This is a genomic window from Mycobacterium colombiense, assembly GCF_001672755.1.
Taxonomy (GTDB): Bacteria; Actinomycetota; Actinomycetes; order Mycobacteriales; family Mycobacteriaceae; genus Mycobacterium; species Mycobacterium colombiense_C.
The window spans coordinates 1-57671 of the sequence record NZ_LZKI01000197.1; the positions used below are offsets into that span (position 1 = coordinate 1).

Consider the following 57671-nt stretch of genomic DNA (forward strand, 5'->3'; position numbering starts at 1 on the left):
GCCGGCCGGCATCGCCGGCATGTTGACCTGTGCCTGCGGAAGCTGCGGAGCCGGCGGAGTGGCCGGTGCCGCCGGAGAAGACAGCCCCGGGATCGCGGGCAGGCCCGGGATCGACGGAGCGGACGGAGCGGCGGGACCCGCAGCCGCCGGCTGCGCACCCGTCAGGCCCTGGATCATCCCCGGAATACCGCCGGTCGCCGTCGACGGCGCGGCCGGGGTCGCCGACTGCGCCAGCCCCGGAAGGAAGGGGTTGGCCGCCGGAGAAGGCACCTGGGCGGCGGGGCTTGTCGGCGCGGTCAGTCCGGGGATAGACGGAAGACCCGCCGCCGGAGCCGCCGCGGTCGCCGGAGCGGTGGCCGCCGGAACACCCGGGAAGCTGATGCCCGGAGTGGCCGGAGCCGCCGGCGGCGTGGCGCCGAGTGCGGTCGCGAGGTTCTGCAGGATTTGCGGTGCGTTGGCCGCCGAACTGATCAGCTGCTGCGGAATGTTCGGCACGGCCGGGGCCGGCACGGGGTCGGCGTGGGCGATACCGCCCGTCAGTAGCGCTGCGGACGAACCGACCACGACGGCGGCTGCACGCATGTAAGTCCAGATGGTTGGCATGACTCTCCCTGATTGATCGATTACAGGTCCGGCGCTGAAGTTACTTTGATGCAGATGGGACTCAAGTGACACGTGTGGCATTTATGAACTCGTTACTGATACGAGTGAGAAGGGTGACCGAACGGGCGAAAAAGGCCCTGCACGAAGCTGAGTGGGGACCGACGGCGCCGCGGCGCGTGCCCCGCTCGCTAAAGTCGGGCGGATAGACACCACCTCGGCCGCTCCGGCGGCGCCCAAGCCCCAGCGGTTGGCGACTCTCCTTCAGGCGGCCGCGCCGATGCTGCTCATCGCGAGCATCGCCGCGCGGCTGGCGTGGACGTATCTGGCTCCCAACGGCGCGAACTTCGTCGACCTGCACGTGTACCTCGGCGGGTCGGCCGCGATCGACCACCCCGGCACCTTGTACAGCTACGTCTATGCCGACCAGACGCCGGACTTCCCGCTGCCGTTCACCTACCCGCCGTTCGCGGCGGTCGTGTTCTACCCCCTGCACCTGTTGCCGTTCGGCCTCGTCGCCTTCCTCTGGCAGATCGCCACCATGGCCGCGCTGTACGGCGCGGTCCGGCTCAGCCAGCACCTGATGGGCGTGGCGGCCGGCGCCGCCGGCCGGCGTGTCGCGATGTTGTGGACGGCGGTCGCCATCTGGATCGAGCCGCTGCGCAGCACATTCGACTACGGACAGGTCAACGTGTTGCTGATGACCGCGGTGCTGTGGGCGGTTTACACCACCCGGTGGTGGCTGTCGGGGCTACTGGTGGGCGCGGCGGCCGGGATCAAGTTGACCCCCGCGGTCTCCGGTGTCTACCTGGTCGGCGCCCGCCGCTGGGGCGCCGCGGTGTTCTCGGCGGTCGTTTTCGTTGCCACCATTGGGATTTCGGTCTTGGTTGTCGGTGATCAGACCCGCTACTACTTCACCGACCTGCTTGGCGATGCGCATCGGGTGGGCCCCATCGCCACCTCGTTCAATCAGTCCTGGCGCGGCGGCATTTCGCGGATCCTGGGCCACGACGTGGGATTCGGCCCGCTGCTGGTGGCCGCCGTCGCCGTCACCGCGGTGCTGGCCGTGCTGGCCTGGCGCGCCCTGGACTCCGCCGATCGGCTGGGCAGGCTCCTGGTGGTGGAGCTGTTCGGGCTGCTGCTCTCACCGATTTCGTGGACCCACCACTGGGTATGGCTGGTGCCGCTGATGATCTGGGCGATCCACGGCCCGGTGCGCGCGCTGCGCGGAGCGCGCGCGGTGGGGTGGGGTTGGCTGGCACTCACCGTGATCGGCGTGCCGTGGTTGCTGAGCTTCGCCCAACCGACCATCTGGCAGATAAGCCGGCCCTGGTACCTGGCGTGGGCCGGGCTGATCTACATCGTGGCGGCGGTGGCGACGTTGATCTGGATCGCCGCGAGCGGCAGCCGGGAGACCCGGGAGAAGGGTCCGGTCGTCTAGTTATCGACGATGCCGTCGATATCGCGGGCCATGTCGATGTCGTTTTTGGTGATGCCGCCCTCGGAGTGCGTGACGAGGGCGAAAGTCACTGTCCGCCAACGAATATCGATGTCCGGGTGGTGGTCCTTGCTCTCCGCGTGCTCGCCCACCCGGCGTACGGCATCGATGCCCGCGAGAAAACTCGGAAATTTGATCGAGCGGCGCAGGGCGCCGTCGGCGCGCTCCCATCCGTTGAGGTCGGGCAGTGCGGCGTCTACTTGTTCATCCGTTAACACAGCCATACCGCAACTTTACTCCTGTTGCTGAAACCGGCTCTGCCTGCGATAACTTAAAGGATTGTCGCGCAAGGCAATTGGACGGTTGGCCGGCCAGAAAGACAGGGCCGATAGTCGGCGAGAGGTTGCCCCAGGCCGGGGCCGCGACCGGGAAAGGTGTCAGCTGCGGATCTTGTCCGGCCGGCCGGTAAACCAGCGCGCGCCGGTCGCGACCAGGAGATTGCGCCAGGGAGTGAGCTTGCGCTGCCAGGAGCGGGACGAGGAGATCGAGAACACCACCGTGCAGATGCACGTTGCCAGCAGTCCCCCGTCGTACCACGGGGCGTGACCGGAGATGAGTATGCCGAGGCCGACGATGCTCAGGGCACCGATCGCAAGGCCGACTAGCCACGCGATAGCCACCGGCTTTGCGCGTGGGTCGTCGCGCAGATGACTCACGGCAACCCATGCGTTGAGTGTGCCGAAGTAGAGCAAGGCCGTGACGTGGACCGCGAAGCAGGCGATGATCCAGGGGTAGTGCGAGATGTGGGGGAGGAGCTTCTCGGGCGTGTTGGAGCCTTTGCTGTGGCAGAAGAGGGCGACGATCAGCGCCACGCTGATCGCGAAAGGCCAGTGCAACATCGGAGCGATACGGTTGCGCATCGACGGCATCCGCAGCATCCCGGCGAGCGTGCTTGACGCCAGCGCAGCCTGCAGGCAGAAGAAGCCGATCATGTTGTTGACGTGCCACAGGCCAGTGATCTCGTAAAGCATTTTGCCGATGTTGGATTCGGCCTGCGGCGCGATGAGCGCCACGCCGACGCCAAGTAGCAGGATTGCGCCCGTCGTGGGCGATTCCCACGGGATGCGCCAGGTACCCCGGCGTACCCAGAGTGCCCAGGCCACGATCGCCAGCGTGATGTTGCAGGCGACCGTAACGGGGACCCCGATGTCCAAGATGCCCACTACAGTGGGGGTCCGTTCACGTCGACGCGTGGCGTGATGAGCTTGCCCCGGGCCTTGGCTTTAGCCGTCGTTGCAGGGCTGTCACCGCCACTACCCCACGCGGCGTCGTCGGTGCTGACCAGTCCAAAGCGAACCATGAGGTCGACGGGGTTGAGGTCGAAGTGCTCGGCGATGATCCGTAGCTCCTCGGCGTCGGGATAACTGTCCTCGCGCTTGCGGCGGTAGTAGGTGGCGTGGGAAACGCCAAGGGCCGCGCTGATGTCGGAGGCGCTGACTCCGTCGAGCAGATAGGTCAGGAGGCTTTCGAGGCTCTTGCCGTTGTCATCTGTGCGTGGCATGCGCCACACGATATATCAGTATCACTGGTGATACAACGTAAGACTCAATGGGGCAAGCCAATCAATAGCTATATGAACCTCTCAAAATCGAGAATAGTGTTGCAGTGCTGATACGGTTTGATCTACATTGTCGAAGCATGTACCGCCAGCCCACGACCAAGCGTCGGGTCGGCCATACCCTCCATTCAGAGGCCGCTCACCCCGAGCCTGAACGGTCGCTTGGCGTCGCGCCGGAGCGCCGGCAGCAGCCCGCCCTCACGCCCCCGGGTCAACCCACCGCTGACCCCGACACGCGGCGGCTCCGCGACTCGGTGCCCGCAGACCTGACGCAGCAGGTCCGGCCACCAGTGCACATGGAAAGCGGATCGAAGTGGCCGATGGTGGGCCGAGACGATGAGTTCCGCCGAGCCTTGGCGACGTTGAACGACGCCGCGGAGTTCCAAGGCGTCGTCTTGGTGGGCGATAGCGGTATCGGCAAATCGATGTTGGCTCGTGCCCTCGCCTCGGTCGCCGAGTCGCGCGGGGCGACGGTGCGGTACGTGCTGGCGTCTCAAACTTGTTCGTTAGTGCCGCTGGGCGCGTTTTGTCGGTCCCTGACTATCGATGCACCACTGCAACCGGTCACCATGCTCGCCGCGGCGCAAGCGACGCTGGAGCGGCAAGAGAACCTGGTCGTCGTCGTCGATGACGCCCATTTGCTCGATCCGTTGTCGGCCATCTTGGTACAGCAGCTTGCGGCCAGCGGCAGTGCGCGACTGATCATGACCATCAGATCGGGCAGCAACGCACCCGACGCGGTGACTGCGTTGTGGAAAGAGCAGCTATTGCTCAGGCTGCGTATCGAAGCTTTCACCCGGGAGCAGACCGGGGTGCTCGCGTCCGCGGTGCTCGGCGGGATCGTCGACGCCGAGCTGATCAACGAGTTACACGACCGAGCCGTGGGCAACCCGCTGCTGCTGCGCGGCCTGTTGTGCGCAGGTCAGGAAAGTGGAGTTCTCGTCCACACCGAAGGTGGATGGCAACTTCGCGGTGCGTTGCGTGCGGGCCGCGAACTGCACGATGTGCTCGAGTTTCACCTGGAGTCCTTGGCGCCGGAGGAATTAGAGGCGGTCGAGATCCTGGCGGCCGCGGAGGTCCTCGACTTGGAGACTCTGCGTAGGCTTTGCGATCCCGAAGTGGTGAGACGCCTTGAGCGCTCAGGCGTAATCGAATTTGTTGCCGACGAGTTGAACACGGTGGCACGGTTGTTTCACCCCATCTTGGGTGAAACGGCAATGCAACGAGCCGGGTTGGTGCGCTGGCGTCATCTCAATAGTGTTCTAGCGCAACATCTTTGGAAGCAATTACGAAGAGCTGGGCTGTCGAGGGTGCCGGATGTGCGCACCCGCATACAGCTGGCCCAGTTCATGATGCGAAGCGAGCTGGTGCCAGATCTGGACGTGATCATCGATGCAGCGGCGAGCGCGGTGACGATGTCCAACATAGCTTGCGGAGAGGAGCTGGCCCGCTTCGCGCTCGACAATGGCGCTGGGGTGACGGCGGCGATCGTGCTTGCACAGGCGATGGGCTGGCAGGGTCGAGGCAACGAGGTCGAGGCAGTCCTCAATGACGTCGACCCCGATGGTGCCGATGAGTGGCTGGCCGCGCAGTGGGGCTGTCTGCGTGCCGCGAATCTCTTCTTCAGCTGCGGGCAAGTTCAGCCGGCACGACTGGCACTTGCAGAAGTGAGGGAGCACATCGATTCTGATGAGCCGCTCCGCCTCATCACTGCCGTGGAAGGGGCCTTTGCGTGCTTTTCCGGCGACGTCCGGACGGCACTCGACCTTGGGTTGACCGTGTGTGAATCCGATGCGCAACCGGTGGTGACGATGTGGGCAGCCATCTCGACGTGTTGGGCGTTGGCCCTCACCGGGCGGTTCGGCGAAGTCCAGCGCGTAGCGGATTCGGGCCGGGCAGCCGTGTTCGATCAGCCGGGACCGCAGCAATTCGTCGTGGGGTTGGCTGAGGTGGCGGCATTGACGGGCGCCGGTGATCATGTGGCGGCCGAAAGGGTTTGGGAACGCAACGCTCGGACGACCAGAGTATGGCCCGGTGCCGACGCCTTCGTGCACGCCATGATCGGACTGCTCCAGCTTGCCCGCGGTGCGCTGGCATCGGCCTGTGCTGCCTTTCAGGACTCGATATCGGCAACATCGCATGGTTTTCCGTCGGGCTGGTTGATGTTGGTGGCGGCATGGACCGCGCAGGCCCAAGGCGCGCGGGGAGACGGTGAGGCTGCCGCTACCGCTCTGCGGACTTCGGAAGAAGCCTATGGGCCGCAAGTCGCGATGTTCTTGCCGGAACTTGAGCTGGGCCGGGCCTGGGAACGGGCGGCTGCCGGCGAGACGACGACCGCCCGGATGCACGCGATGCATGCCGCGCAGATCGCGCGTCAGTCGGGGATGTGCGCCATCGAGATGCGCGCGGTGCACACCGCTGTCCGCTTCGGCGACCGATCGTGCGCCGAACGGCTGGAGGAACTCGCCGGGGTGCTGAGCACTCCGTTGGCGGGGGCGATCGCCGTCCATGCTCGCGGCCTCGCCGACCACGACGGCGACTTACTCGACGTTGCGGCCAGCCAATTCGCCGATCTGGGCGCAGTGGCACTTGCCGCCGACGCAGGGGCTCAGGCCGCAGGCGAACACGCGCGTAATGGCCAGCGGGGCAAGGAAATAATGTCGTCCACGCGTGCACATTTGCTGGCCGTGCGGAGTGGAGCGAGAACACCCGCGGTTGACGCCGCGGCCAGGCCATTGCCCCTCACAAAGCGCGAACGCGCGATCGTGATGCTGGTCGCGGAAGGCTTGTCCAACCGTCAGATCGCCGATCGGCTTTGGATATCGGTACGAACGGTGGAAGGACACCTCTACCGCGTATTCCCCAAGCTGGGCGTCAAAAACCGCGACCAGCTCCTCCATTTGGTCCGTCTCGCGCTATACGGGACTTAAGGAAAGGGACCGTCCGCGAACTATGGCCAAAGCGGCCAGAGCCGAACAGAATTGCTGGACGGTGGCGCACAACCCACGACGGCGGCGGCGCGGCTGCAGGATGTCCGCCACAGCCTACGAGGCAACAGCGGGACCCGGTGCCTGACTTTTCTGATCCAGCTGCACCACGACGCTCTCCTCCGGGGGGTTGTTTCGTTCCTGGTACGCCGTCTCGAGGATCGCCGGAACCCTTTGAAGGTCGCGGGCTACGCCCATCAGTTCCTCCAGGATCATGATTCGCCGCTGATTCGCCTCACCCAGCGCCCGGCGGGCCTGCTCGTCGGAATAACGAGCTCTCTGTTTCGCGTCGGCGAGCAGTTGGTCGCGCTCGTGCTGGGCTTCCTGCCACGCCTCATCGATCGACGATTGGGCTTCAGCACGCATCCTGGCGAGTTCGGCGTCGAACTCTTTCCTGGTTGCCGCACACTCCGTCTCCAGCGCCTTACGCTGCTCGGCGATGTCCGCCAGCAACTCCCGGTGCTCTCGGTGGGCGGCCTCGGTCTCGGCCTCGGCCTCGGCGATCAGCGCTTCTACCTCGGCGCGCGACTCGCCCTGCATCTGGGAAATCTCATCGAGCGCACGCCGCAGCAACTTCGCCATTCGATGTTGCATCGCGTAGGGCGATGGCGAAGTGTCCGAGAGGATGGCGACCTCATCCTTGAGACAGGCGACTTCGATCCGCAGCGCGACCGCTTCATCGCCGGATTCGTTTCGCTGGGCCCGGAGGTTCTGGACTTCGTCGATCAGGAACTTCTGCTTGGCGAGCAACACCTTGATGTAGGCGTCGACAGCAGCCGTGTCATAGCCCCTGAACGTGCGGGAGAACGTCTTTGCGGGTTCGGTGGTCATTGCCAACCCCCCAATTCCTGGAGTGCCTATAAAGAGATAGCGACCGGCTAGAGCCGAGTATCCCACGCCGGCGCTCAAACCGGAAGAGAACCGTTGTGTCACAAGGGAATTCGATCGACATCGGGTTGCTTGGATGCCATTCCAATGAATTTTGATCCTTCGCCGGCCGAGGGCGTCGTGTCGGTTGAGGGCCCCGACGGTATACCGTCACTGGCCATGTCGACCCAGATCGTCGTCGCGGGCGCCGTGATCTGCGACTCCAAGGTCTTGGTGGCACAGCGTGTCCGTCCGCCGGAGCTGGCCGGCCGCTGGGAGCTGCCCGGTGGCAAGGTCGCGCCCGGTGAAACCGAGCGCGACGCGCTGGCCCGCGAGCTGGCCGAGGAGCTGGGCCTGGCTGTCGGTGACGTCGTGGTGGGCGATCGGCTGGGTGCCGACGTCGCGGTGGACGGCCGGTTCACGCTGCGGGCCTACCGCGTGCGCCTGATCCGCGGCGAGCCCGACGCCCGCGATCACCGAGCATTGCGCTGGATCACGGCAGCTGAGCTGCACGATCTCGACTGGGTTCCGGCCGATCGTGGCTGGTTAGGGGACCTGACCCGGGCTCTTTGACGGCTGCCTCATAACAAGTCCACAGACTTCCGGCAGCTTATGTACAGCCGCGTTGCAGGTCTTCGCAGTGAACTGAATAGAACAATATGACTTGTAATAACGACGCCACACGAAGCTGCCCTGGATGTGCGTGCCGATAGCGAGCCGAATGCTTGTTCAGACCTTCCCGTCAGGGCGCTCGCGCCGGGCCGGGACGCTGAAGGGTGCGCAAAAACCGATGCTCATGACCACTTTTTCCGCAGATTGCCCACGCGCGGTGGACCTGATTTCGCCCTCGGCGCAGACCTATGCTGGTGCTGTATCGCCCCCCGGCCCCGCGGGCCTGAAATGCCGAGTGTTGAGCCGATCCGAGCCGGTGTGGGCGGCTGGATCACCGGGCTGATTGCCGAAGACAACGCATACGGGGCCGGACCAACGGCCCGACGAGGCGCGACGCTACCGAATTGGAGGAGCACTTCTTGACTGTCACACCTCACATTGGCGGAGTGCTCGAGGAGCTCCTGGAGCGCAGCGGGCGGTTTTTCACGCCCGGCGAGATCTCGGCCGACCTGCGCACGGTGACGCGGGAGGGCGGCCGCGAAGCCGACGTGTTCTACCGCGACCGGTGGAGCCACGACAAGGTGGTTCGCTCCACGCACGGGGTGAACTGCACCGGATCGTGCTCGTGGAAGATCTACGTCAAAGACGGGATCATCACCTGGGAGACCCAGCAGACCGACTACCCGTCGGTGGGCCCGGACCGGCCCGAGTACGAGCCGCGCGGCTGCCCCCGAGGTGCGTCGTTCTCGTGGTACAGCTACTCACCGACCCGCGTGCGCTACCCGTACGCCCGGGGCGTGCTGGTCGAGATGTATCGGGAGGCCAAGGCGCGGCTCGGCGATCCGGTGCTGGCATGGGCCGACATCCAGGCCGACCCCGAACGCCGTCGCCGCTATCAGCAGGCCCGCGGGAAGGGCGGACTGGTTCGGGTCACGTGGGCCGAGGCGACAGAGCTGATCGCCGCCGCCCACGTGCACACCATCAAGGCCTACGGACCGGATCGCGTCGCCGGATTTTCTCCCATCCCGGCGATGTCGATGGTGTCCTACACCGCCGGCTCGCGCTTCTTCGAGCTGATCGGCGCCCCCATGACGTCGTTCTACGACTGGTATGCCGACCTCCCAGTGGCCTCACCCCAGGTGTTCGGCGACCAGACCGACGTGCCCGAATCCGGGGATTGGTGGGACGCAGCGTATTTGATGATGTGGGGCTCCAACGTCCCGATCACCCGCACGCCCGACGCGCACTGGATGGCCGAGGCGCGCTACCGCGGCACCAAGGTGGTGACCGTCAGCCCGGACTACGCCGATAACACCAAGTTCGCCGACGAGTGGATGCCGTGTGCGGCCGGAACCGACGGGGCACTGGCCATGGCGATGGGCCACGTCATCCTCTCGGAATGCTATGTGCGGAAACAGGTTCCGTTCTTCGCCGACTATTCCCGCCGCTACACCGATTTGCCGTTCCTGATCAAGCTGGAAGAGCGCGGCGACATGCTGGTGCCGGGAAAGAACCTGACGGCAGCGGATCTGGGGGAGGCCTTCAAGAGCTCAGAGAACGCGGCGCTCAAGCCCGCCGTGCTGGACGAGAGCACCGATTCGGTTGTGGTGCCGCACGGTTCGCTGGGATTCCGGTACGGCGAATCGGGCGTCGGCAAATGGAATCTCGATCTCGGCGACCTGACGCCGGCGCTCAGCGTGCGCGACGCCCAGCGCCGCAACGGGGATCAGGACAGCGCGCTGGTGCACCTGCCCAGCTTCGACACGGTCGACGGCGAGGGCACGACCGTGGCGCGCGGTGTTCCGGTGCGCCGCATCGGTAAGCACCTGGTGTGCACCGTCTTCGACCTGATGCTGGCCCAATACGGGGTGGCGCGGCCCGGCCTGCCGGGCGAATGGCCCACCGGCTACGACGACGCCACCCAGCAGAACACCCCGGCGTGGCAGGAAGCGATCACCGGCGTGTCGGCCGCCCAGGCCATCCGGGTGGCCAGAGAATTCGCGCACAGCGCCGAGGAATCCGGCGGCCGTTCCATGATCATCATGGGTGGCGGCATCTGTCACTGGTTCCACAGCGACGCGATCTACCGTGCGGTGCTCGCGCTGCTGATGCTGACCGGATCGATGGGCCGTAACGGCGGTGGCTGGGCCCACTACGTCGGCCAGGAAAAGGTGCGCCCGCTCACCGGTTTCCAGACGATGGCGATGGCAACCGACTGGGTGCGTCCACCGCGGCAGGTGCCCGGCGCCTCGTACTGGTACGCCCACACCGACCAGTGGCGCTACGACGGCTACGGCGCGGACAAACTGGCCAGCCCGGTGGGCCGGGGCAGGTTCGCGGGCAAGCACACCATGGACCTGCTGGCGTCCTCGGTGGCCATGGGGTGGAGCCCGTACTACCCCCAGTTCGACCGGTCCAGTCTGGACGTCGCGGACGAGGCGCGCGCCGCCGACCGCGACGTCGCCGACTACGTCGCCGAACAGCTCGGCCAGCGCAAGCTGAAGCTCGCCGTGACCGATCCCGACAATCCGGTGAATTGGCCACGCGTGCTTACCGTGTGGCGTGCCAACCTGATCGGCTCGTCGGGTAAGGGTGGCGAGTACTTCCTGCGCCACCTGCTGGGGACCGACTCCAACGCTTCGGCGCTACCCCCGGAGGACGGGGTCCGGCCCACCGACGTGACCTGCGAGGGGGAGATCCCCGAGGGCAAGCTCGACCTGATGATGTCGATCGACTTCCGGATGACCTCGACGACGCTGGTGTCCGACGTCGTGCTGCCCGCGGCGACCTGGTACGAGAAGGCCGACATCTCCAGCACCGACATGCACCCCTACGTGCATGCGTTCAGCGCCGCGACCGATCCACCGTGGGAAACCCGTTCGGACTTCGACGCTTTCGGCGCCGTCGCCCGCGCCTTCAGTGCGATGGCCAAGGACCATCTGGGCACGCGTACCGATGTGGTGCTCACCGCGCTGCAGCACGACACCCCGGACGCGATGGCCTATCCCGATGGCACCGAACAGGATTGGTTGCATTCCGGCGCGACGCCGGTGCCGGGGCGCACGATGGGCAAGCTCACCGTGGTGGAGCGTGATTACAGCGCCATCTACGACAAGTGGCTGACCCTGGGCCCGCTGGTCGACAAATTCGGCCTGACCACCAAGGGCATCACGGTGCACCCCTTCCGGGAGGTCGAGGAGCTGTCCGCGAAGTTCGGGGTGTTGAAATCCGGTGTGGCGGCGGGTCGTCCGGCCATCACCACCGCGGCGCGGATGGCCGACGTGCTGCTGCTGCTGTCCGGAACCACCAACGGACGGCTGGCGGTCGAGGGCTTCCACGAACTGGAGAAGCGCACCGGCCAGCGGCTGGTGCATCTGGCCGAAGGCAGCGAGGACAAGCGCATCAGCTACGCCGACACCCAGGCGCGGCCCGTTCCCGTGGTCACCAGCCCGGAGTGGTCGGGCAGCGAAACGGGTGGCCGCCGCTACGCGCCGTTCACCATCAACATCGAAAACCTCAAGCCGTTCCACACTCTCACCGGGCGAATGCATTTCTATCTCGCGCACGACTGGGTCGAGGAGCTCGGCGAGCACCTGCCGGTGTTCCGGCCGCCGCTGGACATGGCCCGACTGTTCGGCCAGCCCACGCTCGGCACCTGCGAGGACGGCATCGGACTCACCGTCCGCTACCTGACGCCGCACTCGAAGTGGTCGTTCCACTCCACCTACCAGGACAACCTGTACATGCTCTCGTTGTCCCGCGGCGGCCCGACGATGTGGATGAGTCCGGGTGATGCGGCAAAAATCCAAGTCCGCGACAATGATTGGGTCGAGGCGGTGAACGTCAACGGCATCTACGTGTGCCGGGCGATCGTCTCGCACCGGATGCCCGACGGCGTGGTCTTCGTCTACCACGTTCAGGAGCGCACCGTGGACACGCCGCGCTCCGAGACCAACAACAAGCGCGGCGGCAACCACAACGCGCTGACCCGGGTGCGTATCAAGCCGAGCCACCTGGCCGGCGGCTACGGCCAGCACGCGTTCGCGTTCAACTACTTGGGGCCGACCGGTAACCAGCGCGACGAGGTGACCGTCGTGCGTCGTCGCAGCCAGGAGGTGACGTACTGATGAAGGTCATGGCGCAGTTGGCGATGGTGATGAACCTCGACAAATGCATCGGTTGTCACACCTGTTCGGTGACCTGCAAGCAGGCGTGGACCAACCGATCCGGTACCGAATACGTCTGGTTCAACAACGTCGAAACCCGGCCCGGACAAGGCTATCCGCGCACCTACGAGGACCAGGAGCGGTGGCGCGGCGGCTGGATCCGCGACAAGAAGGGCCGGCTGCGGCTGCGCGACGGCGGACGCCTGAACAAACTGCTGCGCATCTTCGCCAACCCGAAGTTGCCCCTCATCGGCGACTACTACGAGCCCTGGACCTACGACTACGAAAACCTGACCACGGCACCCGCGGGTGACACCTTCCCCACGGCCGCACCCAAAAGCCAGATAACCGGTGAGCCGATGAAGATTTCGTGGGGGCCGAACTGGGACGACAACCTGGCCGGGTCGACCGAGATCCTGTCCGAGGACCCGATCCTGAAGAAGGTCAGCGAAGAGGTCAAACTCTCGCTCGAAGAAACCTTCATGTTCTACCTGCCCCGCATCTGCGAGCACTGCCTCAACCCGTCGTGCGTGGCGTCGTGCCCGTCGGGCGCGATGTACAAGCGCAGCGAGGACGGCATCGTGCTGGTCGACCAGGACCGCTGCCGCGGCTGGCGGATGTGTGTGTCCGGATGTCCTTACAAGAAGGTCTATTTCAACCACAAGACGGGCAAGGCCGAGAAGTGCACGCTGTGCTATCCGCGGATGGAGGTCGGCCTGCCGACCATCTGCTCGGAAACCTGCGTAGGGCGGTTGCGCTACCTGGGCGTGGTGCTCTACGACGTCGACCGGGTGCTTGAGGCGGCGTCGGTGGAGAAGGAGACCGATCTCTATCCGGCGCAGTGCGAGATCCTGCTGGACCCCAACGATCCGGAGGTCATCGCCGGCGCGCGGGCGGAGGGAATCCCGGACGAGTGGATCGAGGCCGCGCAGCGCTCCCCGGTGTACGCGCTGATCCACACCTACAAGGTGGCGCTGCCGTTGCACCCGGAATATCGCACCATGCCGATGGTTTGGTACATCCCGCCGCTCTCGCCGGTGGTCGACGCGGTCAGCCGCGACGGGCACGACGGGGAAGACGTCGGCAACCTGTTCGGCGCGCTGGACGCGCTGCGCATCCCGATGCAGTACTTGGCCGAACTGTTCACCGCCGGCGACACCGCGGTCGTCGAGGGCGTGCTGCGGCGGCTGGCGGCGATGCGCTCCTACATGCGTGACATCAACCTCGGCCGCGAGACCCAGCCGCACATCCCGCATTCGGTCGGCCTGACCGAAGAAGAGATCTACGAGATGTACCGGCTGCTCGCCATCGCGAAATACGAAGAGCGTTACGTCATTCCGACCGCCTTCGCGCCGCAGGCCCGCGACCTCGAGGAGATGGGCTGCTCGCTGACGGGTGACGGCGGGCCCGGCATGTACGAGTCGGACCCGGTGGTGTCGGTGGAGACCTTCCACACGCTCAAGGAGCGCGGCGACGATCCCGGCAACATGCGGCCGTCCACCCGGGTGAACCTGCTCAACTGGGACGGCGGCCGGGTACCCGCCGGAATGTTTCCCGAAGAGCACGAGCGATGAAACTGCTTTCGGCGCTGCGGGAGCGCTCCACCAACCGGGCGATGCAGGATCGCCTGGTGTGGCAGGCGGCGTCGCTGCTGCTGGCCTACCCGGACGACGGGTTGGCCGGGCGCCTGGACGCCGTCGACGAGCTGCTCGCGCACATCAGCGGTGCGCCGGCGGCGCTGCTGCAGCAGACGGTCGCGGCGCTGCGCGCCCGCGAGCCGATGGCCGCCGCGATGGACTACGTCGCCACCTTCGACATGCGCCGGCGCTGCACGATGTACCTGACCTACTGGACAGCGGGGGACACCCGCAACCGCGGCCGGGAGATGCTGGCGTTCGCCACCGCGTACCGGGAGGCGGGTGTGACGCCGCCCGCCGGCGAGGCGCCCGACCATTTGACGGTGGTGCTCGAATTCGCCGCCACCGTCGATCCCGAGGTCGGTCGGCGACTGCTGGACCAGCACCGCGTGCCGATCGACGTGCTGCGGGGCGCCCTGGCCGACGCCGAGTCGCCATACGAGCCGACGGTAGCGGCGGTCTGCGAGACCCTGCCCGTCGCAACCGATCAAGAAGTTCGCCGCGCCGAGCGGCTGGCCAAAGCCGGACCACCGGCGGAAGCCGTTGGGCTGCAACCGTTTACCCTGACCGTGCCACCCCGCAAAGGAACGCCAAGTGTTTAGCAACGTCCTGTTCTGGGACATCGCGCCCTACGTCACGCTGTCGGTGCTGATCGTGGGCACCTGGTGGCGCTACCGCTACGACAAATTCGGCTGGACCTCACGCTCGTCGCAGATCTACGAGTCACGACTGCTCAGCATCGCCAGCCCGATCTTCCATTTCGGCATCCTGGCGGTGTTCGCCGGACACGTGATGGGGCTGTTCGTCCCGCCCAAGGTGACCCAGATGATGAAGATGAGCGACCACTTCTACCACCTGCAGGCGGTCATCGCCGGGTCGATGGCCGGCATCGCGACGCTGATCGGCATCGGGTTGCTGATCTACCGGCGGTTCACCCGCCCCGCGGTGAACATGGCCACCAGCCGCAGCGACAAGGTGATGTACGTGGTGCTTTTGCTCGCCATCGTGGTCGGCCTGTACTGCGACCTGATCGGCACCGGCCCGCACGGCGGCGAGTTCCACTACCGCTACACCGTCGGGATGTGGTTCCGCCGGATCTGGCTCTTCCAGCCGCACGGTGAGGTCATGATCAACGCGCCGCTCGACTACCAGCTGCACGCCCTGATCGGCATGGTGCTGTTCACGCTGTGGCCTTTCACCCGGCTGGTGCACGTGTTCAGCGCCCCGGTCGTGTATCTGTTCCGGCCCTACATCGTCTACCGCAGCCGCGAGGCCGCGGCCAAGGGCGAACTCGTCGGTACGGCACCGCGCCGGCGGGGCTGGTAGCGGGGCGGCAAAGCACACTGAACGCCGTACGGCGTTCAGCTGCAACCTGGGCTTCGGTTGTGCGGCCAGGCAGGCGACACGCCGATGCGAGGCGCCGCCACTGCACACTCAACGCCTCGTCACACACACTCAAATTTCCCGCTCACCACCAGCCGGTTCGCTATCCGGGGCCCCCGCTGCCACAATCACCGACGTGCTATTTCGCAACGTCGCCATCGTCGCCCACGTCGACCACGGAAAGACCACCCTGGTTGACGCGATGCTGCGGCAGTCGGGCGCGCTGCACCACCGGGGTGACGACGCGGTCGAGCGCCTCATGGACTCCGGGGACCTGGAGAAAGAAAAGGGCATTACGATCCTGGCCAAGAACACGGCCGTCCATCGCAAGCATGCGGACGGAACGACGACCGTCATCAATGTCATCGACACCCCGGGTCACGCCGACTTCGGTGGTGAGGTGGAACGCGGACTCTCCATGGTCGACGGGGTACTGCTGCTGGTCGACGCCTCCGAGGGCCCGCTGCCGCAGACCCGTTTCGTGCTGCGCAAGGCTCTGGCCGCCCACCTTCCGGTGATTTTGGTCGTCAACAAGACCGACCGGCCGGACGCCCGGATCTCCGAGGTCGTCTCGGAGAGCCACGACCTGCTGCTCGACGTCGCGTCGGACCTCGACGAGGAAGCGCAGAAGGCCGCCGAGCACGCCCTCGACCTGCCGACGCTGTACGCGTCGGGGCGGGCAGGCATCGCCAGCACGACGGAACCGGCCAATGGTGAGAACCCGGCGGGCGACAACCTCGACCCGCTGTTCGACGTGCTACTCAAGCACATCCCGCCGCCGCAGGGCGACCCCGAGGCGCCGCTGCAAGCGCTGGTCACCAACCTCGACGCGTCGGCCTTCCTGGGCCGGCTGGCGCTGATCCGCATCTACAAGGGCCGGATCCGCAAGGGCCAGCAGGTGGCCTGGATGCGCGAGGTGGACGGGCACCCCGTCATCACCAACGCGAAGATCACCGAACTGCTGGTGACCGAGGGCGTGGAACGCACGCCCACCGACGAAGCCATCGCCGGGGACATCGTGGCCGTCGCGGGCATCCCGGAGATCATGATCGGCGACACGCTCGCCGATCCGGACCACGCGCACGCGCTGCCGCGCATCACCGTCGACGAGCCCGCCATCTCGGTGACCATCGGCACCAACACCTCGCCGCTGGCGGGCAAGGTGAAGGGGCACAAGCTGACCGCTCGCATGGTGAAGTCGAGGCTCGACGCCGAACTCGTCGGCAATGTCTCCATCAAGGTCGTCGACATCGACCGGCCCGACGCCTGGGAGGTGCAGGGCCGCGGCGAGCTCGCGCTGGCGGTGCTGGTCGAGCAGATGCGCCGCGAGGGTTTCGAGCTCACGGTCGGCAAGCCGCAGGTCGTCACCCAGACGATCGACGGCAAGCTGCACGAGCCCTTCGAGGCGATGACCATCGACTGCCCCGACGAGTTCGTCGGCGCGATCACCCAGCTGATGGCCGCCCGCAAGGGCCGGATGGAAGAGATGACCAACCACGCGGCGGGCTGGGTCCGGATGGACTTCATCGTGCCCAGCCGCGGCCTGATCGGCTTCCGCACCGACTTCCTCACCCTGACCCGCGGCACCGGTATCGCCAACGCCGTGTTCGACGGCTACCGGCCGTGGGCGGGGGAGATCCGGGCCCGCCACACCGGGTCGCTGGTGTCCGACCGCGCCGGCACCATCACGCCGTTCGCCATGATCCAGCTCGCCGACCGGGGCCAGTTCTTCGTCGAGCCCGGTCAGGACACCTACGAGGGCATGGTCGTCGGAATCAACCCGCGCGCAGAGGATCTCGACATCAACGTCACCCGCGAGAAGAAGCTGACCAACATGAGGTCGTCGACCGCGGATGTCATCGAAACGTTGGCCAGGCCGCTCGAGCTCGATCTCGAGCAGGCCATGGAGTTCTGCGCGCAAGACGAATGCGTTGAGGTGACCCCGGAGATCGTGCGGGTGCGCAAGGTCGAGCTGGACGCCACCTCCCGGGCCCGCAGCCGGTCGCGCGCCAAGGCCCGGGGTTAACACCGGGTGGTCGGACGGGCTGCTGGGCAGCTGCTCGATACCCTGATCGGCGTGCCGAGACGCGTCCGCCGCCTGTTCATGGTGCTCGGCGGCCTGGTCTCGTCGGTCGGATTCGTCCTGTCGGCCTGCACGGTCAACCCGCCGCCGGCGCCGCAGAGCACCGATACGCCGCACAATTCGGTGCCGCCGCCGCCCCGCGTCAGCGAGATCATCATGGGCATCGACTCGATCGGCGCCGGCTTCAACCCGCACCTGTTGTCCGACCTGTCCCCGGTGAACGCCGCGATCAGCGCGCTGGTGTTGCCCAGCGCCTTCCGGCCGGTCCCCGACCCCAACACGCCGACCGGCTCACGCTGGGAGATGGACCCCACCCTGCTGGTGTCGGCGGAGGTGACCAGCCAGAACCCGTTCACGGTGACCTACAAGATCCGGCCCGAGGCGCAGTGGACCGACAACGCGCCGATCGCCGCCGACGACTTCTGGTACCTGTGGCACCAGATGGTCAGCCAGCCCGGGGTCGTCGACCCGGCCGGGTATGACCTCATCACCGGCGTGCAGTCCCTGGAAGGGGGCAAGCAGGCGGTGGTCACCTTCGCCGAACCGTATCCGTCGTGGAAGGAGTTGTTCAGCAACATCCTTCCGGCGCACATCGTCAAGGATGTGCCCGGCGGCTTCGCGGCCGGCCTGGCCCGGGCGCTTCCGGTCACCGGCGGGCAGTTCCGCGTGGAGAGCATCGACCCGCAGCGCGACGAGATCCTGGTGGCGCGCAACGACCGCTACTGGGGGCCGCCGGCCAAACCCGCGCTCATTCTCTTCCGGCGCGCCGGTGCGCCGGCCGCGTTGGCCGATTCGGTGCGCAACGGCGACACCCAGGTGGCGCAGGTGCATGGCGGCTCGGCGGCCTTCGCCCAGCTGTCCGCCATCCCCGACGTCCGGACCGCCCGGATCGTGACGCCGCGGGTCATGCAGCTCACGCTGCGGGCCACCGAGGCCAAACTCGCTGACACGCAAGTGCGTAAGGCGATCCTGGGGCTGCTCGACGTCGACCTGCTCGCCGCCGTGGGCGCGGGCAGCGACAACACCGTCACCCTGGACCAGGCCCAGATCCGCGCGCCGAGCGACCCCGGATACGAGCCGACCGCGCCCCCGGCGATGACGACGCCGGCCGCGCTGGCATTGCTGGAGGGCGCCGGATACAAGGTCGAACCCAACTCCTCGGCCTCACCCGCGCCGACCCCGCCGAACACCGGACCGCCCGAGGCCATCCGCGGCCGGATCAGCAAGGACGGCCAACAGCTTTCACTGGTCGTCGGGGTGGCGGCGAACGACCCGACAGCGGTCGCGGTGGCCAATACCGCCGCCGACCGGTTGCGCAACGTCGGCATCGCCGCGACCGTGCTGGCGCTCGACCCGGTCACCCTGTACCACGACGCGCTGACCGACAACCGCGTGGACGCGATCGTCGGCTGGCATCAGGCGGGCGGAAACCTGGCCACCCGGCTCGCCTCCCGATACGGCTGTCGCGCACTGGAATCGACCCAGGTACCGATTTCCAACGGGCCGGCGCCCGCGCCCGCCACCTCCGCCGGCCCGACGCCGTCCACCGGCCCGGCCACCACGGCGACGACTCCGACGACGACGCCGCCGCCCAGCCGGCCCCCGGATCCCAACGCCCTGGTGCAGGCGCCGTCGAACCTGACCGGGATCTGCGATCGCAGCATCCAGTCGAACATCGACGCGGCCCTCAACGGCACCAAGAACATCAATGATGTGATCACCGCGGTGGAACCGCGGTTGTGGAACATGTCCACCGTGCTGCCGATCCTGCAGGACACCACGATCGTCGGGGCCGGCCCGAGCGTGCAGAACGTCAGCTTGTCCGGTGCGGTTCCGGTCGGCATCGTCGGCGACGCCGGCCAGTGGATCAAGACCGGGCCGTAACCCGCGTCGTCAGTCGGCGTCCCGCGCCGCCCGCGGCGGGATCACAGTGTCGACGATCAGCGCCAGCTCGCGCCGGTTCGGCGGCGACCCGTTCAGCAGGAAGTGCTGGTTGATCAGGGCCGACCCGATGCGGGCGGTGAGTGGCGTGACGACCTGCGGGTCGAGATCGCCGTCCTCGATGGCGGCGTGCAGGATCGCTTCCACGATCTGCAGCCGCGGCCGCACCACCGCATCGGCGAAGATGGCCCGCATCTCGGGTTCGTGCAACAGCTGATGGATGACGTCCAAGCCGGGGAAGCCGGTCTTTCCGGCCAGCAGGTCACGTTGCGCGGTGAACATCGCCAGCAGGTTCTCTCTGGCCGAACGCCCCGAACGCAGCTCGGGCAGCGGCGGCAGCGCGAAAACCAAAGCGGCGTGCACCAGCTCGCACTTGGTGTCCCAGCGCCGGTACAGCGCGGCTTTGCCGGTGTGGGCCCGCGCCGCGATTCCCTCCATGGTCAGGCCGCCGTAACCGACCTCGGTCAGCTCGGCCAGGGTCGCCTCGTAGAGGGCGCGTTCGAGGACTTCACCTCGCCGACGGCTCCGGCTGCCGGTGTGGTCTGCGTCCGTTAGCTGAGGCACTCCTTGATAGTAGCCGTGCGCGTTCCTATCTGCCGCTTACCGGCGGGTAGCCGCCGGGCTGCCGAAATCGGCCCCGCTGCCGGTAGGGTGCGTCCATGCCTGAGACGCCGCGGCTGTTGTTCGTCCACGCGCATCCCGACGACGAAAGCCTCGGTACCGGCGCCACCATCGCCCACTACGCCGCCCTCGGGGCGGACGTCCGCGTGGTCACCTGCACGCTGGGCGAAGAGGGCGAGGTGATCGGCGATCGCTGGGCCGAACTCGCCGTCGATCGCGCGGACCAACTCGGCGGCTATCGGATCGGCGAACTCACCGCCGCGCTGCGGGCGCTGGGCGTCGGCGGACCCCACTATCTCGGTGGCGCCGGCCGGTGGCGCGATTCGGGCATGCGCGGCACTCCGCAGCGGCACTGGCAACGCTTCATCGACGCCGACGAGCGCGAAGCCGTCGGCGCATTGGTGGCCGTCATTCGCGAGCAGCGCCCGCACGTCGTGGTGACCTACGACCCGGGCGGCGGCTACGGCCATCCCGATCACGTGCACGCGCACCGGGTGACGGTGGCCGCCGTGGCGGCGGCCGGACCGGGAGCCGCCGCCGACTTCCCCGGCGAGCCCTGGGCTGTACCGAAGTTGTACTGGTCGGTCTTCGCGACGGGCACATTCGAGGCGGCCATGGACGCCCTCACGCCCGAGGATCTGCGGCCCGAGTGGTCGATCCCGCCCAAGGAAGAGTTCACCTTCGGCTACGCCGACGCCGACATCGACGCCGTCGTCGAGACCGCCCCGGCGGCCCGGGACGCCAAGCGGGCGGCGCTTGCCGCGCACGCCACTCAGGTGGTGGTCGGACCGACCGGTCGGGCCTGCGCGCTGTCCAACAACGTGGCGATACCGATCCTGGGCGACGAGCACTACGTGCTGGCGGCCGGCGCCGCGGCGGAGCGCGACGGGCGCGGCTGGGAAACGGACCTGCTCGCAGGGCTTGGTTTCGCCGCGGCCCCGACGCGGTAGGCTGCCAATCAGGCAGCCACGGAAGGAATTTGCATGGACCCCGACCTGGACCCTAATCAGCAACACTGGCAGGACCGGCTGGACAGCCTGCAGTGGGTTATCGGCTCCATCATGTCCAACATCGACAGCGTCCCGACCTGACCGAAACCAAGCCAAGCGTCGCGTCCGTTGACGACAGCGGCGCAGCCGACCCCGCGATCCGTTTCGTCGTGTTGGCCCTCTTGGCGGTCGACGGGGTGCTCTCCGCACTTGCCGGAGCCCTGCTGCTGCCTCTGTATATCGGGACGGTCCCGTTTCCCATCAGTGGCCTGATTTCTGGACTGGTCAACGCGGCGCTGGTGTGGGCCGCCGGTCGCTGGACCCGCTCGCCGCGGCTCGCGGCCCTGCCGTTGTGGACCTGGCTGCTGACGGTGGCGGTGATCAGCATGGGCGGCCCGGCCGACGACGTCATCCTCGGGGGCCGCGGCCTGATGGCTTACGGGGCCTTATTGCTGCTGGTCCTGGGGGTCGCACCGCCCGTGTGGGTGCTGTGGCGGCGCGGCCGGGGCGTCTGACGCTCGGCCGGGATGTCGCCCGCGTGCCCGCGCGGGTGTGCCGCTACTGTTGACTGTTGCCCAGACGGACCCGCCAACGGGTGCCACGATTTATGTTGGGACGCACGGATGAAATTCGATCGTCGGGAAGTTACACCAAAGTGCTGTTGACTCCGGGCGAGGAGCCTACCGCTCTGCCTAAGCCTGTGGTTCCGGCCAAGGCCACCACTGAGGTCAGTGCCTCCGCGCTGCGACGGGTATTGCGACGGGCTCGAGATGGCGTGGCGCTGAACATCGACGAGGCCGCGGTCGCGATGACCGCGCGCGGCGCGGATCTCGCGGATCTGTGCGCCAGCGCGGCGCGGGTGCGCGACGCGGGTCTGGAGTCGGCGGGACGCCGCGGCCCGGGCGGTGGGCTGCCGATCACCTACTCACGCAAGGTGTTTATCCCGGTGACCCACCTGTGCCGGGACAGCTGCCATTACTGCACCTTCGTCACCGTCCCCGGCAAGCTGCGCGCCCAGGGCGCCGGCATGTACCTGGAGCCCGACGAGATTCTCGACATCGCCCGCCGCGGCGCCGAACTGGGTTGCAAGGAAGCACTATTCACGCTCGGTGACCGGCCCGAGGATCGCTGGCCGGAGGCGCACGAGTGGCTGGAGGCTCGTGGCTACGACTCGACGCTGTCCTACGTACGTGCGATGGCGATCCGGGTGCTCGAGGAGACCGGCCTGCTGCCGCACCTGAACCCCGGCGTGATGAGCTGGTCGGAGATGGCCCGGCTGAAGCCGGTGGCGCCGTCGATGGGCATGATGCTCGAGACGACGTCGCGGCGGCTGTTTGAAACGAAAGGGCTTGCGCACTATGGCAGCCCGGACAAGGATCCGGCCGTCCGCCTGCGTGCGCTGACCGACGCGGGCCGGTTGTCGATTCCGTTCACCACCGGGCTGCTGGTCGGCATCGGCGAGACTCTCGCCGAACGTGCCGACACCTTGCACGCGATTCGCAAGTCGCACAAGGAGTTCGGTCACGTGCAGGAAGTGATCGTGCAGAACTTCCGGGCCAAGGAACACACCGCGATGGCCGCCGTCCCCGACGCCGGCATCGAGGACTACCTGGCGACGGTGGCGGTGGCGCGGTTGGTGCTGGGCCCCGGGATGCGCATTCAGGCGCCCCCCAACCTGGTGTCGCGCGACGAGTGCCTGGCGCTGGTCGGCGCGGGGGTGGACGACTGGGGCGGTGTTTCACCGCTGACGCCCGACCACGTCAACCCGGAGCGGCCCTGGCCGGCCCTGGACGAACTGGCCGCGGTCACCGCCGAGGCCGGCTACGAGCTGGTTCAGCGGCTGACCGCGCAACCCAAATACGTGCAGGCGGGCTCGGCCTGGATCGACCCGCGCGTGCAGGGACACGTGACGGCGCTGGCCGATCCGGCGACCGGTCTGGCTCGCGATGTCAACCCGGTGGGGATGCCCTGGCAGGAGCCCGACGACGTCGGCTCCTCGGGCCGCGTCGACCTCAACGCGGCGATCGACAGCGAGGGCCGCAACACCGACACCCGCAGCGATATCGACAGCGCCTTCGGCGACTGGGAATCGATTCGTGCCCACGTCCACGAACTGGCCGCACAGGGCGCCCAAGCGCCAGAACGCCTAGACACCGACGTGCTCGCGGCGCTGCGCTCCGCCGAGCGCGACCCAGCCGGCTGCTCCGACAGCGAATACCTGTCGCTGGCGACCGCGGACGGCCCGGCGCTGGAAGCCGTTGCCGCCCTTGCGGATACGCTACGGCGCGAGACCGTCGGCGATGACGTGACGTTCGTGGTGAACCGCAACATCAACTTCACCAACATCTGCTACACCGGGTGCCGGTTCTGCGCGTTCGCGCAACGCAAGGGCGACGCCGACGCGTACTCGCTGTCCACCGAAGAGGTCGCCGACCGCGCCTGGGAGGCGCACGTCGCAGGCGCCACCGAGGTGTGCATGCAGGGCGGCATCGACCCCGAGTTGCCCGTCACCGGCTACGCCGACCTGGTCCGGGCGGTCAAAGCGCGGGTGCCGTCGATGCACGTGCACGCGTTCTCGCCGATGGAGATCGCCAACGGTGTGACCAAGAGCGGGTTGAGCATTCGTGAGTGGTTGATCAGCCTGCGCGAGGCGGGCCTGGACACCATCCCCGGCACCGCCGCGGAGATCCTGGACGACGAAGTGCGCTGGGTGCTGACCAAGGGCAAGTTGCCGACGTCGTTGTGGATCGAAATCGTCAGCACCGCACACGAGGTGGGGCTGCGCTCGTCGTCGACCATGATGTACGGCCACGTCGACAGCCCGCGGCACTGGGTCGGCCACCTCAACGTGCTGCGCGACATCCAGGACCGCACCGGTGGTTTCACCGAATTCGTGCCGTTGCCGTTCGTGCACCAGAGCTCGCCGCTGTATCTGGCCGGGGCGTCGCGTCCCGGGCCCACCCATCGCGACAACCGGGCGGTGCATGCGCTGGCCCGAATCATGTTGCACGGACGCATATCTCAGATCCAGACCAGCTGGGTCAAGCTCGGTGTCGAGCGTACCCAGGTGATGCTGAACGGCGGCGCCAACGATTTGGGCGGCACCTTGATGGAGGAGACCATCTCGCGGATGGCCGGTTCGGAATTCGGCTCGGCCAAGACAGTGGCCGAGCTGATCGCGATCGCCGAGGGCATCGGCCGCCCGGGGCGGCAACGCACCACCGATTACACGACCCTGGCCGCGTAATTCGCTTTCGTGTCACAGGCGGCGGGTATACCCGAAGCCGTGAAGCGACGAATCGACGACGACCGATTTCCCGAGTGGGCGCCGTTCGTGGATGCCGTGCGCAGGCACGGACCCGACGCCGGCACCTGGTGTGAAGCCTGGACGGTGCGCGACATCGTCGTGCATCAGGCGGGAAACGCCGAAGAACTCGCCCGGGTGCTCGGCGGCCATCTGGCGGGTGAGCCCGTCGCCACCCGCGGCTTCGAGGAACGCGAGGGCCCGTTGCGCGCGCTGAACGACGCGGATCTGTGGGACGCGCTGACCGACCGGATGGCCGGCCTCAACGATGTCGCGCTGGCGGCCGAAGCGGTGCCCGCCGACACCGATGTCGCCTGGACGGGCCGCACCATGAAGGTGCCCTGGTTCGCCGAGCACATGCGCGAGGAGCTCGTCCTGCACAGCTGGGATATCACCGGGGATGAGCCGGGCGCCCAGGCCCGGCTGGCCGAGCCGTGGATGACCACGCACAGCGTCCTCGCGGTCGGCAGGCCGCTGCTGGTGAAGGGGGCCAAGCAGCTGGAGCCCGGTGAGCGCATCGAGGCCCGCCTGCGAGCCGACGGCACCGACGACGTCGTCCTGGCCGCCGATCCGGATCAGATCACCATCGGCTTTGCCGAACCGGACGGCCCGGCCACCCTGGAAACCGACGCGGCCGCGCGCGTGCTGCTGCTGTGGGGCCGCAGGCCCGCCGATCCATCACGCATTCGCAGCCGCGTCGGGCCGGAGACCCTGGGCCGGGTACGCCGCCTGCTCGGCGGTTACTGAACCGCTTCGTGCGAAGCGATCGGCTCAGTAGTTGTTACAGGTGACCGCGACCTGGTTGATGTCGTCGTAGTACTTCTGCGCCGACGGCATGGCCTGGATCTGCTGGGCCATCTGCTGGCGCTTCGGCGGCGGCGCCGCCAGGAAGTTGCGGATGTAGGACTGCGCGACCGGCGACGAGTTCAGCTGCTGGGCAGCAGCCGGGTCGGTCGCGTTCAGCGCCGCGATAACCTGCCCGTAGTTGCAGGTGGTGTTGATGATCGCGTCCGACGGGTCGGCCGATGCGACCCCGGCCGCGGCGGTCAACGCCACCGCCGCGCTGCCAACCGCAACGCCCAATTTGCTCAACGACAGCCTCATGTGTGGACACCTTCCCCAGTTAATGCACCGCTATTACGGCGAGAACGTCTGCCCAGCGGTTGCCGTCTTTCGGTTGAGATTACCAGGCCCCGTGAGCGTGCTCGCAACGCAAGAGCTATCGACCGCCCCCGCCGGAGCGTTACTCTTCGCAGGTCAGCGGCCCGTCAGCGCTGTTCGCCCTCGGCGAAACGGAGCCCGGTCGCGGCCTCCGAGACTGTCGGTCTTAAATCTGTGTACCGACAGGCGCGCCAAATGGTTGACCTGTATCTGCAACGTCTAGTATCAGTAACCGAAAGCTTCATCGGAAGCGGTCGGACGCGCCGGTGCGAGCTGAACAGCAGCCCACATTTCAGCCCACGAGATGGCCTAGTACATGGAGGAGACGTCTGTGACGTACACGATCGCCGAACCCTGTGTCGACATCAAGGACAAAGCCTGTATTGAGGAGTGCCCGGTCGACTGCATCTATGAAGGCGCTCGGATGCTCTACATCCACCCCGACGAATGCGTCGACTGCGGGGCGTGCGAGCCGGTCTGCCCCGTCGAAGCTATTTACTACGAAGACGATGTGCCGGACCAGTGGAGCCAGTACACGCAGATCAACGCCGACTTTTTCGCCGAGCTGGGATCGCCAGGCGGTGCGGCCAAGGTCGGCATGACCGAGAACGACCCGCAAGTGGTCAAGGATCTGCCACCGCAGGGCGAAGGCGACTGAGCGGGCCGGTGCCACACCAGCTCAAAAAGCGCCGGCCGGCGGTGTCGGCGTCCCTGCCGGAGTTCCCCTGGGACACCCTGGCCGACGCGAAGGCGCAGGCCGGCAACCATCGGGACGGGATCGTCGACCTCTCCGTCGGCACCCCGGTCGACCCGGTCGCTCCCGTGATCCAGGAGGCGCTGGCCGCCGCAGCTTCGGCGTCGGGCTATCCCGCCACCGCGGGCACCGCCCGGCTGCGCGAATCGGCGGTCGCCGCGCTGGACCGCCGGTTCGGCATCACGGGGCTCACCGAGGCGGCCGTGCTCCCGGTCATCGGCAGCAAGGAGCTCATCGCCTGGCTGCCCACGCTGCTGGGCCTGGGCCCCGCGGACCTGATCGTGGTGCCCGAGTTGGCGTATCCGACGTATGACGTCGGGGCCAGGCTGGCCGGGGCGCGGGTGCTGCGCGCGGATTCGCTGACGCAGCTGGGCCCGCAATCGCCGTCGCTGTACTACCTGAACTCGCCGAGCAATCCGACCGGACGCGTCCTAGGGGTCGATCACCTGCGCAAAGTGGTCGGCTGGGCCCGCGACAGGGGCTGCCTGGTGGCCTCCGACGAGTGCTATCTGGGGCTGGGCTGGGACGATCAGCCGCTGTCGATCCTGCATCCCTCGGTGTGCGATGGCGACCACGCCGGCCTGCTCGCCATCCACTCCCTGTCGAAGAGCTCCTCGCTGGCCGGGTACCGGGCCGGTTTCGTCGCAGGAGACCCCGAGCTGGTCGCCGAGCTGCTCGCCGTGCGCAAGCACGCCGGGATGATGGTGCCGACGCCGGTGCAGGCGGCCATGGTGGCGGCCCTGGACGACGACGCCCACGAGCTGGCGCAGCGGGAGCGCTACGAACGGCGCCGCGCGGCCCTGCTGCCCGCGCTGCGGTCGGCCGGCTTCACCATCGACTACTCCGAGGCCGGCCTCTATCTGTGGGCCACCCGCGGCGAGCCGTGCCATGACAGCGTCGCGTGGCTGGCGCAGCGCGGCATCCTGGTGGCGCCGGGCGATTTCTACGGGCCGCGCGGTGCGCAGCACGTGCGGGTCGCACTGACCGCCAGCGACGAGCGGATCGCCGCCGCCGTGCAGCGGCTCGCCTAGCCCGGCGCGCACCGCGTGGGCGCCCGGGGCGGCCGGGCGTGCACAATGCATCGGAGGCGTTTCACGTTCTCTGGGTAAGGACGGTGCTCGTGACCAGTGCGACCGGCAAGCTGCGCATCCCGCTTTCGCTAGGGGACATCGCCAGGCGGGTGTTCCTCGGAAAGCCGTTGATCACCGAGGACATCGCATCCGAGAAACTATCGAATTCCGTTGCGCTAGGCGCACTTTCGCCTGACGCTGTTTCCTCTGTCGCGTACGGTCCGGAGCAGATCCTGATCGAACTGTTGCCCCACGCCGGGCTGGCCGCATTCCTGCTTCTGCTGCCCATCACCGGTGTCATCCTGTTGATCCTGGTGCTGGTGGCCGCCTCGTATCGGCAGGTGGTCATGGCCTACACCCGGGCCGGCGGTTCGTACATCGTCGCGCGCGACAATTTCGGGCCCAAGGTTGCGCAGATCGCCGCGGCTGCCCTGTTGATCGACTATGTGGTCACGGTCGCGGTGCAGTCTGCGGCCGGGACCGTCGCGGTGGTTTCGGCGATTCCCGCGCTGGGCCCGTACAGCCTCGAGCTCACCGTCGCCGTGGTGCTCGTGATCTGCTATGCCAACCTGCGGGGCCTGAAGGAAGCGGGGTTGCCGTTCGCGGTGGCGACCTACTCCTTCATCGTGATGGTCGGGCTGACCATCGTGGTGGGCGTCGTCCGCGCGGCCATGGGGAACCTGCCGATCTACGATCCCGCCCACATGGCCGGCACGGTGCCGGTGCACCAGGGCAACGGGCTGGTGCTGGGCGCCACGATCTTGGTGCTGCTGCGGGCGTTCGCCAACGGCGGTTCGTCGCTGACCGGGGTCGAGGCGATCTCCAACACGGTCGATTACTTCCGAAAGCCCCAGGGCCGCAACGCGCGTCGAGTGCTGACCGCGATGGCCACCGTCCTCGGCCTGCTGCTGGCAGGCGTCGCCTACCTGGCCCACGTCACCCACGCGACGCCGTACCTGACGGAGTACCCCTCGGTGCTGTCGCAGATCGGCCGCGCCGTCTTCGGCACCGGCACCGTCGGCGACGTCTTCTACGTCATGGTCCAGGCGGCGACGGCGGCGATCTTGTTCACCGGCGCCAACACCAGCTTCAACGGCTTTCCGGCCCTGGCCAGTTTCGTCGCCGAGGACCGCTTCCTGCCCCGCCAGCTCACCAAACGTGGCCACCGCCTGGTGTTCTCGAACGGGATCATCACCCTGACGGCGCTGTCCGTCGCGTTGCTGGTGGCTACCGGCGGGTCGGTGAACGCGCTGGTGCCCTTCTACGCGATCGGCGTGTTCACCGGCTTCTCGATGGCCGGCTACGGGATGACCAAACACCATCTGACGCACCGGGAACCGGGCTGGCGACGCCGGCTGGCGATCAACCTATCCGCGGCGGTCCTGTCGACGATCGTGGTGGGCATCTTCGCGGTGGCGAAGTTCACCGAGGGCGCCTGGCTGGTGGTCGTCGTGTTCCCCTTGTTGGTGTTCATGCTGACCCGGCTCAACCGCGAATACCGCGCCGAGGCGGCCATCCTCGAGATGTTCCGCACCGACCGCCCGGAGCTGGTGAAGTACTCGCGGCACCGGGTGTTCGTGTTCGTCGACTCCGTCGACCTGGCGGTGATCGAGGCGTTGCGTTACGGCCGGGGCTTGCGGGCCGACGAGCTGATCGCGGTGCATTTCATGGTCGACCCGGCCCACGCCGCACTACTGCGAAAGCGTTGGGACCATTTTGAACTCGACACTCCGCTGCGGATCGTGGATTGCCCCGACCGCCGGATCAGCCGGGCCGCGCAGCTACTGGTCGCCAAGGCGCTTGAGGAGAATGCGCGCACCAATGTGACGGTGCTGCTGCCGCGTCGGACCTTCGCGCGGCTGTTGGGCCGAGTGCTGCACGACCGCACCGCCGACAAGATCTCGCGAGCGGTCAGCCTGATCCCCGACGCCGCGGCGACGATCGTGCCCTACGACGTCGAATCACGGATCAGGGAGGCCTACCCCGACACCTTCGAGCAAAAGATCGGGGAGGGCGTCGACAAGCTCGAGGCGTGGGTGTCCCAGGACGAGGACCGGAAGGTCGACGCCTACGAACACCCGGACCGGCCCCGGTCGGTGATCATGGTGGCGGGCCTGATCTCCGGGCAGCGCGCCAGCGTCGAGGGGCGCGTCAGCGAGGTCGAAGACGTCACCACCCGCGGCCGGACCCACCGGCAGATCGTCGTCGGAGACAGCACCGGCGAAATGACCGTCACCTTCCGCCCGGGCAACGGGGGCGCCGACATCCAGCCCGGGCAGGTACTGAGGATCACCGGGAAGGCCCGCCAGACCGGCACCCGGGCCATCTCGATGCTCGACCCGGCATATCAGGTCATCGAGGACCCCGCGAAGGACGCCGAATCCGGGGATTCCGACCGAGACGGCGATACGTAGCCCCGCGCGTCCGGCACCCCGAACGAATTACTTTGGAAACAAAGAAATTTCGGCGCCGCTCCCGGTCGGCGCAGCCGTCGCCGGCGGCGCAGCGCGACGACACCGGGCATTGACGGCGGCCGACGGTACGCGATCCCCCGGGGTAGGGGCGGCGGCCGTGCGTCGCGGCCCACCGGCGGGACCGGGATTTTCGGAATTGCGTAGTCACGGCGCGGGTTTCGCGCCACTCGGGACTTCCCGTCAAGTTTTCGATACGCCCAGACGAGATTACTCACTCCCGCTAAGCTGACGGCATTCGAATGTAAACTGACACGTGCATAATTACGCCGGAAACACGTGAGAAAGATGGTGCGCGCCGAGGCTCAGGGGCCCCGGTGCGCACGCGCGGCTATCGAATGCCCGAGGTAAGTGGGCGAGGATAGGGGAACTTGCACTTTGCGTGCCGCACACGCCACACCCGTTGCCGTCATCGGGATGGCCTGCCGACTCCCCGGCGGGATCGACTCCCCGCAACGCCTCTGGGACGCGCTGCTGCGCGGTGACGACCTCGTTGGCGAAATTCCCGCCGACCGGTGGGATGCGGATCTGTTCTACGACCCCGAGCCCGGCGTACCCGGCCGATCGGTAACCCGCTGGGGCGCGTTCCTCGACGACGTCGGCGGCTTCGACTGCGACTTCTTCGGAATGACCGAGCGCGAGGCCACCGCGATCGACCCGCAACACCGCCTGCTGCTGGAGACATCCTGGGATGCCCTTGAGCACGCCGGCCTGGACCCCGCTTCCCTGATCCACTCGCAGACCGGAGTGTTCGTCGGCCTGACGCACGGCGACTACGAACTGCTGGCCGCCGACTGCGGCGCGGCCGAAGGGCCGTACGGATTCACCGGCACCAGCAACAGCTTCGCGTCCGGGCGGGTGGCCTACACCCTCGGCCTGCACGGTCCGGCGGTCACGGTGGACACGGCGTGCTCGTCGGGGCTGATGGCCGTCCACCAGGCGTGCGGCAGTCTCGGCAGCGGCGAATCCGACCTCACCCTGGCCGGTGGCGTCGTGGTGACCCTGGAACCGCGCAAGTCCGTTTCGGGTTCGCTGCAGGGCATGCTGTCCCCGACCGGACGCTGCCACGCCTTCGACGTCCGCGCCGACGGCTTCGTGTCCGGGGAGGGCTGCGTCATGCTGCTGCTGAAGCGGCTCGACGACGCGCAGCGCGACGGCGACCGCATCCTGGCGGTGCTGCGCGGCACCGCGGCCAATCAGGACGGCCGCACCGTGAACATCGCGGCGCCGTCGGAAGCGGCTCAGGTCGCCGTCTACCGGAAGGCCCTGGAGATCGCGGCGGTCGACGCGGCCACGATCGGGTTGGTCGAGGCGCACGGCACCGGCACCCCGGTCGGCGATCCAATCGAATTCGCCAGCCTGGCCGCGGTATACGGCACCGGCAGCCGCTGCGCCCTGGGATCGGTGAAGACCAACTTCGGCCACACGCAGTCGACGTCCGGGCCGCTGGGACTGATGAAGGCGATCCTCGCGCTGCAGCACGCCGTGGTACCCCAGAACCTGCACTTCACCCGACTCCCCGACGAGATGGCCCGGATCGCTACAAATCTTTTTGTGCCGCAGAGTAATACGCCCTGGCCCACCAATGGCCACCACCCGCGACGCGCCGCGGTGTCGTCATACGGGATGTCGGGCACCAACGTGCACGCCATCCTGGAACAGGCCCCCGAACAGGCACCGGCGCAGGTGTCCGGCGAACCGGCGGGCTCGCCGCTACTGTTTCCCCTGTCGGCCACCTCCGCCGAGCAGCTGCGTGTCACGGCCGCCCGGCTGGCGGACTGGCTGGACGAGCGCGGCGCCCTGGACGGCGAAAGTAGCGCGGGCCTACGGGATCTGGGCTACACGCTGGCGCGCCGGCGGGCGCACCGGCCGGTGCGGACCGTGCTCTCGGCCAACAGTCTCGGCGAGTTGCGCACCGGGTTGCGCGCGGTCGCCGACAGCGACATCCCGTACCAGCCCGCGGTGGGGCAAGGTGACCGCGGACCGGTGTGGGTTTTCTCCGGCCAGGGTTCGCAATGGCCGAAGATGGGCGCCGAACTACTGGCCGAGGAGCCGGTGTTCGCCACGACCATCGCGGCCATCGAGCCGCTGATCGCCGCGGAATCCGGCTTTTCGGTGACCGAAGCCTTGTCGGCGCCGGAGACGATGGCCGGCATCGACAAGGTGCAGCCGACGATCTTCGCGATGCAGGTCGCGCTCGCCGAGACGATGAAGTGCTACGGGGTGCGCCCCGGCGCCGTCATCGGGCATTCGCTCGGAGAATCGGCCGCGGCCGTCGTCGCCGGCGGGTTGTCGGTCGCCGACGGTGTGCGCGTCATCTGCCGTCGCTCGAAGCTGATGGCGCGGATCGCGGGCAGCGGCGCGATGGCATCGGTGGAACTGCCGGGGCAGCAGGTGTTGTCCGAGCTTTCGATTCGCGGCATCTCCGACGTGGTGCTCTCCGTGGTCGCGTCGCCGACATCGACCGTCGTCGGCGGTGACACGCAGATCATCCGCGATCTGGTCGCGGCCTGGCAGCAGCAGGACGTGATGGCGCGCGAGGTGGCCGTGGACGTCGCCTCGCATTCTCCGCAGGTGGAACCGATCCTCGACGAGCTGGTCGAGGCCCTCGCCGAGTTGCAACCGACGGCGCCCGAGGTTCCGTACTATTCCGCGACACTGTGGGATCCGCGCGAACGACCGTCGTTCACCGGCGACTACTGGGCCGAAAACCTGCGCCACACAGTGCGATTCGCGGCCGCGGTGCAGGCGGCCCTCAAGGATGGGTTCCGCGTCTTCGGTGAGCTGGCGCCACATCCGCTGCTGACGCACGCCGTCGAGCAGAACGCCGGCAGCCTGGACATGCCGATCGCCGCCCTGCCGGCCATGCGCCGCGACCAAGAGCTGCCGTTCGGTTTGCGCGGCTTCGTCGCCGACGTGCACAGCGCCGGCGCCCGGGTCGACTTCGCCGTCCAGTACCCGACCGGCCGATTGGTGGATGCCCCGCTACCGACGTGGACCCGCCGCCGGCTGATGCTCAGCCGGGAGGCGAACGAGCAGGCTTACGGCGCCTCGGTCCAGGCGGTGCACCCCCTGCTCGGTGCGCACGTGCATCTGCGGGAGGAACCCGAGCGCCACGTCTGGCAGGGCGACATCGGCACCGGCGCCCACCCGTGGCTCGCAGACCACCAGATACACAGTGTCGCGGCGTTTCCCGCCGCCGCCTATTGCGAGATGGCGCTCGCGGCCGCGCGCGCGATCCTCGGGGAAGGCGCCGAGGTTCGCGACGTCGCGTTCGAGCGGACGCTGTTGCTGGGCGACGAGACGCCGGCGTCGTCTGTCGCGACGGTCGCCGCGCCGGGCGTCCTCGACTTCACCGTGGACACCCACGAGGACGGCGAACGCGTCCGCCGGGCGAGCGCGGTCCTGCATGCCGGCGCGGGAGACGGCGCGGACTCGGCCGAGCCGCAGCATCCGCCCGCGCACGACGTGGACACGCTGATCGCCAACCACCCGTCACGCATGGACGCTGCGGAATTGCGAAAGGCGTTTGACGCCACGGGAATTCACTATGGGCCGGCATTTTCGGGTCTGGCCGCGGTGCTGGTTGCCGACGGGGAGATCACCACGGTGCTTGCCGAAGTGGCACTGCCTGGCGCCATTCGCTCGCAGCAGTCGGCCTACGCCGCGCACCCGGCTCTGCTCGACGCGTGCTTCCAGTCGGTCGTCGTTTCACCCGAGGTGCAGAAGGCCGGTGCCGGCGGCCTGCTATTGCCGGTCGGCGTGCGCAGGCTGCGCAACTATCACTCGACGCGTAACGCGCGATACTGCCTCACCCGGGTCACGTCCTGGCAACCCGGCGAATGCGAGGCGGACCTCGACGTGCTGGACCGGTCCGGGACCGTGCTGTTGACCGTCGAGGGACTCCGGCTGTCCGGCGGCACGTCCGAACACGAACACGCTTACCGGCTGCTCAACGAGCGGTTGTTGACCATCGAGTGGGAGGCCCGGGAGCTGCCCGAGGCCGCGCACGGCGAGCCCGGCTCGTGGGTGCTGCTCGACGCGTCCGAGGATCACGACCCGTTGCCGGTGCGGCTCGCGGAGGTGCTGAATTCCGGTGGCTCGCAATGCACAACGGTGCCGGTGCCGCTCGGGGCCGTCGACGCCGCACAGCTGCGGACGCTGCTGTCCGGCGCCGGCGCGACCGCCTCCAACGGTCACCGCCCGCTGAAGGGGCTGACCGGCGTGGTGGTGGTGGCCGCGGCGTCCGCGGGCGACCCCCACACGCAGCGGCGCGGCCGGGATCACGTGTCGCACCTCGCGGCCGTCGCCCGCGAGCTCTCGGAGCTGCCGGGGGAGTCGCCGCGGCTGTACGTGGTGACCCGCCACGCCGCGAGCGTTTCAGCCGGTGATACGGCGAACCTCGCGCAGGCCGGGCTGCGCGGACTGATGCGGGTGATCGACTCCGAGCATCCGCATCTGAGCGCCACCCAGATCGATGTTGACGACGCGACCGATCCCGAACAGGTTGCGCTGCAATTGAAAAGCGGATCAGAAGAGGACGAGACCGCCTGGCGCGGCGGGCAGTGGTACGCCGCGCGGCTGCGGCCCGGTCCGCTCCGCCCGACCGAGCGGCGCACCACCGTCGTCGATCACGAGCGCGACGGCATGCGCCTACAGATCCGCACCCCCGGTGACCTCGAATCGCTGGAGTTCGCCGCGTTCGACCGGGTGCCGCCGGGGCCGGGGGAGATCGAGGTGGCTGTGTCGTCGTCGACCGTCAACTTCGCGGATGTGCTTGTCGCCTTTGGCCGTTACCCCACGTTCGAGGGTTACCAGCAGCAGTTGGGCGGCGACTTCGCCGGCGTGGTGACCGCCGTCGGCCCGGACGTCACCGAGCACAAGGTCGGCGACCACGTCGGCGGAATGTCCCGCAACGGATGCTGGGGCACGTTCGTCGTCGCCGACGCCCGGCACGCGGTTGCGCTGCCGCCCGAGATGCCGCTGAAAGAAGCGGCCGCGGTGCCGACCGCGTCCGCGACCGCGTGGTACGGCCTGCACGACCTGGCGCACATCGCACCGACCGACAAGGTCCTCATCCATTCCGGAACCGGTGGCGTCGGCCAGGCGGCCATCGCGATCGCCCGGGCCGTGGGCTGTGAGATCTTCGCGACCGCGGGCAGCCCGCAGCGCCGGAAGCTGTTGCAGGACATGGGTGTTGAACACGTCTACGACTCGCGCAGCACGGAGTTCGCCGACCAGATTCGCCGTGACACCGACGGATACGGGGTCGACGTGGTGCTCAACTCGCTGCCCGGCGCCGCGCAACGTGCGGGAATCGACTTGCTGGCCTTGGGCGGACGCTTCATCGAGCTGGGCAAGCGGGACGTCTACGGCGACACCCATCTGGGGTTGTTCCCGTTCCGGCGCAACCTGTCGCTGTTCGTCGTCGACCTCGCGCTGCTGACGTTCAGCCACCCGCACACGGTTCGGTGCCTGTTGACCACCGTGTACCAGCGCACCGCCGCCGGTGAACTGCCCTTGCCGCGCACCACGCACTATCCGCTGCACGACGCTGCCGCGGCGGTGCGTCTGGTCGCCGGCGCGGGACACACCGGCAAGGTGGTGCTGCAGGTACCGCGGGCGGGAAGCAGTGTGGCGGCGGTGCCGCCGGACAAGGTGCGGCCGTTCCGCGCCGACGGCGCCTACATCATCACCGGTGGAAACGGCGGCCTGGGCTTGTTCCTGGCCGGCGAGATGGCTTCCGCGGGCTGTGGGCGGATCGTGCTCAACTCCCGTTCGCAACCCAATGGGCAAGCGCGCGAAGCTATCGAGCTACTTCGCGGCGCAGGAGCCGACATCGCGGTGGAGTGCGGTGACATCGCCGCACCGCAAACGGCCGACCGGCTGGTGGCGTGTGCGACTGCCACCGGGCTGCCGGTGCGGGGCGTGCTGCACGCGGCGGCGGTGGTCGAGGACGCCACGCTAGCGAATGTCACCGACGAACTCATCGACCGGTGTTGGGCGCCAAAGGTCGACGGCGCGTGGAACCTTCATCACGCCCTGCGGGAAGAAAGCACCGGCCGGCCACTGGACTGGTTCTGCTCCTTCTCGTCGGCCGCCGCGCTGGTGGGGTCGCCGGGGCAGGGCGCCTACGCCGCGGCCAACGCCTGGCTGGACGCGTTCGCGTATTGGCGCCGCGCCCAGGGTCTTCCGGCCACCTCGATCGCGTGGGGCGCGTGGTCCGAGGTCGGCCGCGCCACGGCCCTTGCCGAGGACGCCGGCGTCGCGATCACGCCGGACGAGGGTTTCCGCGCCTTCGAAACGCTGCTGCGCTACGACCGCCCCTATTCGGGCTACGCGCCGATCACAGGGACGCCATGGTTGGCATCCTTCGCGCAACGCAGCCGCTTCGCCGAGGCGTTCGGCTCGTCGGGCCAAGGCAAGCCGGACACCGGCAAGTTCCTCGCCGAGCTGCGGGCGCTGCCACGCGAGGAATGGCCGTCGGCCGTCCGCCGGCTGGTATCGGGTCAGATCAGCCTATTGCTCCGGCGCACAATCGATCCGGATCGGCCGCTGTCCGACTACGGCCTGGACTCGCTGGGGAACCTGGAGCTGCGGACCCGCATCGAAACCGAAACGGGTATCCGCGTCAGCCCCACCAAGATCACCACCGTCCGCGGTTTGGCCGACCATCTGTGCGACGAGCTGGCCGATCTGGAAGCCGCGCCGTCAGCATCCTGACCCGCGGTTGAAATGGCCGGCTATCCGCCGTATGCGGGACGCGGCATGCTGAAGGGGCGACGCCCGTTGCGCAGTACCGGGACACCGGCCCGGTCCGCGGTGCGCATCGCCGGCAGCGTCCCCAGGCCGCCCGATGGGTGCGGCGCGGAAGCCGGGACCGCACGAAATATGTTGGCCGACAACGAGGGATGACCCTCGGTAGCGACGCCGGCCGGATTCGCGACCGTCCAGGTCTGCGGGACGGACAATTTTCCCACCAGCGACGCCCGGCCGACACCGGCGAGCGCCGGACCTCGCACGGCCGGGATGTCCGGCAATATCGGAACAGCGCCGCCCGCGGCCTTGGCCGCCTGGACGTCGGACAGGTCGAGCCCGTATCCCAATTGTCCCCACCCCAACAACGTGCGGGCCCCCGCCAAAAACGTCTGTCCCGGTGTGGAGACGACCGTATTGAAGTCGCTGACCGAACCGATGAGTGCCGACGAACCCGAGGCGGATGTCCCGGAAGGGTCCGCGGCGGAGGTGTTCGTGGGCAGCCCCGAGGCGACCGCGGCCCGGGCCTGCCCCGCGGACGCACTCGCGGCTCGGTTGACCGCGGCGGCCCGATCCGATTGGCCGTGCGCGGTTGTCGTTCGGGGCGGCTGCGTGAACGGCGTGAGGGTGGTTGCGGCCGACGACGATGCGGCGTAGCCGTACATGGCGGTGGCATCCTGGGCCCACATCTCCGAGTATGCGGTCTCGGTGGCCGCGATCGCCTGCGCGTTCTGCCCGAAGAAGTTGGTCGCAATCAGGGTGGAGAGCGCAAGCCGGTTGGCGGCGACCACGTGTGGCGGCACCGTCGCGGCGAACGCCGCTTCATAGGCGGCCGCCGCGGCCCGTGCTTGCGCGCCGGCCCGGGCGGCGTGGGCCGCCGTGGTGGTCGCCCACGACACATAAGGTTCGACAGCCACCGTCATCGCCGTGCAAGCATCGCCGGACCACGCCTGGCCGCGCAGCTCCGACAGCGCGGCGCAATACCCGGCGGTGAAGGACTCCAGTTGCGCGGCAAGCTCGTCCCACGCCGATGCAGCCGCCGTCATCGGACCCGAACCCGGGCCGGAATACATTCTGGCCGAATTGATCTCGGGTGGCAGCGCCCCGAAATCAAGCATCGGCGATCCTTTCTGAACGAGCACGCGCGGTCGCTGCAGGCGTGCCTGCAGCAAGGGGTGGAACCAGAGCGGCTACCCGCCGGCGGAAGGGCGCGGCATCTTGAATTGACGCGGCGTTACGCGCAGCACGTTGTTGACCGAGGGCCGCGACAAGAGTCCCGACGTGGACCCCGCCGCCGCCGGTGCCCCGTTCCACATGGTGGTCGCCGGGCCCTCGTGCCACGACGGGCCCCCGTCGAGCTCGGCGTCCGACAACCAGTGCGCCTCGGCGACGCTGGTGACCGCCGGATTTGTCGCCGCCCAGCTTTGCGGGACGGACAACCGGCCTACCGTGGTCGCGCTGCCCGTGCTCGCCAGGGTCGGACCGGCTACGACTGCCGCGCCGGTCGAGGCCCCGGCCGCCGCGGCGGGGGCCGCGGCGGCTTTGGCGGCTTGGCCCGCCGCCTGAAGATTGGAGCGGAACAGCCCGGTGCCGAAGGTTCCCGCGGACGTGACCGTGCGGCTCATGGCGTCGCCGAGGTTCACCGGTGCCGTCAGCGTGTTGAAATCGCTCACCGCGCCCAGCGCGGAGGACGACCCCGACGACGAGGACGAGCCCGAAGACCCTGCGGTGGACAGGGTTTGCAGCTGTTGCGGCACGGTCGACATCGTGCGGGACAGGACGGCGTGCGACTGTCCGGCCGCCGAGTCGCCGGCTGCGTGGGCCACCGCGGCGGTCTGGGTGGATTGCCCGTCGGCGGTCGTGGTCTGGGGCGGTTGGCCGAATTGCCTGAGCGTGGTCGCACCCGACGACGATGCGGCGTAGCCGTACATCGCGCCGGCATCTTGGGCCCACATCTCGGAGTAGGCGCCCTCGGTGGACCCGATCATCGCGGTGTTCTGCCCCAAGAGGTTGCTGGCGACCAGCTGCGTCAACAGGGTGCGGTTGGCCGTCACAATGGCGGGCGGCACGGTGGCGTCGAACGCCGTCTCATAGGCGGCCGCCGCGGCGCGGGCCTTCCCGGCGGCTTCCTCGGCCTGTGCCGCCGCGTTGGCCATCCATGCCACGTACGGAGCGGCCGCCGTGGCCATCGCGACGGACGCACCGCCAGACCAACTTTCGCCGTCCAGCCGGGCCAGCACAGCCACGTAGCCGCGCGAGGCCGTCTCGAGTCCGGTGGCCAATACGTCCCAGGCGGCCGCCGCGGCGATCAGTGGGCCCGAGCCCGGACCGGCGTACATTCTGGTCGAGTTGATTTCTGGGGGCAGCGCCCCGTAATCAAGCATTCGCCTTCCCCTGCGTTGCATCGCCGGCCGCGCGTTTGCCGACTGGATTCAGACCTGGTCGGCGCAGCCGCCGGCGACGGTAGCTACGCGCAGTCATGACGAATCCCACCGTCATCGTGTCCCGCCGCCGGGGCGCCCGATCGGGCGCGGCGGCAAAATTACTTCCGCCTGAGTCAAACCCACCGAAGGCCGCCGGACAACCCCGAACAGTGGATGTACAGAAGATTAACAGCTAACGCGACTGGCGCGCCCAAGTGGCATGCCCTGCTGAAGTGCGTTCGGGGCCGAGCTTTGTGATACCGGACGGCGATCCCGTTTGCTGTGGGCAAAGACCCGAACCCGTGGCGCCGGGTACCCGGAACCCGATCGGGATGACTCCTCGAGGCGCGGGCTACGGTGCGGCGGTGACACCGCAGGCCGCAACGGAGGTGTCGACGCGTCGCCAAGTGCATCGTGGAGCCGCCCGGGCGGGGCGGGGTTTTCCGGCGTCAACGCGCCGATCGGCCAGCCTCGCCCAGGCGCGATTTCATTTGCTGGTGAACCCAAAGCCGGGCCCGGCGCGGGACAGCGAGGCGGGTCCGCCGTGCAGTGAGACAAACTCACCTAAGTTGGCCATCTTTACTTGTGGACTGGTTCTAATCCGCATTGATTGATAAGCAATATGGTGAAGGTGTGTGGCCGGGTTCGACGCGGCGAGGCTGCCGCGCCGAAGCCGGGCGTCGGTGTCGCAGGCAAACAAATCCTGCGGGGCGGGCGCGCCGTCCTGCCGGCCGCCGGTACGGCGACCGGTGATGTGGAGGATGGCAAGTGGCCGTTAGGGTTTCGTCGATGTCGGCTGAAACGTGCTGAACAGGAGCTGGCAATGTCGAACAACATCACCTGGCATGAACACCAGATAAGCCGCGCCGAACGCGAAAGACTCAACGGCCACAAGGGCTGCGTCATCTGGTTCACCGGCCTGAGCGGCAGCGGCAAGAGCACGGTGGCCAACGTCGTCGAGCAGAAGCTCTACGCGCGGGGAATCCGCAGCTACCTGCTGGACGGGGACAACGTCCGCTATGGACTCAATGCCGGCCCGGACCTTCTCGTCGAGCGGCACGGGCCCGAGTTCGCGAAGCGGTTCGGCCTGGGATTCTCCGCCCAGGATCGCGAGGAGAACATCCGCCGTATCGGCGCGGTCGCCAAGCTGTTCTGCGAGTCCGGCACCATCGCGCTGACGGCATTCATCAGCCCGTACGTGCGTGATCGCGACGCCATCCGGGCCACCCTGAACGACGGCGATTTCCAGGAGATCTTCATCGACACCCCGATCGAGATCTGCGAGAAGCGCGACCCCAAGGGCCTCTACAAGAAAGCCCGCGCCGGCGAGATCAAAGGATTCACCGGAATCGACGATCCCTACGAGGCGCCGGCACGACCCGAGCTGCGGCTCGAAGGCGGCATGAAGGACGTGGACACATTGGCCGGGGAAGTGATCGCCCATCTCGAGCAGGCGGGCGTCATCGCGACCACGGTCCGGCCAGACGCTTAGCGGACGGGTCCGGCAGCGACGGCGTCGGGAGCCGCCCACGGGCAACCGCTGATTACCGAAACGAGGTCACTTTCATGAGCTACCAAGGCCATAACGGAAAGCCGATCGTGGAACGGGTGTCCACGGAGAATGCGGCCGCCCAGATCGAGGGGTTGCCGCGCATCCCGATCCCGAAAGCCACCGCGCACGAGGTGATCAGCCTGTCCTACGGGTTCTTCACCCCGCTGACCGGGTTCATGGGCCGGCGCGAAGTGGATGGCACGCTGGACAACTTCCAGCTGCCAGACGGCACGCTGTGGAGCATCCCCATCGTCTTCGATCTCTCCGCGGACGACGTCGAAAATTACGGGGTGAAGGAGGGCGAACGCGTCGTCCTCGAATATCTCGATGCCCCGATGGCGATCTTCGAGGTCTCCGAGATCTACGAATACGACCTGGAGCGGATGGCCGAAAAGACCTACGGCACCACTGATCCCCGACACCCAGGCGTCAAGAAGACGCTGGCATACGCGGATCGGTTCATCGGCGGCGACATCACGCTCATCAACGAGCCGGTGTTCAACGAACCCTTCAAGCGCTTCTGGCTCACACCGCGCCAGCACAAGGATGTGCTGGCCAAAAAGAACTGGACGCGCGCCGTCGCCCATCAAACCCGCAACGTGCCGCACACCGGCCACGAAGCCCTGATGAAGCAGGCGTGGCTGGCCGCGAATGAGGACCAGCCCGTCGACAACCTGAACACCGGTGTGCTGGTCAATGCCATCATCGGCCAGAAGCGCGTCGGTGACTACATCGACGAGGCAATCCTGTTGACGCAGAACGAGTTGCGAACCAGTGGGTATTTCCGCGAGGACGTCCACCTGGTGTCGTTCACGCTGTGGGACATGCGCTACGCCGGGCCCCGTGAGGCCATCTTCCACGCGATCCTGCGAACGAACCTCGGCTGTACGCATCACATGTTCGGGCGAGACCACGCCGGCGTGGGCGATTTCTACCACCCCTACGATTCCCAGAACATCCTCAAGGAACACCGCAGCGAGCTGGGCATCAAACCGGTGTTCCTGCGCGAGAACTGGTATTGCCCGGTGTGCCAGGAGGTCACCAACTCGGCCCTGTGCGGTCACGATGACCAGTCACAGAGCTTCAGCGGCAGCCTGATTCGAAGCATCCTGACCGACGAGGTCAAGCCGACTCAAAAGGTGATGCGGCACGAGGTCTTCGAAGTCGTGATGGACTGCGCCGCCAAGTACGGCCAGGGTTCGCCCTTCGTCACCGAGGAATATCTGAAAGACAGATTGCCGGTTTTTACGCTGAACCAGTTGGAGAACTCATGAGCAACGGCGAGAAGCAGATCAAGGTCAACGTCTGGATCAACGAGGAACGGCTGGAAGCGCTGGCGAATGCCGGGATGGCGGACCTTGCGATCGAGGCGTTCGCCGGCATGAAGCTACTCGAGATCTACACCACCGAAGACCAGAAAGACGCTCTGCTGCAGCGCTTTCCCGGGGCGAAGTATGACTCGGCCACCACCCGCTCGATCGAGCTGCTGCCCAAGCAGGCCAAGGACAGGCTGCTCGAACTGTCCATCAAGATGCACTCCACCGGACCCGACGTGGTAGGTCACTTCCTGGACGAAGCCCAGACGGCGAACAGCCAGTAGGGCTAAGCGTCCAGCCGGGTGAACTGCCTGCGCCGGTATCGCTCGACGCATGCGGCCCGCCGGATCTTGCCGCTGGTCGTGGTGGGAATCGATCCCGGTGCCACCAGCACCACATCGGCGACGTTGAGCCCGTGCGAGTTCGATATCGCCGCGGTGACGTCGTTCCTGACGGTGTCAAGGGTGCGCTTGGCGTCCTGGTCGGAACCGCCGCGCTTGTTCAATTCGATGATGGCGACCAGCTTTTCGGTCTCGTCCACGGGAACCGCGATCGCCGCGACGCGGCCGCCGGTGATCCGCTGCACCGTCGACTCGATGTCCTCGGGATAATGATTGCGCCCGTAGACGATCAGCAGATCTTTCATCCGGCCCACGATGAACATCTCGTCCTCGCAGACGAAGCCGAGGTCGCCGGTGCGCAGCCACGGGCCCTCGGGGGTGCCCGGCGATGGGTCGGCCAGGACGCCGCCGAAGGTGCGGCGGGTCTCCTCCGGCTTCCGCCAGTAGCCGTCGGCGACGTTGTCGCCGTTGACCCAGATCTCACCGACCGTCCCGGCCGGGCACTGTGTGCTGGTGTCCGGGTGGACGATCCGCACCGTCGGCGACGTCGGCGTGCCGTAACTCAGCAGCGGTGAACCGGTCTCTGCCGAGCACCGCTGCGCGTTGCCCTCCGACAGCTGCTCCGGTTCGAAGTGGACGACGTGCGGGGCGCCGCCCTGGGCGCGGCTGGCCACATAGACGGTGGCTTCGGCCAACCCGTAGGAGGGCTGCATCATGTGTTCGCGAAAGTTGTACGGCGCGAAACGTTTACAGAACCTGTCCAGCGTGGCGGGATGAATCCGTTCGGCGCCGCTGACGATGCTGATCACGTTGCCCAGGTCGACTCCGGTCAGGTCGTCCTCGGTGGTCTTGCGGACCGCGAGCTCGAAGGCGAAGTTCGGCGCGGCGGAGAAGACCGGATTGATCTGGGACATCGCGTGGATCCAGCGCGCCGGGCGCTGCAGGAACGCGATCGGGCTCGTCACATCGCCCAGGTAGCCGCCGAGGATCGGTGCGATGACGCCCTGCACTAACCCCATGTCGTGGTAGAAGGGCAGCCACGACACGCAGACGGTGTCGGGCGGGGCGACCCCGTCGAAGTCGGGAAAGTACGCGGCCATCAGCTGCTGGAAGTTCACGTGCAGGTTGCGGTGCGAAACCATGACGCCGGCCGGAAGGCGCGTGGAGCCCGACGTGTACTGCAGGTAGGCGATGCTCGGGGCGTCGCTGATCCGGATGCTCGACGAGTTCGGCTGGTCCAGGTCCAGCGCGTCGACGGCGATGACCGCGGGGGCGGTTGACTCCGGGCGGTGCAGATAGTCGTTGACGGTCGCGGAGGCCGCGGAGGTGGTGAGGACGACGGTGGGTGTGGTGTCCGCCAGGACGGTGGCGACGCGCTCGTCGTGCGAGCCCGGCTGCGGAACCGCGAGCGGGACCGCGATCAGCCCGGCCTGGATCGCGCCCAGGAACGCCACGATGTAGGCGAGGCCCTGGGGGGCGAGGATGACGGCGCGGTCCCCGGTGGCGCCATGCCGCTTGACCTCGTGCGCCACGTTGAGAGTTCGCCGGTACAGCTGCGCCCACGTCACGGTCTCGGTGACGCCGGCCCAGTCCTGCTCGTAATCGGTATAGCGGAACGCCACATCGTCGGGTTGCAGACCGGCGCGTTCCCGCAGCAGCGAGACAACCGACGAACCTTGCATGCGGGCTAGGGTACCGCTTGTGGATTTTCGCGCACGCCGGCCGCCGTATGCGGGAAGGCGAGCGGGTCAACGACTTTCCAGCACCCGCAATCCCAGCGAAAACAGCAGTCGCACCTCGGGATCGGCCAGCGACGTCGACAACAATTTCTCGACGCGGCGCACCCGGTAGCGAACCGTATTCGGATGCACGCGCAACGCCTGGGCGGCCGCCGCGATGTCTCCGAAGGCGTCCAGGTAGACCCGCAACGTCAGTGCGAGCACCGGATCGTCGTCGCGCAGCGCCACGATCCGCGGATCGATCAACCGCTCGTCGCCGCCGACCAGGGTCACGATCTCGTCGAGCAGCACGGTGGTACGCGCTTCGGCCAGCGATGTCACCTGTCCGAACGAAATCGGGTGCCGCTCAGCGCTGTCCAGCACGCGGTCCACCTCGATGCGGGCCGCGGCGATCCCGGCGAGGCCGGCGACGGGTGCGGCGATGGCCGCCCGTAGCTGCACCCCGAGTTCGGCGCGCATGGCGCCGATGGTGCCGCGCACCCACGAGGCGACCGATCGGTTGCGGGTCTGGGGGAGGAGCACGTACGTGCGCGCGCCGTTCGAGGCGACCTGGGCGTCGGCGCGAAAGGCGCTGGCGCTCAGCGCGATAACATCTGCGAGCCGTCCGTGACCGGGCGAACCGTCCGCCGCGTCCCAACCGATCAGCGCCGCGTCGCCGTCGGCGGCCAGGCCGAGTTCACCGGCAACCGCAGCGACATCGACGTGCGCAAGGGTCTCGGCGTCGGCGAGGCCGAGGAGTTGCTGCACCCGCCGGGCGTGCGTCGACGGCCGGGCCGCCAGCCGCGACATGATGCGGGCGGCCAGCACGGCGGCGCCGCGCAACATCTCCTCGGCGTCGTCGGCCAACGGTTGCGAGCCTTGCTGTACCCAGATGGTTCCGGCGAACACCGGCGGCCGTCTGGCGTCCGGTGCGGGCCGGTAGATGCCGACGGCCAGCCGCGGGCGCAGCCCCAGCTCGGGCCGCTCGGCGACGCGGACGACGTCGCCGCCCGACCGCAACGCATCGAAGATGCCCCATTGGCCGATCCACTCAAGATGCTCGGGCGGGCCCGCCCTGCCCAGGATGGAAAGGCGGCGCAGCTCGTCGGCTTCGTCGTTGGAGGCGGAATAGGCCAGCACGTGCGATTGGGCGTTTTCGATGCTGACCATGCCGTGAATGCGATCGGCGAGCGACTGCGCCAAGCCGAACAGGTCGGTGCCCGAGTCGTCCGTGGCGTCCGCGCGGTCCCCGTGATGCTCCAGGACGTGGTTGACCAACTGATAGAGCCGCTCCCAGCGGGCCCGCGGGTCGGCGGCCACCACGGCCGAGCCGGCCGCAACGGCCTTGGCCACCAACGCATTCGACGGCTCCTTGACGAAGATGGCCACCGGCACGCGCTCGCGCGCCTGCTTGTCCACCCAGCGCAGCGCCTCGTCGTCGGCGACCCCAAGCAGGAAGAAGACATCGGCGGAACCCGCCGCGGCCGCCAGCCCGAGCCGCACGTCGTCGGAGTCGATCAGGGCCGCCGACCCCACCGGCAGGTCCAGGCCGCGGGGCGCGTCGACCAGGCTCACCAGGGTCGCGTCCAGCGCCAGTAGCAGCTGCCCCAGCCCCACACCGGCCATGTTGTGTGATCTTACTACGAATGCTGACCCGTATTGTCCGATCGGCTAATTCTCTGTTGGGCCGCCGCGAGGATCCTTGCAGGATGGACGCGATAACCCAGGTCCCGATGCCGGCCAACGAGCCGGTCCACGACTATGCGCCACACTCGCCGGAACGCGCCCGGCTCCGCACCGAACTGGCCGCGCTGACCGATGATCCGATCGATCTGCCGCATGTCATCGGCGGCACCCACCGGATGGGCGACGGTGAGCGCATCGACGTCGTCCAGCCGCACCGGCACGCCGCGAAGCTGGGCACCCTGACCAACGCCGGGCACGCGGACGCGACGGCGGCGATCGAAGCCGCGATGGCCGCGAAACGCGCATGGGCCGCACTGCCGTTCGACGAGCGGGCGGCGGTGTTCCTGCGGGCCGCCGACCTGCTGGCCGGGCCGTGGCGGGAGAAGATCGCCGCCGCGACGATGCTCGGCCAGTCCAAGTCCGTCTATCAGGCCGAGATCGATTCGCCGTGCGAGCAGATCGACTTCTGGCGGTTCAACGTGGCGTTCGCGCGGCAGATCCTGGCGCAGCAGCCGATCAGCGGACCGGGAGAGTGGAACCGCAGCGAGTACCGCCCGCTGGACGGCTTCGTCTACGCGATCACGCCGTTCAACTTCACCTCGATCGCGGGCAATCTGCCGACCGCGCCGGCGCTGATGGGCAACACCGTGGTGTGGAAGCCGTCGATCACCCAGACGCTGTCGGCCTATCTGACCATGCAGCTGCTCGAGGCCGCGGGGCTGCCGCCCGGGGTGATCAACCTGGTCACCGGCGACGGCCTCGCCGTGTCCGATGTGGCACTGGCCGATCCGCGGCTGGCGGGCATCCACTTCACCGGATCGACGGCCACCTTCCAACATCTGTGGCAGCAGGTGGGCGCCAATATCGGCCGCTACCACAGCTATCCGCGGCTGGTCGGCGAGACCGGCGGCAAAGACTTCGTCGTCGCCCACGCCTCGGCACGCCCGGAGGTGTTGTGCACGGCGCTGATTCGCGGCGCTTTCGACTATCAGGGGCAGAAATGCTCGGCCGCGTCGCGGGCCTTCATCGCGCAGTCGGTGTGGCGCCGCATGGGCGACGACTTCTTGGGGAAGACGGCCGCGTTGCGCTACGGCGACGTGACCGATCTGACCAATTACGGGGGAGCGCTGATCGACGGGCGCGCCTTCATCAAGAACGTCGATGCCATCGAGCGGGCCAAGGGCACGCCGCACGTCACCATCGCCGTCGGCGGCGAATACGACGACAGCGAGGGCTATTTCGTGCGGCCCACGGTGTTGCTGTCCGACGACCCGACCGACGAGTCGTTCGCGACGGAATACTTCGGCCCGCTGCTGTCGGTGCACGTGTACCCCGATGACGATTACGAGCGAATTCTCGACGTCGTCGACACCGGGTCTCGCTACGCGCTGACCGGCGCGGTCATCGCCGACGACCGCGACGCCGTGCTGACCGCCCAGCACCGGCTGCGGTTCGCCGCCGGGAACTTCTACGTCAACGACAAGCCGACCGGCGCGGTCGTCGGGCGTCAGCCGTTCGGGGGCTCCCGCGGCTCGGGCACCAACGACAAGGCCGGATCGATGCTGAACATGTTGCGCTGGACGTCGGCTCGCACCATCAAGGAGACCTTCATTCCGGCGACCGACCACACCTATCCGCACATGGGCGCCGACTGATGGCCGGATTGTTCGCCACCACCCTGCGCCCGGCGATCCTGGCCGCGGGCCGCCGCGAAGGGTTGCGCCGCACCGCCGAACGGCTGACCGTCACCCGAAAGGTGGTGCACCGGTTCGTTCCCGGGGAGACCATCGATTCGGTGCTGGAAAGCGTGGCGGCGCTTCGTGATTCGGGCCGCCTCGTCAGCATCGACTATCTGGGCGAGGACGTCGCCACCGCCGACGACGCCGACGCGGTGGTGCGGACGTACCTCGATCTGATCGACACGCTGGGCGGCCCCGGCGCCGCAGGCGACGCCGTCCGGCCGCTGGAAGTCTCGGTCAAGCTGTCGGCGCTGGGGCAGTCGCTGGAGCGCGACGGGCACAAGATCGCGCGGGAGAACGCATGGTCGATCTGCGATGCCGCCCAGCGTGCGGGCGTATGGGTGACGGTGGATGCCGAGAATCACAGCACCACCGATTCGACGCTGCGCATCGTGCGCGACCTGCGGGCCGAATTCCCCTGGCTGGGCCTGGTTTTGCAGGCATATCTGCGGCGCACCCTGGATGACTGCGAGGAATTCGCCGCCTCCGGTGCCCGGGTTCGGCTGTGCAAGGGCGCCTACGACGAACCGGTTTCGCTGGCCTACCGCGAGCCGACCGAGATCACCGACTCGTATCTGGCGTGCCTGCGGGCGCTGATGGCCGGCTCCGGCTACCCGATGGTGGCCTCCCACGACCCGGACATCATCGGCGCGGTGCCCGAGATGGTGCGCGAATCGGGCCGTCGCGGCAGCGAATTCGAATACCAGATGCTCTACGGCATCCGCGACGACGAGCAGCGGCGTCTCGCCGCGGCCGGCAACCGGGTGCGGGTGTACGTCCCGTTCGGCACCCAGTGGTACGGCTACTTCATGCGGCGGCTGGCCGAACGCCCGGCCAATCTGGCGTTCTTCCTGCGGGCGCTGGCCCAGCCGTGACGGTCGCGAGCGCGGCGACGCCGGGCGCAGCGGGCCGTCATTACATTTGGGGCCACTGATTGTGCGGTCAGGGTTTCGAGTGTGAGCACAGGGCGGGAAATTCGGCCAAATCCCGCCATGGACGCACACTCAAGGCCGCGGACGCACACTCTCGCTAACCACGGCGGGGCCGCGGACGATCGCTGGCGAAGCCGCGCACCACGTGGGCCCGCACGAATTCCGCCGCCACGTCCGGATCGTCCATGTCCAGCGTCGAGGACGGCGTGCTGAACAGCGAGAACAGGATGCGCGCGAACCATTCGCCGGCGGCCTCGATGTCGAGGTCCTTGCGCACCTCGCCCGTCAGCCGGGCGGCCGACAGGTAGGGGGCGAAGAACTCCACGCATTCGCGCAGCAGCACGGCGGCGTCCTTGGTCAGCAGCAGGCTGATGGTATCTTCGTCGAAGTACTTCTCCGAGGCGATCGCCCGTCGCGACTGCGTGACGAATACCGCTGCGGCACAGAGCTTATCCTCCAGCGTGCTGCCCCGGTCCATGGCCTTGGTCATCTCGCGATAGAACTGCTGCGACGCATGTTCGGCGCAGGCTTCGACGATCGAGGCCTTGTCGGAAAAGTATTCGTAGATGGTGCTGCGGGACACGCCGGCCCGCTTGGCGATGTCGACGATCGTCGCCTTAGGCAACCCCTGTTTGCCGAAGCACGCGAATGCGGACTCCACGATCAGCTCGCGGGTGGAGGTCTCCTGATAGGAGGCAGAAGCCTGAGTCGTCATGGAATCAACGCCCCCCGAGGGACCAACCCGGCATCGGCCGAGGCGAACGCGGCGTTGACATCGGCCAGATGAAATGGCTTGGACATCAATTTCTCGAACGGAAAACTGGTGTGCTGCAAGAACGATAGGCCGGTGGCCAGGGTGACCGGGTCGTAGAGCATCACGCCGCGCACGGACTTGTTGCCGTAGACCAACGCGCTGGGATCGAGCTCGAAGGTGCGCCCCATCCCGACGTTGCCGACTTCGAGCAACGTGCCGCCGTTGTTGAGAAACCCGATCCCCTCCGGGATGACGCCCGGCACGCCCACCACCTCGAGCACCCAGTCCGCGCCGATGCCGTCGGTGTGTTCGCGCACCCGCTCGGTGACCTCGGCGGCCGAGATCTCGCCGGCGTCGATGCAGTGGGTGGCGCCGAAGTCGGCGGCGACGTCGAGTCGTTCGGCGATCTTGTCGATGACGATGACTGCGGCGGCGCCCGCGGTCCGTGCCACGGCAGCGGCGTTGATGCCCAGTCCGCCGGCGCCCTGAATGACGACGGTGTCCCCGAGCCGCACATCGCGCAGCGCGAAAAGCACTTGGGCCAGCGCGCAATTCAGCGGTGCGACGGCCTCGTCGGGCAGGTCTGCGGGGACTTTGTACAACGGCTGCCGGCGGCTGGTGTAGTAGTACTCGCCGTAGGCCGCGACGAAGTGGGGTGGCTGCTCGTGGGTGCGGTATTCGCCGGCCATCAGGTTCTGGCAGGCGTAGGAGCGCCCTCGCACGCACGCGTGACAACTGCCGCAGAACCAGAAGTACGGCGCCACCACGCGATCGCCGACCGCCAGCGGCCTACCGGCCGCGTCGGTGGTCAGGCCCTCGCCGAGTTCGGCTATCTCGCCGACCATTTCGTGACCCATGGCGAACGGGCACGGCAGCGGTAGCTCGCCGCGAAAGATGTGCAGGTCGGATCCGCAGATGCCGGCCATCCGCAGCCGCAGCGCCGCGGTACCCGGCGCCGGTGTGGTCAAAGGGAATTCGGCCAGCTCGATGGGCCCGCCGTGGGCGGTCAGGAGCGCGAGCTTCGGCATGATCGTCCCCTCAGCGGGCCGGCGCGAGGATCAGGCCGCTGGTGGGCACGCCGGTTCCGGACGTGACCAGCACGTGTTCGACGTTGTCCACCTGGTTGTAGGAGGTGCCGCGGACCTGGCGCACCCCCTCGGTGATGCCGTTCATCCCGTGGATATAGGCCTCGCCGAGCAGGCCACCGTTGGTGTTGATGGGAAAGTCCCCACCCAGCGACAGCCGCTCGACGGTGGCGAAGTCCTTGGCCTCCCCGCGCCCGCAGAACCCGAGCTCCTCGAGCTGGGCGAAAACGAACGGCGTGAAATGGTCGTAGATGAAGGCGGTTTGGATGTCCTGCGGCTTGAGGCCCGAGTCGCGCCACAGCTGCCGGCCGACCACGCCCATCTCGGGCAGCCCGGTGATCTCGTCGCGGTAATAGCTGGTCATCATCTCGCCGTTGTGGGCCGCGCCCTGGGCGGCCGCGGTGATGATGGCCGGCGGCTGCCGCAGGTCGCGGGCGCGCTCGGCGCTGGTGACGACGAGGGCTACACCGCCGTCGCTCTCCTGGCAGCAGTCCAGCAGGCGCAGCACGGGCTCGACGATCCAGCGCGAGTTCTGGTGGTCTTCCAACGTGATCGGTCGCTCGTAGAACCAGGCGTCGGGGTTGGTCGCCGCGTGCTTGCGGTCGACCACCGCGATCCGGCCGAAGTCCTCATTGGTGACGCCGTACGTCGACATGTAGCGCTGGGCGTGCACCGCGACCCAGGCCGCGGGAGTGAGCAGCCCGAACGGCGCGTAATGCGCCATGAACAACGGTGTTTCGGCCATGCTGCGACCGCTGCCGCCGAACCGGAAGCCGGACCGTTCGTTGAACGCTCGCCAGCACACCACCACGTCGGCGACACCGGTGGCGACGGCCATCGCCGCGTGCACGACGGTGCCGGCGGCCGCGCCGCCGCCGTGGTGCACGCGGGAGAAGAAGCTCAGGTCGCCGATGCCGACGTTGCGGGCGATGTCGATCTCGTCGCTGGAATCCATGGTGAACGTGACCATGCCGTCGACGTCACCGGGTTCCAGGCCGGCGTCGTCGAGTGCGGCGCTGACCGCCTCACAGGCCAATTGCAGTTCGCTGCGCCCGGATTCTTTCGAGAACTCCGTCTGGCCGATCCCGACGATGGCCGCGGCGCCCGGCAGCGTCCGGCTCATGCCTGCGACCCGTCGAGCAGGCTGAGCACCGCGGTGCCGGACACGTGGTCACCCAGGCTGTTGGCGCCGGCGAAGGTCACCTCGACGAAGTTCTCACCGTCCGATCCTTGGGTTTTGCCGGTGACGCTGCCGGTGAACCGCAGCGGGTCGTCCGGAAAGCACGGTACGCCAAGGCGAATGGACAGCTTCTTCACCATCGCCTCGGGCCCGGCCCAGTCGGTGAGGAAGCGCACGCAGTAGCCGTTGGTGGTCAAAATGTTCATGAACAGGTTGGGCGAACCCTGCTGCTTGGCGTAGTCGCGGTCGTGGTGCACCGGCATGAAGTCGCGGGTGGCGATCGCTCCGGCGACGATCATCGTTGTGGTGATCGGGATTTCGAGGGGCGTGACCTCGTCGCCTTCGCCGATGTCCTGCCATCGCAGGGTGCTGGTCCGGCCGGTGGTGGTCGTCATGCGGGTCCTCCCGAATAGGTTGCGCCGAGGTGGGCCAGTTGCGCCGAGGCCGGACCCAGGGTCAGCTCGTTGTGCTTGGCCCACAAAAAATAGCGGTGCAGGGGATAGGTGACGTCGATGCCGATGCCGCCGTGGACATGCTGGGCCGTCGCGGCCACGCGGGCGCCGGCCTCGGCCGCCCAGAATTTCGCGATGCGTGCAGCCCGGTCGGCGGGGCGCCCGTGTGCGATCAGCCAGGCCGCCTGCCAGGTGGTCCACCGGATCGCCTCGACGTCGATGAAGGCGTCGGCCATGCGCTGCTGCACCGCCTGGAAGCTGCCAATCGGGCGGCCGAATTGCTCACGGCCTGTGGTGTATTCGGCGGCGATGCGCAGCGCCCGCTCGACGACACCGAGCTGGATCGCGCACAGCGCCACCAGGGCCCGGGCGTGGAGCGATTCGACCAGCCTGTCGCCCGCGATTCTGTCCGTATCGGAAACGATTGCGCCGTCCAGGAATACGTCCGCGTGTGGCTCGCGATTCGTGGTGGACACCGGACGGGTCTCGACGCCGGGGGCGTCGGCGGCCAGTAGGAAAAGGCCCACGCCGCCGTCGGTAGCGGCGGGAATCAGCACCGTGTCGGCGAGTTGGGCGGCCGGCACCAACTCCTTGGCGCCGTCGAGGCGCCAGTTCGGGCCGTCCCGGCGTGCGGTGGTAAGCGGGCGAGCCGGGTCCGAACGGCCGGGTTCGGTCAATCCCGCTGTCAGGATGCGGGATCCGCTGACCACGCCCGGCAGGAACCGCTGCTGCTGCTCGTGGCTGCCGTGCCGGGCGATCGGGTCGGCGCCCAGCACCAGCGTGGCGTAGGCCGGTATCGGCGCGACGCTGAAGCCGACCTCGGCCAGCAGAACCCCGAGCTCCACGAAGCCGCCGCCGTTACCCCCGACCGACTCCGGCAGCGCGGTGCCCAGCAGGTCGGCGGCCGCCAGCTCTCCCCAGAGCGCGGCGTCGTGGCGGGTGTCGCCGCCCTCCAGCTCGGTCAGCCGTTCCGGGGTGGCGCGACGCTCGAACAGATCGCGGGCGAGCTTGGCGATCGTCTCCTGCTCTTCGGTGAACGAGAAGTCCATGGCGGGCCTACGTGCTCGGCCGGAACTGGTGCAGCACCAGGTCGTTGTCGAAGGTTTGGTAATGGACCTCGACCGGCATTCCGGGCGTCACGTCGGCCGGGTCGATGCCGGTCAGGTTTGACACCAGCCGCACCCCCTCCTCGAGTTCCACGAGCACGACGACGTAGGGGTACTCGAAGAACGGAAACTTCGGCTCGTGCGGCATCACGTAGCTGTAGACGGTGCCGCGGCCCGACGACTCGATGGCCGCCCAGTCCAGCGACCGGCAGTGTGGGCACATCGGGCGGGGTGGATGACGCAGCTGTCCGCACCCGCCGCAGCGTTGGATCAGGAGTTTGTTCTCCCGCAACCCATTCCAGAAGAATTCGGTGTCCGGGGTGATCGCCGGAGCCAGACGGGCCGCCATCAGCCGGCCGGCCTGAAGCGCAGCACCCGGAATCGCTGGCGTCCCAACACCTCGCCGTTCTGGTCGGTGTAGGTCGTGAGCCAGGTCAGGAAGAATCCGGTGCCCAGCGCCGTCTTCTTCTCGTCGGAGACCGACTCGTAGACCGTCGTCGCGCTGATCACGTCGCCCAGCCTGGGGTACCGTTCGATCTCGAATTCCGAATTCGTGGCCACCGTGCTGGTGTAGCCGGCCTCGTCGAGGAACGCCGTTGGATTGCTGTGGATCTCGACGGGTGCGCCGCCGCGCTCGCCGATTCCCTCCAGCTTCGGCGACGGCATGGTCCAGGTCTGCAGCATCACCGGCGGCGAGACGATGCCGCCGAACCGGGATGACGCGGCGAACTCCGGATCGATGTAGACGGGGTTCATGTCGGCCATCGCGTACGCCCAGTGCCGGATCATCGGCTGGTTCACCGGGTCGGGCGCCAGCGAGGGCTTTCCGGTGCCGCCGGTCGGCTGGCCGACGAGGGCCCGCACCTTGGCGCTGACGTCTTCTGAGTCGGTCACTGAGTCCTGTCCTCCTTGCTATTTCGCGGACCGAAGGTCGCGCGGTGCCCGGGGCATGCCCAACCCGGCCATGGCGATGATGTCACGTTGAATCTCGTTGGCGCCGCCCCCGAAGGTATTGATGACGGCCTGGCGGTAGGCGGATTCCAGCGCGCCGCGCAGCGGAGCCTCGGCGCCGCGCCGCACCCCGTTGCCGTTCAGCACCTCGAGCAGCTCCCGGGCGACCTGCTGCGTGAGCTCGGTGCCGAACACCTTGGCCGCCGACGCCTCGCCCATGCTGAGCGCCCCCTTCGTCATCGCCGCGTTCACCCGTGAATTGACGAGCTTGTACGCGGCCACTTGGGCTTCGACTCGGGCCAGCGCCGATTGCACCCAGGGCTGGTCGATGACGCGACCACCGTCGAGCTCGGTGCTGACGGCCCAGTCCAGGGTCTTCTCGAACAGCGGCTCGAGCGCGCCGAGATTGCCCAGGGCGGCGCGCTCGAAGTTCAGCTGCGTGGTGATCAGCTGCCAGCCCTGGTTCTCCGCGCCCACCAACGCGCTGACCGGCACCCGCACGTCGTCGTAGAACGTGTAGAAGGTCGAGATGCCCGGCATGGTGTGCAGCGGCTGCCAGGAGAATCCGGGCGAGGAGGTCGGCACGATGAGGATGGAAATGCCCTTGTGCTTCTTGGCATCCGGATCGGTGCGCACGGCCAGCCAGATGTAGTCGGCGTAGGCCGCGCCGCTGGTGAACATCTTCTGGCCGTTGATCACATACTCGTCACCGACGCGGACGGCCGTCGTGCGCACCGAGGCCAGGTCGCTGCCGGCGCCCGGCTCGGAGTAGCCGATGGCGAATTCGACGGTGCCGTCCAGGATCGCCGGCAGAAATCGCTGCTTCTGCTCGTCGGTGCCGTAGTGCATCAGCGTCGGGCCGACGGTGTTGAGCGTCACCAGTGGGATGGGAGCGCTGACCCGGCGCGCCTCCTCGGAGAAGATGAACTGCTCGATGGCCGAGAATCCTTGTCCACCATATTCTTTAGGCCATCCGACGCCCAGCAGGTTGGCCGCCGCCAGGGCGCGGACGCATTCGCGCACCGCGGGACCGCCCTCCATCCGCTCGTTGACCGCGGCGACGCGTTCCGGCGTCATCACGGTCTCCAGCGTCGCGCGGATCTCGGTGCGCAGCTTCTCTTGCTCCGGCGTGTATTCCAGGTCCATCGGCTCAGGCCCCCATCCGCACCGGCATGCGTTTCACCCCGGGCACCATGGTGGCGCGCATCCGGTCCACCTCGCCCACCAGCTCCATGCGGGGAAACCGGCGCAGCAGCTCGTCGAAAAGCACCGTCGCCTCCAGTCGCGCCAATTGTGCTCCCACGCAGGAATGTTCGCCACAGCCGAAGGCGATGTGCGGGTTCGGGTGGCGGGTCACGTCGAACTCCTCGGAGTCGGGGCCGAACACGTCCTCGTCCCGGTTGGCCGATCCGTAGAGCATCACCACCACCTCGCCGGCGCGGATCCGCTGACCGCGGATCTCGACGTCGGCTGTCGCGGTGCGGGCCATGTGTACCACGGGACTGTTCCACCGCAACATCTCCTCGACCGCGAGGGGGATGCGGGCGGGATCCTCGACGAGCAGGCGGTATTGGTCGGGGTGCGCGATCAGCGCCAGCGTTCCCAGGGCGATGAGGTTGCGGGTGGTTTCGTTGCCGGCCACCAGCAAAAGGAAGGCGAAGTTGAGCAGGTCTTCGTCGGTCAACCGGTGTTCGTCGATCTCGGCCTCCGCCAGGACCGAGAGCAAGTCGTCCCGCGGTTGCACACGGCGGGCCGCGATCAGCTTCTGGAAGTACTCGTAGAGCTGCCCTGCCGCCACCATTGAGTCCAGCTCGATCTCCGGGTCGGCCGTTCCGGTGGCCGCATCCGACCACGCCCGGAACTGCTCCCAGTCGTCGGGCGGGGCGCCGATCAGTTCGGCGATCATCCGGGTGGGCAGCGGAGCGGCGATCTGTTCGGCGAACTCGTGCGCGGAGCCAGGCTCGATGCCGTCGAGAATGCCGCGCACGATCTCGCGGATCTTGGGCTCGAGCACCGAAACACGCCGCCGGGTGAATCCGGAATTGATCAACTTGCGCATCTGCCGGTGCCGCGGCGGATCGGTGAAGATCAGACTGCCCAGCTGGACTGGGTTGGGCAGCTGCGGATCGGGGATCGTGATGCCCTGGGTCGAGGTGAACAGGGCCGGATTGCTCGACACGTACCGGATGTCCTCGTATTTCAGCAGCGCCCAGAAGTTGGTGACGTCGTTCCAGCACACCGGCGCCGTCGCGCGCAGCTCCCGGTAGGCGGGGTACGGGTCACCCGCGTAAAAGTCGGGGGAGTGCAGTGGGAAGCCCGGTGAGCGCAGCGGCGGACGAGTCTGCACGGCAAGCCCCTCTCGCAGGACACCCGATCCGACAGATTAGTGCAATCTGTCTGCCGAATGTGTCTACTCCGCGCCGCCGCGTGCTGTCAATACGACACCAAAATATTGGAGTAGCTCGGATTTCACGCGATTGATGATTGACGGCGGACACGCGGGGGTGTACACCAAGTGATCAGATGACCGGAGGAAGCAACATGGCCGATTCGCCCGCTCTTGTCCAGACCTACCAGCTCTACATCGACGGCCAATGGGTCGAGCCGCAGGACGGTCGCTACGACGATCTGTCCCCGTCCACCGAGGCCGTCATCGCCACCGCACCCGACGCGAGCGTCGCGCAGGTCGACGACGCGATCGCGGCCGCGCGCCGCGCCTTCGACAGCGGGCCTTGGGGCACGATGTCCGCCGAGCGGCGCGCCGCGTGCCTGAACCAGCTGGGCGAAGCGCTGACCAAGCATGCCGACGACTTCTTCGCGCTGTCACAGGCGGAGTGGGGCTGCATCGCCAACGAGCGCATCATGCAGATCGACGGCACCGGGTTCATGTCCATGCACGCCGCCCAGCTCGCCACCCAGTTGGTCGACCAGGAGGTCACCGGCATCAGCGCCGGAACCACGTTGCTGCGCCACGCACCGCTGGGCGTCGTATCGGTGCTCACGCCGTGGAATTTCCCGCACTGCCTCAACGTGATGAAGCTGAATCATGCGCTGGCCGCGGGAAACACGGTGGTGTTGAAGCCCTCTCCGCTGACACCGCTGGCCGGGCTGGCGCTGGCGCGGCTCATCGACGAGCACACCGACATCCCGCCGGGGGTGGTCAACGTGGTCACCCCCTCGGGCGTCGAGGCGGCCAAGCTGCTGACCACCGATCCGCGCATCGACATGGTGAGCTTCACCGGCAGCTCGGTCGTCGGCCGCCAGGTGATGTCGGCGGCCGGCGACACGATGAAGCGAATCCTTTTGGAGCTGGGCGGAAAGTCGGCCAGCATCGTGCTCGACGACGCCGTCGTGACCGACGAGATGCTGGAACAGATGCTGTTCCAATCCTGTTCGCTGCATGCAGGGCAGGCCTGCATCCTGCACAGCCGGCTGTTGTTGCCCGATTCGCTGCACGACGACGTCGTCGATCGGCTGGCCGCGCTGGCCCGTGAGGTCAAGGTGGGCGACCCCACCGATCCCGACGTGCAGATGGGTCCGCTGATCAGCGCGGCGCAACGCGACCGGGTCGAGGCACACATCGCCGCCGCACGCAGCGACGGGGCCAAGCTGGTGACCGGCGGCGGCCGGCCGGCCGGCCTGGACGTCGGCTACTACGTCGAACCGACGATCCTGTCCGGGGTGGAGCCCAATTCGACTATCGCGCAAGAGGAAGTGTTCGGCCCGGTGTTGTCGGTACTGCGCTACCGCGACGACGACGACGCCGTCGCCATCGCGAACAACTCGCAATACGGGCTCTCCGGTGCGGTGTGGGGTGACGACGTGGACCGCGCCGTCGGCGTGGCGCGCCGCATCCGCACCGGCCAGATCGCGGTCAACGGCATCAGCCCCGGCGGCGCGCCGTTCGGTGGCTTCAAGCTCAGCGGGCTGGGCCGCGAGGGCGGCGGAATCGGCGGGCTGCACCAGTACATGGAAGCG

At 67.8% G+C, this 57671-nt stretch carries 43 protein-coding genes (1 of these 43 running past the window's edge); 23 read left to right on the forward strand and 20 right to left on the reverse strand.

Features of this window, described 5'->3' with window-relative positions:
* A partial coding sequence (locus A5708_RS25470) for a hypothetical protein (RefSeq protein ID WP_081293096.1) occupies positions 1-603 on the reverse strand: 603 nt, incomplete at its 3' end.
* Positions 604-754: 151 nt separating this feature from the next.
* Between A5708_RS25470 and A5708_RS25475 the strand changes: the two genes are divergently transcribed.
* Positions 755-2041, forward strand: a complete 1287-nt coding sequence (locus A5708_RS25475; RefSeq protein WP_065031269.1) for a mannosyltransferase — start codon at positions 755-757, stop codon at positions 2039-2041.
* Here A5708_RS25475 and A5708_RS25480 read toward each other — a convergent pair.
* The 3 genes from A5708_RS25480 to A5708_RS25490 form a co-directional block, all read right to left on the reverse strand.
* Positions 2038-2322 (reverse strand): 4a-hydroxytetrahydrobiopterin dehydratase, encoded by a 285-nt coding sequence (locus A5708_RS25480; protein WP_044487049.1) that lies wholly within the window; start codon positions 2320-2322, stop codon positions 2038-2040. The two genes, A5708_RS25475 and A5708_RS25480, sit on opposite strands and share 4 nt — an antisense overlap.
* Before the next feature lie 153 nt (positions 2323-2475).
* Positions 2476-3252: a hypothetical protein gene (locus A5708_RS25485; RefSeq protein ID WP_155766189.1), complete on the reverse strand. Its 777-nt coding sequence runs from the start codon at positions 3250-3252 to the stop codon at positions 2476-2478.
* Positions 3253-3260: 8 nt separating this feature from the next.
* Positions 3261-3599 carry a helix-turn-helix domain-containing protein gene (locus A5708_RS25490; RefSeq protein WP_065031329.1) on the reverse strand — a complete coding sequence of 113 codons (339 nt, stop codon included), beginning with the start codon at positions 3597-3599 and terminating at the stop codon, positions 3261-3263.
* A gap of 377 nt (positions 3600-3976) precedes the next feature.
* Here A5708_RS25490 and A5708_RS25495 point away from each other — a divergent pair, with 377 nt between their 5' ends.
* On the forward strand, positions 3977-6586 hold the full coding sequence (locus A5708_RS25495) for a helix-turn-helix transcriptional regulator (RefSeq protein ID WP_065031330.1): 2610 nt from the start codon (positions 3977-3979) through the stop codon (positions 6584-6586).
* A 114-nt stretch (positions 6587-6700) separates the two neighbouring features.
* Here the strand turns inward: A5708_RS25495 and A5708_RS25500 are convergent, their stop codons facing one another.
* Positions 6701-7474, reverse strand: a complete 774-nt coding sequence (locus A5708_RS25500; RefSeq protein WP_065031271.1) for a DivIVA domain-containing protein — start codon at positions 7472-7474, stop codon at positions 6701-6703.
* A gap of 216 nt (positions 7475-7690) precedes the next feature.
* Between A5708_RS25500 and A5708_RS25505 the strand changes: the two genes are divergently transcribed.
* The 7 genes from A5708_RS25505 to A5708_RS25535 all read left to right on the forward strand — a co-directional run bounded on the left by A5708_RS25505 (position 7691) and on the right by A5708_RS25535 (position 19275).
* The gene (locus A5708_RS25505; protein ID WP_065031331.1) at positions 7691-8083 is read left to right on the forward strand and encodes a (deoxy)nucleoside triphosphate pyrophosphohydrolase; all 393 of its coding nucleotides are present in this window, start codon (positions 7691-7693) and stop codon (positions 8081-8083) included.
* Positions 8084-8541: 458 nt separating this feature from the next.
* Entirely contained in the window at positions 8542-12249 is a 3708-nt protein-coding gene (locus A5708_RS25510; protein ID WP_065031332.1) for a nitrate reductase subunit alpha, read from the forward strand.
* Positions 12249-13862 carry a nitrate reductase subunit beta gene (gene narH, locus A5708_RS25515; protein WP_065031272.1) on the forward strand — a complete coding sequence of 538 codons (1614 nt, stop codon included), beginning with the start codon at positions 12249-12251 and terminating at the stop codon, positions 13860-13862. The genes A5708_RS25510 and narH overlap by 1 nt, the downstream gene beginning before the upstream one ends.
* Positions 13859-14527, forward strand: coding sequence for a nitrate reductase molybdenum cofactor assembly chaperone (gene narJ, locus A5708_RS25520; RefSeq protein ID WP_065031273.1), 669 nt, complete (start codon positions 13859-13861; stop codon positions 14525-14527). The genes narH and narJ overlap by 4 nt, the downstream gene beginning before the upstream one ends.
* Positions 14520-15251, forward strand: coding sequence for a respiratory nitrate reductase subunit gamma (gene narI, locus A5708_RS25525; protein WP_065031274.1), 732 nt, complete (start codon positions 14520-14522; stop codon positions 15249-15251). The genes narJ and narI overlap by 8 nt, the downstream gene beginning before the upstream one ends.
* A gap of 193 nt (positions 15252-15444) precedes the next feature.
* Positions 15445-17334 (forward strand): translational GTPase TypA, encoded by a 1890-nt coding sequence (gene typA / locus A5708_RS25530; RefSeq protein ID WP_065031275.1) that lies wholly within the window; start codon positions 15445-15447, stop codon positions 17332-17334.
* Positions 17335-17379: 45 nt separating this feature from the next.
* Complete coding sequence (locus tag A5708_RS25535; RefSeq protein WP_196772765.1) at positions 17380-19275, forward strand: ABC transporter family substrate-binding protein; 1896 nt, start codon at positions 17380-17382, stop codon at positions 19273-19275.
* 9 nt (positions 19276-19284) lie between these two features.
* Here A5708_RS25535 and A5708_RS25540 read toward each other — a convergent pair whose 3' ends face one another.
* Positions 19285-19896 (reverse strand): TetR/AcrR family transcriptional regulator, encoded by a 612-nt coding sequence (locus tag A5708_RS25540; RefSeq protein ID WP_065031277.1) that lies wholly within the window; start codon positions 19894-19896, stop codon positions 19285-19287.
* A gap of 95 nt (positions 19897-19991) precedes the next feature.
* Here A5708_RS25540 and mshB point away from each other — a divergent pair, with 95 nt between their 5' ends.
* From mshB to A5708_RS25560, 4 genes are all read left to right on the forward strand, one after another.
* Positions 19992-20903, forward strand: a complete 912-nt coding sequence (gene mshB, locus A5708_RS25545; RefSeq protein ID WP_065031278.1) for an N-acetyl-1-D-myo-inositol-2-amino-2-deoxy-alpha-D-glucopyranoside deacetylase — start codon at positions 19992-19994, stop codon at positions 20901-20903.
* Between the two features lie 92 nt (positions 20904-20995).
* Positions 20996-21457, forward strand: a complete 462-nt coding sequence (locus tag A5708_RS25550; RefSeq protein WP_065031279.1) for a hypothetical protein — start codon at positions 20996-20998, stop codon at positions 21455-21457.
* A gap of 92 nt (positions 21458-21549) precedes the next feature.
* Positions 21550-24189 (forward strand): bifunctional FO biosynthesis protein CofGH, encoded by a 2640-nt coding sequence (locus tag A5708_RS25555; RefSeq protein WP_081293097.1) that lies wholly within the window; start codon positions 21550-21552, stop codon positions 24187-24189.
* A 39-nt stretch (positions 24190-24228) separates the two neighbouring features.
* Entirely contained in the window at positions 24229-24993 is a 765-nt protein-coding gene (locus tag A5708_RS25560; RefSeq protein ID WP_065031281.1) for a maleylpyruvate isomerase N-terminal domain-containing protein, read from the forward strand.
* Positions 24994-25017: 24 nt separating this feature from the next.
* On the opposite strand, the gene A5708_RS25565 is transcribed toward A5708_RS25560, so the two are convergent.
* On the reverse strand, positions 25018-25350 hold the full coding sequence (locus A5708_RS25565) for a hemophore-related protein (RefSeq protein ID WP_007773659.1): 333 nt from the start codon (positions 25348-25350) through the stop codon (positions 25018-25020).
* Between the two features lie 388 nt (positions 25351-25738).
* Here A5708_RS25565 and fdxA point away from each other — a divergent pair, with 388 nt between their 5' ends.
* From fdxA to pks2, 4 genes are all read left to right on the forward strand, one after another.
* On the forward strand, positions 25739-26065 hold the full coding sequence (gene fdxA / locus A5708_RS25570; RefSeq protein WP_007773662.1) for a ferredoxin: 327 nt from the start codon (positions 25739-25741) through the stop codon (positions 26063-26065).
* A gap of 41 nt (positions 26066-26106) precedes the next feature.
* Positions 26107-27192, forward strand: coding sequence for a succinyldiaminopimelate transaminase (dapC, locus tag A5708_RS25575; protein WP_155766193.1), 1086 nt, complete (start codon positions 26107-26109; stop codon positions 27190-27192).
* An 89-nt stretch (positions 27193-27281) separates the two neighbouring features.
* The gene (locus A5708_RS25580) at positions 27282-29645 is read left to right on the forward strand and encodes an APC family permease (protein WP_065031333.1); all 2364 of its coding nucleotides are present in this window, start codon (positions 27282-27284) and stop codon (positions 29643-29645) included.
* Positions 29646-30080: 435 nt separating this feature from the next.
* Positions 30081-36425 carry a sulfolipid-1 biosynthesis phthioceranic/hydroxyphthioceranic acid synthase gene (gene pks2 / locus A5708_RS25585; protein WP_065031283.1) on the forward strand — a complete coding sequence of 2115 codons (6345 nt, stop codon included), beginning with the start codon at positions 30081-30083 and terminating at the stop codon, positions 36423-36425.
* Between the two features lie 20 nt (positions 36426-36445).
* Here the strand turns inward: pks2 and A5708_RS25590 are convergent, their stop codons facing one another.
* Entirely contained in the window at positions 36446-37576 is a 1131-nt protein-coding gene (locus A5708_RS25590; protein ID WP_065031284.1) for a PPE family protein, read from the reverse strand.
* A gap of 72 nt (positions 37577-37648) precedes the next feature.
* On the reverse strand, positions 37649-38842 hold the full coding sequence (locus A5708_RS25595; RefSeq protein ID WP_065031285.1) for a PPE family protein: 1194 nt from the start codon (positions 38840-38842) through the stop codon (positions 37649-37651).
* 862 nt (positions 38843-39704) lie between these two features.
* Between A5708_RS25595 and cysC the strand changes: the two genes are divergently transcribed.
* From cysC to A5708_RS25610, 3 genes are all read left to right on the forward strand, one after another.
* A complete protein-coding gene (cysC, locus tag A5708_RS25600) occupies positions 39705-40373 on the forward strand; it encodes an adenylyl-sulfate kinase (RefSeq protein WP_065031286.1) in 669 nt (222 codons plus the stop codon).
* A gap of 74 nt (positions 40374-40447) precedes the next feature.
* Positions 40448-41707 carry a sulfate adenylyltransferase gene (gene sat, locus A5708_RS25605; RefSeq protein ID WP_065031287.1) on the forward strand — a complete coding sequence of 420 codons (1260 nt, stop codon included), beginning with the start codon at positions 40448-40450 and terminating at the stop codon, positions 41705-41707.
* Positions 41704-42033 (forward strand): DUF6955 family protein, encoded by a 330-nt coding sequence (locus tag A5708_RS25610; RefSeq protein ID WP_065031288.1) that lies wholly within the window; start codon positions 41704-41706, stop codon positions 42031-42033. Before sat ends, A5708_RS25610 begins: the two co-directional genes overlap by 4 nt.
* Positions 42034-42035: 2 nt before the next feature.
* Here the strand turns inward: A5708_RS25610 and fadD21 are convergent, their stop codons facing one another.
* Both fadD21 and A5708_RS25620 read right to left on the reverse strand, forming a co-directional pair.
* On the reverse strand, positions 42036-43772 hold the full coding sequence (fadD21, locus tag A5708_RS25615; RefSeq protein ID WP_065031289.1) for a fatty-acid--AMP ligase FAAL21/FadD21: 1737 nt from the start codon (positions 43770-43772) through the stop codon (positions 42036-42038).
* Positions 43773-43838: 66 nt separating this feature from the next.
* Positions 43839-45434 (reverse strand): PucR family transcriptional regulator, encoded by a 1596-nt coding sequence (locus tag A5708_RS25620; RefSeq protein WP_065031290.1) that lies wholly within the window; start codon positions 45432-45434, stop codon positions 43839-43841.
* A gap of 83 nt (positions 45435-45517) precedes the next feature.
* On the opposite strand from A5708_RS25620, the gene pruA reads away from it, so the two are divergent.
* The gene (gene pruA, locus A5708_RS25625; protein ID WP_065031291.1) at positions 45518-47149 is read left to right on the forward strand and encodes an L-glutamate gamma-semialdehyde dehydrogenase; all 1632 of its coding nucleotides are present in this window, start codon (positions 45518-45520) and stop codon (positions 47147-47149) included.
* Positions 47149-48108, forward strand: a complete 960-nt coding sequence (locus A5708_RS25630) for a proline dehydrogenase family protein (protein WP_065031292.1) — start codon at positions 47149-47151, stop codon at positions 48106-48108. Before pruA ends, A5708_RS25630 begins: the two co-directional genes overlap by 1 nt.
* Positions 48109-48262: 154 nt before the next feature.
* On the opposite strand, the gene A5708_RS25635 is transcribed toward A5708_RS25630, so the two are convergent.
* From A5708_RS25635 to A5708_RS25675, 9 genes are read right to left on the reverse strand one after another with little or no spacing between them, the layout of a single operon-like run.
* Positions 48263-48880, reverse strand: coding sequence for a TetR/AcrR family transcriptional regulator (locus A5708_RS25635; protein ID WP_065031293.1), 618 nt, complete (start codon positions 48878-48880; stop codon positions 48263-48265).
* Positions 48877-49947: a zinc-binding dehydrogenase gene (locus A5708_RS25640; RefSeq protein ID WP_065031294.1), complete on the reverse strand. Its 1071-nt coding sequence runs from the start codon at positions 49945-49947 to the stop codon at positions 48877-48879. Before A5708_RS25640 ends, A5708_RS25635 begins: the two co-directional genes overlap by 4 nt.
* A 10-nt stretch (positions 49948-49957) precedes the next feature.
* Complete coding sequence (locus A5708_RS25645; RefSeq protein WP_065031295.1) at positions 49958-51127, reverse strand: lipid-transfer protein; 1170 nt, start codon at positions 51125-51127, stop codon at positions 49958-49960.
* A complete protein-coding gene (locus tag A5708_RS25650; RefSeq protein ID WP_065031296.1) occupies positions 51124-51579 on the reverse strand; it encodes a MaoC family dehydratase in 456 nt (151 codons plus the stop codon). Before A5708_RS25650 ends, A5708_RS25645 begins: the two co-directional genes overlap by 4 nt.
* Positions 51576-52685: an acyl-CoA dehydrogenase family protein gene (locus tag A5708_RS25655; RefSeq protein ID WP_065031297.1), complete on the reverse strand. Its 1110-nt coding sequence runs from the start codon at positions 52683-52685 to the stop codon at positions 51576-51578. The genes A5708_RS25650 and A5708_RS25655 overlap by 4 nt, the downstream gene beginning before the upstream one ends.
* Positions 52686-52692: 7 nt before the next feature.
* Positions 52693-53091, reverse strand: a complete 399-nt coding sequence (locus A5708_RS25660) for a Zn-ribbon domain-containing OB-fold protein (protein WP_065031298.1) — start codon at positions 53089-53091, stop codon at positions 52693-52695.
* On the reverse strand, positions 53091-53636 hold the full coding sequence (locus tag A5708_RS25665) for an FAS1-like dehydratase domain-containing protein (protein WP_065031299.1): 546 nt from the start codon (positions 53634-53636) through the stop codon (positions 53091-53093). Before A5708_RS25665 ends, A5708_RS25660 begins: the two co-directional genes overlap by 1 nt.
* Positions 53637-53654: 18 nt before the next feature.
* On the reverse strand, positions 53655-54839 hold the full coding sequence (locus A5708_RS25670) for an acyl-CoA dehydrogenase family protein (protein ID WP_065031300.1): 1185 nt from the start codon (positions 54837-54839) through the stop codon (positions 53655-53657).
* 4 nt (positions 54840-54843) lie between these two features.
* Complete coding sequence (locus A5708_RS25675; protein ID WP_065031301.1) at positions 54844-56040, reverse strand: cytochrome P450; 1197 nt, start codon at positions 56038-56040, stop codon at positions 54844-54846.
* A gap of 194 nt (positions 56041-56234) precedes the next feature.
* Between A5708_RS25675 and A5708_RS25680 the strand changes: the two genes are divergently transcribed.
* Positions 56235-57671: the 5' portion of an aldehyde dehydrogenase family protein gene (locus tag A5708_RS25680; RefSeq protein WP_065031334.1), read on the forward strand. The gene runs 24 nt beyond the window's last position; only the first 1437 of its 1461 coding nucleotides appear in the window; the start codon lies at positions 56235-56237; its stop codon lies off the right edge, out of view.

What these genes read in the sequence shown, in the direction of transcription:
- A5708_RS25480 (WP_044487049.1), bottom strand. Translation starts at nt 2,322, where the DNA reads ATGGCTGTGTTAACGGATGAACAAGTAGACGCCGCACTGCCCGACCTC.
- A5708_RS25490 (WP_065031329.1), bottom strand. Translation starts at nt 3,599, where the DNA reads ATGCCACGCACAGATGACAACGGCAAGAGCCTCGAAAGCCTCCTGACC.
- A5708_RS25495 (WP_065031330.1), top strand. Translation starts at nt 3,977, where the DNA reads ATGGTGGGCCGAGACGATGAGTTCCGCCGAGCCTTGGCGACGTTGAAC.
- A5708_RS25500 (WP_065031271.1), bottom strand. Translation starts at nt 7,474, where the DNA reads ATGACCACCGAACCCGCAAAGACGTTCTCCCGCACGTTCAGGGGCTAT.
- A5708_RS25505 (WP_065031331.1), top strand. Translation starts at nt 7,691, where the DNA reads ATGTCGACCCAGATCGTCGTCGCGGGCGCCGTGATCTGCGACTCCAAG.
- narH (WP_065031272.1), top strand. Translation starts at nt 12,249, where the DNA reads ATGAAGGTCATGGCGCAGTTGGCGATGGTGATGAACCTCGACAAATGC.
- narJ (WP_065031273.1), top strand. Translation starts at nt 13,859, where the DNA reads ATGAAACTGCTTTCGGCGCTGCGGGAGCGCTCCACCAACCGGGCGATG.
- mshB (WP_065031278.1), top strand. Translation starts at nt 19,992, where the DNA reads ATGCCTGAGACGCCGCGGCTGTTGTTCGTCCACGCGCATCCCGACGAC.
- A5708_RS25555 (WP_081293097.1), top strand. Translation starts at nt 21,550, where the DNA reads ATGTTGGGACGCACGGATGAAATTCGATCGTCGGGAAGTTACACCAAA.
- A5708_RS25565 (WP_007773659.1), bottom strand. Translation starts at nt 25,350, where the DNA reads ATGAGGCTGTCGTTGAGCAAATTGGGCGTTGCGGTTGGCAGCGCGGCG.
- A5708_RS25590 (WP_065031284.1), bottom strand. Translation starts at nt 37,576, where the DNA reads ATGCTTGATTTCGGGGCGCTGCCACCCGAGATCAATTCGGCCAGAATG.
- A5708_RS25595 (WP_065031285.1), bottom strand. Translation starts at nt 38,842, where the DNA reads ATGCTTGATTACGGGGCGCTGCCCCCAGAAATCAACTCGACCAGAATG.
- cysC (WP_065031286.1), top strand. Translation starts at nt 39,705, where the DNA reads ATGTCGAACAACATCACCTGGCATGAACACCAGATAAGCCGCGCCGAA.
- sat (WP_065031287.1), top strand. Translation starts at nt 40,448, where the DNA reads ATGAGCTACCAAGGCCATAACGGAAAGCCGATCGTGGAACGGGTGTCC.
- A5708_RS25610 (WP_065031288.1), top strand. Translation starts at nt 41,704, where the DNA reads ATGAGCAACGGCGAGAAGCAGATCAAGGTCAACGTCTGGATCAACGAG.
- fadD21 (WP_065031289.1), bottom strand. Translation starts at nt 43,772, where the DNA reads ATGCAAGGTTCGTCGGTTGTCTCGCTGCTGCGGGAACGCGCCGGTCTG.
- A5708_RS25620 (WP_065031290.1), bottom strand. Translation starts at nt 45,434, where the DNA reads ATGGCCGGTGTGGGGCTGGGGCAGCTGCTACTGGCGCTGGACGCGACC.
- pruA (WP_065031291.1), top strand. Translation starts at nt 45,518, where the DNA reads ATGGACGCGATAACCCAGGTCCCGATGCCGGCCAACGAGCCGGTCCAC.
- A5708_RS25630 (WP_065031292.1), top strand. Translation starts at nt 47,149, where the DNA reads ATGGCCGGATTGTTCGCCACCACCCTGCGCCCGGCGATCCTGGCCGCG.
- A5708_RS25635 (WP_065031293.1), bottom strand. Translation starts at nt 48,880, where the DNA reads ATGACGACTCAGGCTTCTGCCTCCTATCAGGAGACCTCCACCCGCGAG.
- A5708_RS25640 (WP_065031294.1), bottom strand. Translation starts at nt 49,947, where the DNA reads ATGCCGAAGCTCGCGCTCCTGACCGCCCACGGCGGGCCCATCGAGCTG.
- A5708_RS25645 (WP_065031295.1), bottom strand. Translation starts at nt 51,127, where the DNA reads ATGAGCCGGACGCTGCCGGGCGCCGCGGCCATCGTCGGGATCGGCCAG.
- A5708_RS25650 (WP_065031296.1), bottom strand. Translation starts at nt 51,579, where the DNA reads ATGACGACCACCACCGGCCGGACCAGCACCCTGCGATGGCAGGACATC.
- A5708_RS25655 (WP_065031297.1), bottom strand. Translation starts at nt 52,685, where the DNA reads ATGGACTTCTCGTTCACCGAAGAGCAGGAGACGATCGCCAAGCTCGCC.
- A5708_RS25660 (WP_065031298.1), bottom strand. Translation starts at nt 53,091, where the DNA reads ATGGCGGCCCGTCTGGCTCCGGCGATCACCCCGGACACCGAATTCTTC.
- A5708_RS25670 (WP_065031300.1), bottom strand. Translation starts at nt 54,839, where the DNA reads ATGGACCTGGAATACACGCCGGAGCAAGAGAAGCTGCGCACCGAGATC.